The 51,613-nt window shown below is 69.0% G+C and carries 46 protein-coding genes; 32 read left to right on the top strand and 14 right to left on the bottom strand.

The window, feature by feature from the left end:
• Positions 1-201 precede the first annotated feature (201 nt).
• Positions 202-996 carry a metallophosphoesterase family protein gene (locus AC5JJ2_RS08195; protein WP_495857488.1) on the bottom strand — a complete coding sequence of 265 codons (795 nt, stop codon included), beginning with the start codon at positions 994-996 and terminating at the stop codon, positions 202-204.
• A gap of 198 nt (positions 997-1,194) precedes the next feature.
• On the opposite strand from AC5JJ2_RS08195, the gene AC5JJ2_RS08190 reads away from it, so the two are divergent.
• Entirely contained in the window at positions 1,195-3,012 is a 1,818-nt protein-coding gene (locus AC5JJ2_RS08190; protein WP_495857487.1) for a protein kinase domain-containing protein, read from the top strand.
• Positions 3,013-3,133: 121 nt separating this feature from the next.
• On the opposite strand, the gene AC5JJ2_RS08185 is transcribed toward AC5JJ2_RS08190, so the two are convergent.
• Positions 3,134-3,778 (bottom strand): MBL fold metallo-hydrolase, encoded by a 645-nt coding sequence (locus tag AC5JJ2_RS08185; protein WP_495857486.1) that lies wholly within the window; start codon positions 3,776-3,778, stop codon positions 3,134-3,136.
• A gap of 225 nt (positions 3,779-4,003) precedes the next feature.
• Between AC5JJ2_RS08185 and AC5JJ2_RS08180 the strand changes: the two genes are divergently transcribed.
• The 5 genes from AC5JJ2_RS08180 (at position 4,004) to ggt (ending at position 12,354) form a co-directional block, all read left to right on the top strand.
• Positions 4,004-6,673, top strand: a complete 2,670-nt coding sequence (locus AC5JJ2_RS08180; RefSeq protein ID WP_495857485.1) for a PSD1 and planctomycete cytochrome C domain-containing protein — start codon at positions 4,004-4,006, stop codon at positions 6,671-6,673.
• A 134-nt stretch (positions 6,674-6,807) separates the two neighbouring features.
• The gene (locus AC5JJ2_RS08175) at positions 6,808-7,440 is read left to right on the top strand and encodes a hypothetical protein (protein WP_495857484.1); all 633 of its coding nucleotides are present in this window, start codon (positions 6,808-6,810) and stop codon (positions 7,438-7,440) included.
• A 3-nt stretch (positions 7,441-7,443) separates the two neighbouring features.
• Positions 7,444-9,750, top strand: coding sequence for a GTPase domain-containing protein (locus AC5JJ2_RS08170; protein WP_495857483.1), 2,307 nt, complete (start codon positions 7,444-7,446; stop codon positions 9,748-9,750).
• Positions 9,751-9,779: 29 nt separating this feature from the next.
• Positions 9,780-10,688: a methylenetetrahydrofolate reductase [NAD(P)H] gene (gene metF, locus AC5JJ2_RS08165; RefSeq protein ID WP_495857482.1), complete on the top strand. Its 909-nt coding sequence runs from the start codon at positions 9,780-9,782 to the stop codon at positions 10,686-10,688.
• Positions 10,689-10,695: 7 nt separating this feature from the next.
• A complete protein-coding gene (gene ggt / locus AC5JJ2_RS08160; RefSeq protein ID WP_495857481.1) occupies positions 10,696-12,354 on the top strand; it encodes a gamma-glutamyltransferase in 1,659 nt (552 codons plus the stop codon).
• On the opposite strand, the gene AC5JJ2_RS08155 is transcribed toward ggt, so the two are convergent.
• Together AC5JJ2_RS08155 and AC5JJ2_RS08150 are read right to left on the bottom strand one after the other, a co-directional pair.
• The gene (locus tag AC5JJ2_RS08155; protein ID WP_495857480.1) at positions 12,351-13,304 is read right to left on the bottom strand and encodes an ornithine cyclodeaminase family protein; all 954 of its coding nucleotides are present in this window, start codon (positions 13,302-13,304) and stop codon (positions 12,351-12,353) included. The two genes, ggt and AC5JJ2_RS08155, sit on opposite strands and share 4 nt — an antisense overlap.
• Positions 13,305-13,415: 111 nt before the next feature.
• Positions 13,416-14,621, bottom strand: coding sequence for a pyridoxal phosphate-dependent aminotransferase (locus AC5JJ2_RS08150; RefSeq protein ID WP_495857479.1), 1,206 nt, complete (start codon positions 14,619-14,621; stop codon positions 13,416-13,418).
• A 78-nt stretch (positions 14,622-14,699) separates the two neighbouring features.
• Between AC5JJ2_RS08150 and AC5JJ2_RS08145 the strand changes: the two genes are divergently transcribed.
• Positions 14,700-15,932 (top strand): glycosyltransferase family 4 protein, encoded by a 1,233-nt coding sequence (locus tag AC5JJ2_RS08145; protein WP_495857478.1) that lies wholly within the window; start codon positions 14,700-14,702, stop codon positions 15,930-15,932.
• Between the two features lie 3 nt (positions 15,933-15,935).
• On the opposite strand, the gene AC5JJ2_RS08140 is transcribed toward AC5JJ2_RS08145, so the two are convergent.
• The gene (locus AC5JJ2_RS08140) at positions 15,936-16,340 is read right to left on the bottom strand and encodes a glycine cleavage system protein H (RefSeq protein WP_495857477.1); all 405 of its coding nucleotides are present in this window, start codon (positions 16,338-16,340) and stop codon (positions 15,936-15,938) included.
• An 8-nt stretch (positions 16,341-16,348) separates the two neighbouring features.
• A complete protein-coding gene (gcvT, locus tag AC5JJ2_RS08135; RefSeq protein WP_495857476.1) occupies positions 16,349-17,428 on the bottom strand; it encodes a glycine cleavage system aminomethyltransferase GcvT in 1,080 nt (359 codons plus the stop codon).
• 146 nt (positions 17,429-17,574) lie between these two features.
• On the opposite strand from gcvT, the gene mfd reads away from it, so the two are divergent.
• The 3 genes from mfd (at position 17,575) to AC5JJ2_RS08120 (ending at position 23,120) form a co-directional block, all read left to right on the top strand.
• On the top strand, positions 17,575-20,892 hold the full coding sequence (gene mfd, locus AC5JJ2_RS08130) for a transcription-repair coupling factor (protein ID WP_495857475.1): 3,318 nt from the start codon (positions 17,575-17,577) through the stop codon (positions 20,890-20,892).
• 101 nt (positions 20,893-20,993) lie between these two features.
• Positions 20,994-21,377: a hypothetical protein gene (locus AC5JJ2_RS08125; RefSeq protein ID WP_495857474.1), complete on the top strand. Its 384-nt coding sequence runs from the start codon at positions 20,994-20,996 to the stop codon at positions 21,375-21,377.
• Positions 21,378-21,545: 168 nt separating this feature from the next.
• Positions 21,546-23,120: a hypothetical protein gene (locus tag AC5JJ2_RS08120; protein WP_495857473.1), complete on the top strand. Its 1,575-nt coding sequence runs from the start codon at positions 21,546-21,548 to the stop codon at positions 23,118-23,120.
• A gap of 75 nt (positions 23,121-23,195) precedes the next feature.
• Here AC5JJ2_RS08120 and sppA read toward each other — a convergent pair whose 3' ends face one another.
• Positions 23,196-25,043, bottom strand: a complete 1,848-nt coding sequence (gene sppA / locus AC5JJ2_RS08115; protein ID WP_495857472.1) for a signal peptide peptidase SppA — start codon at positions 25,041-25,043, stop codon at positions 23,196-23,198.
• A 346-nt stretch (positions 25,044-25,389) separates the two neighbouring features.
• On the opposite strand from sppA, the gene AC5JJ2_RS08110 reads away from it, so the two are divergent.
• The 6 genes from AC5JJ2_RS08110 (at position 25,390) to AC5JJ2_RS08085 (ending at position 30,610) form a co-directional block, all read left to right on the top strand.
• On the top strand, positions 25,390-27,009 hold the full coding sequence (locus tag AC5JJ2_RS08110) for a hypothetical protein (RefSeq protein ID WP_495857471.1): 1,620 nt from the start codon (positions 25,390-25,392) through the stop codon (positions 27,007-27,009).
• Positions 27,010-27,072: 63 nt separating this feature from the next.
• Positions 27,073-27,306 carry a hypothetical protein gene (locus tag AC5JJ2_RS08105; RefSeq protein ID WP_495857470.1) on the top strand — a complete coding sequence of 78 codons (234 nt, stop codon included), beginning with the start codon at positions 27,073-27,075 and terminating at the stop codon, positions 27,304-27,306.
• Positions 27,303-28,058, top strand: coding sequence for a tRNA (guanine(46)-N(7))-methyltransferase TrmB (gene trmB, locus AC5JJ2_RS08100; protein WP_495857469.1), 756 nt, complete (start codon positions 27,303-27,305; stop codon positions 28,056-28,058). Before AC5JJ2_RS08105 ends, trmB begins: the two co-directional genes overlap by 4 nt.
• 67 nt (positions 28,059-28,125) lie before the next feature.
• A complete protein-coding gene (locus AC5JJ2_RS08095) occupies positions 28,126-29,049 on the top strand; it encodes an ABC transporter ATP-binding protein (protein WP_495857468.1) in 924 nt (307 codons plus the stop codon).
• Positions 29,050-29,052: 3 nt separating this feature from the next.
• Positions 29,053-30,204, top strand: coding sequence for an ABC transporter permease (locus AC5JJ2_RS08090; protein WP_495857467.1), 1,152 nt, complete (start codon positions 29,053-29,055; stop codon positions 30,202-30,204).
• Positions 30,205-30,445: 241 nt separating this feature from the next.
• On the top strand, positions 30,446-30,610 hold the full coding sequence (locus AC5JJ2_RS08085; RefSeq protein ID WP_495857466.1) for a hypothetical protein: 165 nt from the start codon (positions 30,446-30,448) through the stop codon (positions 30,608-30,610).
• Positions 30,611-30,907: 297 nt separating this feature from the next.
• Here AC5JJ2_RS08085 and AC5JJ2_RS08080 read toward each other — a convergent pair whose 3' ends face one another.
• Positions 30,908-31,891, bottom strand: a complete 984-nt coding sequence (locus tag AC5JJ2_RS08080; protein WP_495857465.1) for a Gfo/Idh/MocA family protein — start codon at positions 31,889-31,891, stop codon at positions 30,908-30,910.
• Between the two features lie 303 nt (positions 31,892-32,194).
• Between AC5JJ2_RS08080 and bfr the strand changes: the two genes are divergently transcribed.
• Positions 32,195-32,683 (top strand): bacterioferritin, encoded by a 489-nt coding sequence (gene bfr, locus AC5JJ2_RS08075; RefSeq protein WP_495857464.1) that lies wholly within the window; start codon positions 32,195-32,197, stop codon positions 32,681-32,683.
• Here the strand turns inward: bfr and AC5JJ2_RS08070 are convergent.
• A complete protein-coding gene (locus AC5JJ2_RS08070) occupies positions 32,638-32,925 on the bottom strand; it encodes a (2Fe-2S)-binding protein (RefSeq protein ID WP_495857463.1) in 288 nt (95 codons plus the stop codon). The genes bfr and AC5JJ2_RS08070 overlap by 46 nt on opposite strands.
• 234 nt (positions 32,926-33,159) lie before the next feature.
• Between AC5JJ2_RS08070 and AC5JJ2_RS08065 the strand changes: the two genes are divergently transcribed.
• The 4 genes from AC5JJ2_RS08065 (at position 33,160) to AC5JJ2_RS08050 (ending at position 36,194) form a co-directional block, all read left to right on the top strand.
• Positions 33,160-35,091, top strand: coding sequence for a serine/threonine-protein kinase (locus AC5JJ2_RS08065; protein ID WP_495857462.1), 1,932 nt, complete (start codon positions 33,160-33,162; stop codon positions 35,089-35,091).
• Between the two features lie 68 nt (positions 35,092-35,159).
• A complete protein-coding gene (locus AC5JJ2_RS08060) occupies positions 35,160-35,540 on the top strand; it encodes a hypothetical protein (protein ID WP_495857461.1) in 381 nt (126 codons plus the stop codon).
• A 55-nt stretch (positions 35,541-35,595) separates the two neighbouring features.
• A complete protein-coding gene (locus AC5JJ2_RS08055; RefSeq protein ID WP_495857460.1) occupies positions 35,596-35,877 on the top strand; it encodes a hypothetical protein in 282 nt (93 codons plus the stop codon).
• A 98-nt stretch (positions 35,878-35,975) separates the two neighbouring features.
• Positions 35,976-36,194 (top strand): hypothetical protein, encoded by a 219-nt coding sequence (locus AC5JJ2_RS08050; protein ID WP_495857459.1) that lies wholly within the window; start codon positions 35,976-35,978, stop codon positions 36,192-36,194.
• Between the two features lie 6 nt (positions 36,195-36,200).
• Here the strand turns inward: AC5JJ2_RS08050 and rpsU are convergent, their stop codons facing one another.
• Both rpsU and AC5JJ2_RS08040 read right to left on the bottom strand, forming a co-directional pair.
• Entirely contained in the window at positions 36,201-36,407 is a 207-nt protein-coding gene (gene rpsU, locus AC5JJ2_RS08045; protein ID WP_495857458.1) for a 30S ribosomal protein S21, read from the bottom strand.
• Between the two features lie 151 nt (positions 36,408-36,558).
• Complete coding sequence (locus AC5JJ2_RS08040; RefSeq protein WP_495857457.1) at positions 36,559-36,756, bottom strand: hypothetical protein; 198 nt, start codon at positions 36,754-36,756, stop codon at positions 36,559-36,561.
• A 154-nt stretch (positions 36,757-36,910) separates the two neighbouring features.
• Between AC5JJ2_RS08040 and AC5JJ2_RS08035 the strand changes: the two genes are divergently transcribed.
• The 6 genes from AC5JJ2_RS08035 (at position 36,911) to AC5JJ2_RS08010 (ending at position 43,777) form a co-directional block, all read left to right on the top strand.
• The gene (locus AC5JJ2_RS08035; protein ID WP_495857456.1) at positions 36,911-37,813 is read left to right on the top strand and encodes an acyl-CoA desaturase; all 903 of its coding nucleotides are present in this window, start codon (positions 36,911-36,913) and stop codon (positions 37,811-37,813) included.
• A gap of 104 nt (positions 37,814-37,917) precedes the next feature.
• A complete protein-coding gene (locus AC5JJ2_RS08030) occupies positions 37,918-38,148 on the top strand; it encodes a DUF2171 domain-containing protein (protein ID WP_495857455.1) in 231 nt (76 codons plus the stop codon).
• 218 nt (positions 38,149-38,366) lie between these two features.
• The gene (locus AC5JJ2_RS08025) at positions 38,367-38,606 is read left to right on the top strand and encodes a DUF2171 domain-containing protein (RefSeq protein ID WP_495857454.1); all 240 of its coding nucleotides are present in this window, start codon (positions 38,367-38,369) and stop codon (positions 38,604-38,606) included.
• Positions 38,607-38,799: 193 nt separating this feature from the next.
• On the top strand, positions 38,800-41,475 hold the full coding sequence (locus AC5JJ2_RS08020) for a hypothetical protein (RefSeq protein ID WP_495857453.1): 2,676 nt from the start codon (positions 38,800-38,802) through the stop codon (positions 41,473-41,475).
• A gap of 209 nt (positions 41,476-41,684) precedes the next feature.
• The gene (locus AC5JJ2_RS08015; protein WP_495857452.1) at positions 41,685-42,488 is read left to right on the top strand and encodes a polysaccharide biosynthesis/export family protein; all 804 of its coding nucleotides are present in this window, start codon (positions 41,685-41,687) and stop codon (positions 42,486-42,488) included.
• Positions 42,489-42,559: 71 nt separating this feature from the next.
• A complete protein-coding gene (locus tag AC5JJ2_RS08010) occupies positions 42,560-43,777 on the top strand; it encodes an AsmA family protein (RefSeq protein WP_495857451.1) in 1,218 nt (405 codons plus the stop codon).
• A 3-nt stretch (positions 43,778-43,780) separates the two neighbouring features.
• On the opposite strand, the gene AC5JJ2_RS08005 is transcribed toward AC5JJ2_RS08010, so the two are convergent.
• On the bottom strand, positions 43,781-44,308 hold the full coding sequence (locus AC5JJ2_RS08005) for a discoidin domain-containing protein (RefSeq protein ID WP_495857450.1): 528 nt from the start codon (positions 44,306-44,308) through the stop codon (positions 43,781-43,783).
• 239 nt (positions 44,309-44,547) lie between these two features.
• Between AC5JJ2_RS08005 and AC5JJ2_RS08000 the strand changes: the two genes are divergently transcribed.
• From AC5JJ2_RS08000 to AC5JJ2_RS07980, 5 genes are all read left to right on the top strand, one after another.
• The gene (locus tag AC5JJ2_RS08000) at positions 44,548-45,645 is read left to right on the top strand and encodes a DUF1559 domain-containing protein (protein ID WP_495857449.1); all 1,098 of its coding nucleotides are present in this window, start codon (positions 44,548-44,550) and stop codon (positions 45,643-45,645) included.
• 88 nt (positions 45,646-45,733) lie between these two features.
• Complete coding sequence (locus AC5JJ2_RS07995) at positions 45,734-46,153, top strand: hypothetical protein (protein ID WP_495857448.1); 420 nt, start codon at positions 45,734-45,736, stop codon at positions 46,151-46,153.
• Between the two features lie 2 nt (positions 46,154-46,155).
• Positions 46,156-47,208, top strand: a complete 1,053-nt coding sequence (locus AC5JJ2_RS07990; protein WP_495857447.1) for a tetratricopeptide repeat protein — start codon at positions 46,156-46,158, stop codon at positions 47,206-47,208.
• Entirely contained in the window at positions 47,205-48,890 is a 1,686-nt protein-coding gene (locus AC5JJ2_RS07985) for a CRTAC1 family protein (protein WP_495857446.1), read from the top strand. The genes AC5JJ2_RS07990 and AC5JJ2_RS07985 overlap by 4 nt, the downstream gene beginning before the upstream one ends.
• 127 nt (positions 48,891-49,017) lie before the next feature.
• Entirely contained in the window at positions 49,018-49,581 is a 564-nt protein-coding gene (locus AC5JJ2_RS07980) for a hypothetical protein (RefSeq protein WP_495857445.1), read from the top strand.
• 192 nt (positions 49,582-49,773) lie between these two features.
• Here the strand turns inward: AC5JJ2_RS07980 and AC5JJ2_RS07975 are convergent, their stop codons facing one another.
• Positions 49,774-51,120 (bottom strand): DUF1552 domain-containing protein, encoded by a 1,347-nt coding sequence (locus AC5JJ2_RS07975; protein ID WP_495857444.1) that lies wholly within the window; start codon positions 51,118-51,120, stop codon positions 49,774-49,776.
• Positions 51,117-51,613, bottom strand: a 497-nt coding sequence (locus tag AC5JJ2_RS07970) for a DUF1585 domain-containing protein (protein ID WP_495857443.1), incomplete at its 5' end; no start/stop codon positions are given. The genes AC5JJ2_RS07975 and AC5JJ2_RS07970, both read right to left, overlap by 4 nt.

The following is a 51,613-nucleotide window of genomic DNA, read 5'->3' as shown; positions in this document are numbered from 1 at the left end:
GCGCGCGGGGCGCGGGGGCGCGCCCCCCCCCCCGCCCCCCCCCGGGGGGGGGGGGGGGGGGCGCCCGCCCCCCCCCCCCCCCCCCCCCCCCGAGCTTCCTCCCTCCGACGCGAGACTCACCGGGAGGGAAAGGCGTACCCCCCTCCCTAACCCTCCCCCCCAAGGGGGGAGGGGACAAAACCAGTCAACGACCGTCCGCCCTCACACCTCGAACACCGCCTGCACACCCGGCTTACCGTACACCGCGCCGCCGGTCAGCACGGTCAGGTTCGGCCGCACGTCGCACTCGCCGGGGCTGTGCGTGTGGCCGCAGAGCACGGTCAGCCGCCGGTCCGGATACTCGGCCATGATCGCCCGCAGCACGTCGCCGACGGCCCGGCACGCGAAGAACGGCAGCCAGTCGTCGTCCGAGATCTTCCCCTGGTGCCAGCACGCCTCGCGGAACGGCGGCACGTGCGTCAGCAGGATCACTTCCTCGTGCCGCTCCAGCGCCCGCGGCAGCACCCGGCGGACGTGGTCCGCCGCCTCCCGGCCGAGCGACCGCAGCTTCGCCACGTGGTCCGCGTGCGACAGTTCCTGCAAGTCCTCGATGAGGAAGTAGTCGTTCAAGATCACCTGCGTGTTCGCCACGTCGCCGTACCCGCCGTCGCCCCACCCGTCGTGGCCGACCAGGGCCGTGCGGTCGGACAACGACACGACGCCGGCCGTCGGCAGCCACGACAGGTTCGGCACGGCCTTGCACAGTCGGCCGAGGTCTTCGCGAACGGCCGGGATCGAGCTTCGATAAAAGTCGTGGTTGCCGAGGACGAAGTAGACCGGCTTGGCCAGTTGCGCCGCCAGTTCGCGGAGGTACTCGCCGACGTTCGGGGCCTCCCCGGTGTCGCCGCCGACGAGGACGGCGTCCGGCGATTCCGCCCGCACGCCGTCGATCAACGACTGGAACACGCGGGGCGAGACGAAGTTGAGGTGTAGGTCGGTGAGCCAGGCGAGGCGCATGGAGGGTGTCTCCGACGAGGGGAGTCGTCGTCAACGGCGGGCGCGAACATTGGCGCGTGATAGTAATAACACCCCATTCTCATCTTTGTTCCTGACGAAATGAATCTCTTCTTTCGCGGCGGCGGTAGTTTCTTTGGAAGCCTGGCCGCGGGCCGCGTGTTATTCTCGTGTGTGACCGACCTTGCCCGCAGGCCCGCCATGACCTCGACCGACCAGATGGAAATCCCGACCACCGACCCGGCCATCCCGCCGGAACTGGCGAACCACCCCCGCTACCGCGTGCTGAGCCAACTCGGCGCGGGCGGCATGGGCATGGTCTACAAGGCCGAGCACGTCATGATGGGGCGGACGGTCGCGGTGAAGGTGATGGCCCAGAAGTACACGGCCAACCCGCGGGCCGTCGAGCGGTTCCGCCGGGAGGTCCGCGCGGCGGCGAAGCTGGCCCACCCGAACATCGTCACCGCGTTCGACGCCGACGAGGCCGAGGGGCGGCACTTTTTAGTGATGGAGTACGTCGAGGGCGTCAGCCTGGACCGGGTGGTGAACCGCCGCGGCCCGCTGCCGGTCACGACCGCCTGTCACGTCGCCCGGCTCGTTGCCCTCGGCCTCGGCCACGCCCACTCAAAGGGGATGGTCCACCGGGACATCAAGCCGCAGAACGTGATGGTGAACCGCAAGGGCCAGGTGAAGGTCCTTGACTTCGGCCTCGCCCGACTCGCGACGGACTCGGAGTTGCCGCCGGAACCGACGGGCGAACAGACGCCGCCGCTGAACGCGGCGGTGACGGCGACGAACATGGTGATGGGCACGCCGGACTACCTGTCGCCGGAGCAGGCGAAGTGCAGCCGGGACATCGACCATCGCTCGGATTTGTACAGCCTCGGCTGCCTGCTCTACTTCGCGCTGACCGGCCGGCCGCCGTTCCAGGACGCGAGGTCGGCGTTCGACAAGGTGCTGGCCCACACGCGGGAGACGCCGCCGCCGGTGACGACGTACCGGGCCGACATCCCGGCCGACGTGCAGGCCGCGCTCGCGAAGTTGATGGCGAAGGACCCAGCCGACCGGTTTGCGTCCGCCACCGAGGTCGCGGCCGCGCTGCACCCGTTCGCGAAGTCGTCGCCGTCCGGCGCGACGGCGTTCACGGCCGTCCCCGTGGCCGACCCGGTTCCCGTGCTGGAAGCGATCCCGCTGTTCGACTTTGAAGTCGTGGAAGAGACGCCGAACACGATCGCGGAAACCGTCGCCGTCACGCCGCCCCGGCAGGTGACGAAGCGGATGAAGAAGCTGCCGCGGAAGCCGCGCCGGAATTGGAAGCCGCTCGTCGGGGCCGCGGCCGTCGCCGTCGGCGCGATCGTCCTGCTCGCGGCCGTCAGCAGCCTGTTGAAGAACGCCGGAAAGTCCGACCCGACGATTCCGCCGCCGGCGAACAACGGCGCGCAAGCTAAGGCGGCTCCGGTCCCGGCGCGGCCGGCGGCCCGCGTGCTGTTCGCCGTGCCGAAGCGGGGCCTGTTCCTGGACGACTACGAGCCGGTGCGGGCGCGGCTCGTCGAGCTCGGCGTGACGGTGACGACGGCCGGCACGTCCCGCGGCCCGTGCGGGCTGATGGGCCTCGACAACCGCCCCGCGCCGGTCGCGGACCTGGCCTTCTCCGAGGTCCGCCCGGAGGACTACGACGCGATCCTGTTCCCCGGCGCGGACGTGTTCGAGATGCTGACGCCGGACTCGCGGCCGACCTTGAACCGGATCGTGCAGGCGATGGACGCCGACCGCAAGGTGATCGGCGGCATCTGCGTCGGACAGCGGGTGCTGTTGCAGTTCAACCTGTTGCGGGACCGGAACGCGGCCCTACCGAGCGAGCAGATTCGGCCGCAGTTCGAGCGGCAGGCGGAGCGGGTCTTCGGCGTGAAGTGGGACAACTGGCGGCGGGTGGTGACGGACGGCCACGTCGTCACCGCGAGCGGCGCGGAGGAAGCCCGCGAGTTCGCCGACGCCGTGTTCGCGGCCGTGCGGAAGTAACGCCCGACTTCCGAAGTCCGGCTTCGACTTCGGAAGTCGATCCCGCGCGGGGACATTTGCCCGCATCGGGTGCCGTTGCCGGTTCGACTTCCGAAGTCGAAGCCGGACTTCGGAAGTCAAGTCATTCGCCCACGAACGGGTTCGTCCGCTTCTCGAACCCGATCGTCGTCACCGGCCCGTGCCCCGGATACACGACCGTATCGTCCGGCAGCGGCCACAGCTTCTCGCGAATCCCCTTCGCCAGCACCTCGAAGCTGCCGCCGGGGAAGTCCGTCCGCCCGACGCTGCCGCGGAACAGCACGTCGCCGCCGAGCACGACCGTCGGCCTCACGCCGCGGACGACGTAGACGACGTGCCCCGGCGAGTGGCCCGGAATCTCCCGCACGTCCATCGCTAGCCCGGCCAACTCCAGCACGTCGCCGTCCGCCACCGTGCGGTCGGCCGGCGGACTCGTCACCGGCATCCCGTAGTGGGCGCTGCGGTTCAGGTGCGGGTCGGTCAGCCAGTCCCGTTCGCCCTCGCCGATGATGATGGGGGAGGTCGGGAACGCCCGCTTCAGGGCCGCGTTGCCCGCGATGTGGTCGAGGTGGCCGTGCGTGTTGACGATGGCGGTGAGGATCAGCCCGCGGGCCTCGATCTGTTCGAGGATCAATTCCGGCTCGAAGCCGGGGTCGATAACGAACGCCTCCGTGTTGCCCTCGACCCAGACGAGGTAGGCGTTCTCGCCGAACAGTTCCGACTCGATCGTTTCGATCTGGATTCGCACAACGGCCTCTCCGGGGCCGGATCATTCTAGAGAATCAAGTAAGTATACAAAATTACACATTGTGTCGTGTGTTTCGTCAACATCCCCGCGCAAGGCGTGTGTGACGGGACGTGGCGATGTTGGCGACCTTGGCGATGTGCTGCCAGTCTGGCAGCCCGACTTGCACGCCGGGCCGATCCCGCGATAATGAGGCTACTCCTGCCGGACCCGTTCCGAGGTCGTCGCATGCGTTGGCTGGCCGTGTTGCTGCTCGCGAGTCTCCCCGCCCGCGCCGCCGAGCCGAAGATCGACGCCGAGTACTTTGAAAAGACCGTCCGCCCGCTGCTCGTGGAGCGGTGTCAGAAGTGCCACGCGGCGAAGAAGGCGAAGGGCGGCCTCGACCTGTCCACGAAGGCCGGGTTCCTCGCCGGCGGCGACACCGGGCCGGACAAGAACCTGTTGGTGCAAGCCGTCCGGTACGACGGCGACGTGAAGATGCCGCCGAGCGGCAAGCTGCCGGACGCGGAGATCGCGGTCCTGACGGCGTGGGTGAAGGCCGGCGCGCCGTGGCCGGACGACGGCGCGGTTGCGGTTGGCCCGAAAGGGATGGACGTGCGGGGCCTCGCGTCACGGCACTGGGCATTTCAGCCCGTTCGACCACTCGTCGAAGGCAAGTCGATTGACTCGTTCATCCGTGCCGACCTCGCGAAGGCCGGGCTGGAACCGGCCAAGCCCGCGGAGCCGGAAAAACTGCTGCGGCGCGTCTACTTCGATCTGATCGGCCTGCCGCCGACCGCGGCCGAGATCGACGCCTTCGTTCACGACAAGTCACCGGACGCCTTCGCGAAGGTGGTCGAGAAGCTGCTCGCGTCGCCGCACTACGGCGAGCGGTGGGGCCGCCACTGGCTCGACCTCGCGCGGTACGCCGAGACGCGGGGCCACGAGTTCGACTTCGAGATTCCCGATGCGTGGCGGTATCGCGACTACGTCATCCGCGCGTTCAACGACAACCTGCCCTACGACCGGTTCGTGCAAGAACAGATCGCCGGCGATTTGCTTCCCCCGCGCTGGCATCCGAAGGAGCGGTGGAACGAGGCCCTCATCGGGACCGGGTTCTGGCACTTGGGCGAGGGCGTGCATTCGCCGGTGGACGTGCGGATCGACGAGGCGAACCGGTTCGACAACATGATCGACGTGTTCGGCAAGGCGTTCCTCGGCCTGACGATCTCGTGCGCCCGCTGTCACGACCACAAGTTCGACCCGATCCCGACGGCCGACTACTACGCCCTGTACGGCGTCCTCGGCAGCTCGCGGTACTCGCACTCCGTCATCGACGACCCGGCCGCGACGGACGCCATCCTGAAGGAGTTGAACGACCGCCGCGGGGTGCGGCCGACGAGGGTTCCGCCGGACGCGGACCGCCGCGGCACGGAGGGGTTCGAGGACTTCCGCGGTGACTGGGCGAAGCGGTGGTTCGTCACCGGCCCGGCGTTCCGCACCACGACCGGCCACCCGCACAGCGGCCGCGAGTCCGCGGCGCTCGTCGGCGCGATCCGCTCGCCGACGTTCACGATCAACGCGAAGTACCTCGCCGCCCGCGTCGCCGGGAAGGGGGCGCACCTCCGGCTGATCCTCAACAACCTGCAACTGATTCAAGCCCCGATCTACGGCGACCTGCGGCGGGCCATCGACCACGGCGAGGAGTTCAAGTGGGTCGTGTTCGACCTGTCGATGTGGCCGGGGCAGGCGGCGTACCTGGAACTGCTCGACGAGGGCAACGGGTACGCCGCGATGAGCGAGGTCCGGCTGGCCGAAACGAAACCGACGGCGAACGGGACCGAAACGTGCGCACCTGTTCCGGCGAACCCGACGGACGACCCGCGTATCAAGGAACTGGAGGCGAAGCTGGCGACCGTCCGCCGCGCCCCGACGATGATCGAGGGGACCGGCCGCGACGAGCGCGTGTTCATCCGCGGCGGGCCGAAGACGCTCGGACAACCGGTGAGCCGCCGGTTCCTGGAAGTGTTCGCCGGAAGCGACGCAAAGTCGCCCGCCGGCAGCGGCCGGCTGGAGTTGGCGAAGGCGCTCACCGACCCGACGAACCCGCTCGTCGCGCGGGTATTCGTTAACCGCGTCTGGCAGCATCACTTCGGCGTCGGGATCGTCGCGTCGCCGGACGACTTCGGCAAGCAGGGGCAGGCTCCGACGCACCCGGAACTGCTCGACCACCTCGCCGCCGGGTTCGTCCGCGACGGGTGGAACGTCAAGAACCTGCACCGCCGGATTCTCCTCAGCGAAACCTACCGCCAATCCGCGCACCCCAACCCGGCGACGGCCGTGAAGGTCGCGACGGCCGACCCGCTGAACAAGCTGCTCCACCGCGCGAGCGTGAAGCGGCTGGAGGCCGAGGCGATCCGCGACGCGATGCTGGCCGTGTCCGGGCGACTGGACCGCACGCCGTTCGGCCCCGGCGTGCCGCCGGCCCTCACGGAACACATGATCGGCCGCGGCCGCCCGTCCGCGTCCGGCCCGGTGGACGGGAACGGCCGTCGGAGCGTTTACCAGCAGGTGCGGCGGAACTTCCTGAACCCGTTCTTCACCGCGTTCGACTACCCGACCCCTTTTACCACGATCGGCCGCCGCAGCGTGTCGAACGTCCCGGCCCAGGCGCTGGTGATGCTGAACAACCCGTTCGTCCTCGGCGAAGCCGACCGCTGGGCGACGGCCACGGAGAGGGAGCCGCGGCGAATCGAGGCGATGTACCGGGCCGCGTTCGGCCGCCGCCCGTCCGCGACGGAGCTGGCCGCGGCGGCGGCTTTCGTCGGCGAGCAGGCGAAGGCCGCCGGCGACACGAAGGCGTGGGCCGAGTTCGCGCACGTCCTGTTCAACGCGAAGGAATTCATCTTCATCGAATAGAAGAATGGCCCGCAGATGACGCAGACTTCGACGCAGATGAAGAGGATGAAAACCAGGACCGGATTTTGGTTCTTATCCTCTTCATCTGCGCTCCCATCTGTGTCATCTGCGGGCCATTCTGATAGACCAACAAAATGATCCTGGTCGCATTCCTGAACACCGTGCGGTTCGCGAAGCTCATCGAGGGCGTCCTCGCCACGGCCGGCGGGTTCCTCATCGGGTACGTCGTCGTCGCGATCCTCGGCTGGTGGTTCGACAAGTACCTGCTCAAGCACAAGTCCCCGGAGATCGCGCATAAGATTTGCCGGCTGCTCGGCGGGCTGCTGCTCGCGATCCTCGTGGCGCTGATGATGTTCGGCGGCGGGGGCGGCGAGGGGAACGGCGACGGCGACGGGAAGGGCGACGGCAAGAGTTCCCCCGTCAACGGCACGCTCGACCCCAACACGCCGAACACCGCGCCATCACCCGTCCCGACGAAGCCCGCCCCGCCGACGGAGGAGCGCGTCCGCGTGACGATGCTCGGCGGCACGGATGTGAAGGATCAGAAGTTCTACCAGATCGACGAGGACGCCACCCCGCGGACACTTCAAGAGGTGAAGGCAGCCGTGCAGAAGAAGAAGGAATCGACGGCGAAGAGCCTCGGCTTGGAAATCGTGTTCGCCGAGCGGAACAAGTTGCCACAGGAGCACCCGGCCGTCACGCAGCTGGCGAAGTGGGCCGGCGACACGGCCGGCCTGACCGTCACGTTCCCGGCCGAGAAGCCGTAGCCGATGGGGGCCGCGCCGCGAATCGTGTTCTTCGGCATGCCGCACACCGGCAAGACCGGCCTGCTGCACGCCTTCGCCGACCCCGAGGCCCCGTTCCCCCTCTCCAAGTACGGCGACGAGAAGCCCGCGGCCGACCTGTGCCGGACGCGGCCGGACGGCGTCGTGCTGTGCGACGTGGACGGCCGGTCCGCGAAGGAGATCATCACCGACCCGGCGCAAATCCGCCGGCAGGACCAGACCGCGAGTACCGTGCGGAGCGCCGACGCGATCGTGCTGGCGCTCGACGCATCGGCGACGAACGAGGCGATGATCGACCTGTTCCGTTCGTTCGCCGCGTTCCTCGACGGGCTGGAAGAAACCCGCACGCACGGCCGCGAGGTCGGCGGCCTGCCGATCTTCCTCACGCTGACGAAGTGCGACCGGCTGCACGAATTCGGGGAAGATCCGAAGGCGTGGCTGGCCCGCGTGGAGGCGAAGAAGCGGTCGGTGCAAACGGCGTTCGAGGACTACCTGGCCCGCACCGGCCACGCGACGAACGCGAACGACCCGCTCGCGTTCGGCAGCGTCGAGGTCCACGTCGCGGCGACGGCCCTCCAGTTCCCGAAGGACACGCGGTTCGACGCGCTCGACGCGCCGTTCGGCGTGGAAGACCTGCAAGAAGACTGCACGAAAACGGCGTGGGCGTTCCGCCGGCGGATCGACGGCTCCCGCCGCCAACTGCGGTGGACGCTGGCCGGGTCCGGCGCGCTGGTGACCGCGATGGCCGCCGCGCTCGTCGGCCTGTTCGCGTTCTCGCCGACGGCCGACGAGGACCGGCTCGGCCGTCGCGTGCGGCTGTACCAGGAACGCGAAGGCCCGCCGGCCGTGCGGCTCGCGCAGCTCCACTTCGACCGCAACCGCAAGGAACTCGAATCGATCCGCGAGGACCACTCGTTCGCCGAGTTGTCGGAAAACGAGCGGGCGTTCGTCGAGGCGCGGCTCCGCGAGTACGCGGCGTACCACGACTACCAAACGCAGTTCCTACCGCCGCGGCCCGGTCCGGCGGAGGTGCGGCGGAAGGCGGAACTGGAGCAGTTGGACGCGGAGCTTTCGACGATCCTCGTGCCGCCGCCGGAGTTCGCCGCGGTGTGGGCGGACACGGAGGCGGTGAAGCTCTGGAACAAGTGGAAGGCGGACGCGAACCTCGTCCGCACGGCGGAGGGGGCACTGCACGAGTGGTATCGGGGGCTGGTTCGCCGCGGCACGACATTGCTCCTCGCCCCTGGCATCGACTACCGCTGGCGGCAAGAGGCGAACGCTCTGCTCGCGGCGGCGGAGCAACCGCCGTTCGACCCCGTGGCGACGATCCCCGGTTCGGAGAAGCTGCCGGTCCCGCGCGGAGCAGCGGTCCGGTACGCCGTCGCGTTCGACTTCGACCGTGTCGATCAGGCCCGTGGCGATTGGAACGACACGAAGGGCCGCGTGACCGCGATGCGCGACCTCGGCGACGCCCTCGGCTTGACCGCCGGGCCGAACACGCCGCCGGCCGTCCTGATCTTCCCGGACCCGACGGCGGACCTCACCGCCTCAGCGAGACTGGGCGCGGAGGTGCTCGCGAAGTTGCCGGCCGCGGAGTGGTTCGTGTCGCGGTTCCCGGACCCGATGCGGACGACGTTTCAGAACAAATTGCGGCAGTCGCAGGAGGCCGGGGCGCGGCACGTTCACGCCGTCCTGCGGGCGAAGCTCGGAACCGAGAGCCGCGAGGCGTGGGCGGCGGCCGCGAAGTGGTTCGACGAGCCGGACGCGAAAGCGTGGGGCCAACTCCTCGGCCGCATCGCGTCGTGGGGCGAGTTCGACGCCGGCGACCCGGTCGCGGAGGCGGTCGCGTTCCTCAAGAAGGATTCGTTCGCCCTCGACTTCACGAATCTCGAATTAACAATCCCCAACGACCTCCGCGACCGCCGACTCGTGCCGAACGGCCCGCTCGCCGTCCGGCACAAGGGGGCGGAGTACGCCTTCCGGGTCGTCGGCGAGCCGACGACGACGGCCGCGGCGAGCGTGTTCCGCCTCGCGGCGGACGGGCACGACGGCAAGTTGACCTACCGGCCCGGCGACGAGCTGTCCGCCGCCCTCGCCCTGAAGGCGGGGGACCGGTCCTTCCGACTGGACTGGTCGTATAGTGGCTCTACGGTGTATCAGTTCGACGCGCTGGCCCGCGAGCCGACGCTCCGGCCGGACGCGGCGACCGCCGTGGCGGAGCGGGCCGCCGGCGTGCGGCTGACGGCCGCCGGGCTGCCCCGGCTGCCGCTCGTGTTGAGAATCAATAACTGACACCCCGGTGTCATCAGGGACGACGGCCCATGCACATTCAGGACATCTTCCGCGACCACCGGACGACGTTCAGCTTCGAGTTCTTCCCGCCGAAGACCGACGAGGCGTCCGAGGAGCTGTTCCGGAACATCGCGTCGCTGCAGGAACTGCAACCGTCGTTCGTGTCCGTCACCTACGGGGCCGGCGGCTCGACGCGGGACCGGACGCACGACCTCGTCGTCCGCATCCAGAAGGAGACGGACCTGACGGCCGTGTCGCACCTGACGTGCGTGTGCCACTCGCGGGACGAGATGGCCGCGATCCTGGACCGGTACGCCGCGTCCGGCATCACGAACGTCCTCGCCCTCGGCGGCGACCCGCCGAAGAATTTGGCGAACTTCGACCGGTCGAAGGACGGGTTCCAGTTCGCGAACCAGCTCGTCGAGTTCATCCGCGGCCGGCCGAACAGTTCCGACGCCCGCGGGTTCGGCGTCGGCGTCGCCGGCTTCCCGGAGGGGCATCCGGGCTGCCCGAACCGGCTCGCGGAGATGGACAACCTGAAGCGGAAGGTGGACGCCGGGGCGGATTACATCTGCACGCAGTTGTTCTTCGAGAACCGCGACTTCTACGACTTCCGCGAGCGGTGCGAGCTGGCCGGGATCAAGGTCCCCATCGTGGCCGGGATCATGCCGGTCACGACGAAGGCCGGCATGGTCCGCATGGCCGAGCTAGCGCTCGGGGCGCGGATTCCGGCGCGGCTGCTACGGGCGGTCGCCCGGTGCGAGAACGACGAGGCCGTGCGGCGGGTCGGCGTTCACTGGGCGACGGAGCAGTGCCGCGACCTGCTGGACAACAGCGTCCGCGGGCTGCACTTCTACACGCTGAACCGGTCGGACGCGACGCGGACGATCTACGACAACCTCGGCGTCCGCGACTCCGCGGCGCTGCGGGCGGGATGACTTACCCATGCGAACCCTCTTCACGCTTCTCGTTCTCACCCTGCCGCTCGCGGCCCAAATGCCGCGTGCCCCGGTCGAGGGGAAGAACGGCATGGTCGTGTGCGTCTGCCCGATCGCGGCCGAGGTCGGCGTGGACGTGCTGAAGGCCGGCGGGAACGCGGTCGATGCGGCCGTCGCCGTCGCGTTCGCGGAGGCGGTGACCTGGCCGGAGGCCGGGAACATTGGAGGCGGCGGGTTCATGCTCGTGCAACCGCACGGTGGCGCGGACGCCACGTTCTTCGACTACCGCGAGACGGCCCCGGCCGCGGCCACGAAGGACCTGTTCGCCGACGGCACGACCGACTGGCGGTCGCACAAGTCGGCCGGCGTCCCCGGCACGGTCCGCGGGTTGGAACTGGCGCACAAACGGTTCGGAACGCGGCCGTGGAAGGACCTGCTCGCCCCCGCCGTGCGGCTGGCCCGGTCCGGGTTCACGGTGGACAGCCCGCTCGCCCGGCGGTTCAACGGCGTTCTCAACGACGGCAAGACGACGAACGCCGAGTTCCTGAGCATCTTCGGCCGGCCGAACGGCGGGAAGTGGCAGGAGGGGGACACGCTCAAGCAGCCGAACCTCGCGACGACGCTCGAAGGCATCGCCGACCACGGGGCCGACTGGTTCTACACCGGCCCGCCGGCCGACCAACTCGAAGCCGAGATGAAGGCCGGCGGCGGCCTCATCACGAAAGCCGACCTCGCCGGCTACGCCGCGAAGGAACGGCAGCCGCTACGCGGCACCTACCGCGGGTTCGACATCGTCTCCGCCCCGCCGCCGAGTTCCGGGGGGACCGCGATGATCGAGGCGCTCAACGTCCTGGAAACGTTCGACGTGAAGAAGTATCCGCGGGACTCCGTGGAGACGATCCACCTGCTCGCGGAGGTGCAGCGGCGGGTGTTCCGCGACCGGGCTGCGTTCCTCGGCGACCCGGACTTCGTCACCATCCCCCGCCACCTGACGACGAAGGACCACGCGAAGAAGCTGGCCGCGACCATCGACCTGGCGAAGGCGACGAGGAGCGAGGCGCTCGCGGAGGACATCCCGATCTCCGAGGGCGGCGGGAACACGACGCACTTTAGCGTCATCGACAAGGCGGGGATGTGCGTGTCGAACACGTACACGCTGGAGAACAACTTCGGCAGCCGGATCGTCGTCCGCGGGGCGGGGTTCGTGCTGAACAACGAGATGACGGACTTCAACCCGGTCCCCGGCACGACGACCCGCGGCGGGAAGGTGGGCACGCCGGCGAACGTCGTCGCCCCCGGCAAGCGGATGCTCAGCTCGATGACGCCGACGATCGTGCTGAAGGACGGCAAGCCGTACCTCGTCACCGGCAGCCCCGGCGGGCGGACGATCATCAACACCGTCCTGTGCGTGCTGGTCAACACGCTCGACTACGACATGCCCGTCACCGCGGCCGTGGACGCCCCGCGGCAGCATCACCAGTGGTTCCCGGACCGGCTGAGCCTGGAATCGGCCCCGGCGGTCGTAACGAACCGGCTGAAGGCAATGGGCCACACGCTCGCGGAGGCGAAGCAAGGCGACGCCCACACGATTCGCATCGACCCGAAGACCGGCGTGTACCAGGGGGCGGCGGATAAGCGGCTCAACGGAAAGGCGAGTGGATACTAAAGAATGTACTTTCCGACCTTTTGCTCGACGGCCTTCTGATAGACCTTCGCGGCAGTCGCCACGTCCTCGATGCCGAGGCCGAGCGACTTGAAGACGGTGATGTCCGTCGGGGCCTGGCGGCCGGGGACGCGGCCGGCGACGACGTGCGACAGCTCGACCACGTCGGCCCAGGTGAAGACGTGTTCCTGCATCGCCGCGACGAAGTCGCCCGCCTCGATCCGCGCCTGATCCTTGCTGTCGGCGGTGACGAGCGCGGCCCGGCGGAACACGTCCACGTCAACTTCCGCCTTCGCCAGGAAGTTCGACCCGGCCAGGTTCAAGTGTGTCCCTTCGCTCAGCCAGTTCCCGAACAGCACCGGCTCGCGGCTCGATGTGGCCGTGCAGATCATGTCCAGCCCGGTCGCGGCGTCCTCCGGCTTCGCCGCCGGGACGACCTCCGTGCCGCACACCTTCGCCATCTCCGCGGCGAACGCCGCCCGCTTCGCCTCATCCCGCGAGTAGACGACGGCTTTCTTGATCGGCCGCACCTTGCACACGGCCTGGAGTTGCGTCGCCGCCTGCTTGCCCGCGCCGAAGACGCCGACGGTCGCGGCGTCCTTGCGGGCGAGCTTCTTCGTCGCGACACCGCTGGCCGCCCCGGTGCGGACGGCCCCGAGGTGGTCGGCCTCGATGATCGCGATCAGCCCGCCGGCTTTCGGGTCGAAGAGGAGGACTTGGAACTGGGCCGGGAACTTGCCGGTGGTGTAGCACTTCAGCCCGACGGCGTTGAGCGTCTTCGCCGCGGCCGGCAGGACGTGCAGCATGACCTGGTCGGTCTGACACCGCGACCGTGGCACGTTCGTCGCCTCGTCCAGCGACAACTTGCGGAACCCGGCCTCGACCGCCTCCAGCGCCATCTCCATCGTCAGCAGCGACCGGACTTCATCTTCGGTGAGGTACAGAACGGACATAAATCACCCCGAAGTCCGGCCACGGATCAACACGGATGAGTACAGATCAGAAGAAATCATTTCTTTGGATTTATCTGTGTTCTCTGTGTTCATCTGTGGCTAGTTCTTTTCTCACGCGGCGGTCGCGAGCCAGTCCTTGAGCTTCGCGAGACCGGCCTCGATCACATTCTGGCTCGTCGCGAACGACATCCGCACGAACCCCTCCGCCCCGAACGCCGCGCCGGGCACGAGGTTGACGTGGGCTTGTTCCAGCAGCGTCGTGCAGAACGTCATGGAGTCGGTCACTGGCTTCCCGCTGAAGCTCTTGCCGAAGTAGCTCGACACGTCGAAGAACGCGTAGAACGCTCCCTCCGGCTTGAAGAACTTCACGCCGGGGATGGCGGTCAGCAGCTTCGTGACGACCTCCCGCCGGGCGGCGAACTCCTTGTGCATTTCCGCCACGCACTTCGGTGACTCCGGCGACTCGAGCGCGACGACCATCGCCGCCTGGCTGACGCTCGACGGACAGCTCGTCTCCTGGCTCTGCACGTTGTCCATCGCCTTGACGAGGTGCGCCGGCGCGACCGCCCAGCCGATCCGCCAGCCGGTCATGGCGTAGCTCTTGCTCGCCCCGCTGATCGTGACCGTGCGGTCCTTCAACTCCGGCCGCAGCGTCACCACGCACGTCGGCTTCGCGTCGCCGTAGCAGAGCTGCTCGTAAATCTCGTCCGACAGGAGCGCGACGTTCGGGTGTTGCAGCACGACATCGACGAGGGCTTCGAGTTCTGATCGGCTGTAGACCGCGCCGGTCGGGTTGCTCGGCGAGTTGAGCATGAGCAGCCGCGTGTTCGGCTTGATCGCCGCCTTCAGCTGCGCGGGCGTCATCTTGAACCCGGCTTCGAGTGTCGTTTGCACCAGCGTGTACGTCGCCCCGGTCATGCTGACGAGGTCCGAGTAGCTGACCCAGTACGGGGCCGGGATGACCACGTCGTCGCCGGGGCCGACGGTCGCCGCGAGGACGTTGTGGATGCTGTGCTTCGCCCCGTTCGAGACGAGGACGTTCTCCGGCCCGCACTCGAACCCGTAGGTCCGACCGTACCACTTGGCGATGGCCTTCTTCAGCTCGGCCGTGCCGCCGGCCGGGGTGTAGTGCGTCTGCCCCTTCGCCATCGCGTCGTTCGCGGCGTCGCAGATGTGCTTCGGCGTGTTGAAGTCCGGCTCGCCGAGGCTGAAGTCGTAGACCGTGACCCCCTTCGCCTTCAGCTCGCGGGCCTTCGCCCCGGCGGCGAGGGTGGCGGACGGCTTGACGGAATCGGCCAGCTTGGAAACGCGGATCATCGGACTTCGTGCCTTCGGGAAGGAGGGTGGCGGCCACCGAACATCGTATACATTCCCGGAACCGACGGAACCCCCGCGATGCGTGTGGCCCACTTCGTTCAACGATACCCGCCGGCGATCGGAGGTTCGGAGGGCTACTTCGAGCGGCTAACGAAGTACCTCGTGGGGTGTGGCGATCGTGTGGAAGTCTGGACCTCGTCGGCCGTCGAGCTGGGCCAGCTGTGGGGCGGCAAGCGGCCGAACACGACGCTGCAAGTCTCGCCGAACCTCGTGGTCCGCCGGTTCAAGCCGCTCGCCTTCCCCGGCCGGCGATACGTGCTGAAGGCGCTGTCGCTCATCCCGGTCCGCCACCTGCAAGCCCTGACGCTGCCGTGCAACCCGGTCTGTCCGGGGATGATTCAGGACGTGCTGACGTTTACCGACCCGCTGGACGCGGTCCACGCGACGTGCTTCCCGTACACGTTCCCGATCTTCTGCGGGCTGTGGCTGGCCCGGCGGCGGGGCGTGCCGTTCTACCTGACGCCGTTCCTGCACCTCGGCGACCCGGCCGACCCACACGACCGCACGCGGCGGCAGTACACGCGGCCGGTGATGCGGTGGCTGCTGCGACAGGCCGACGGCGTGTTCGTGCAGACGAAGACGGAACGCGACGCGGTGTTGAGCCTCGGCGTGCCGGAGCCGCGGGTCCACCTCCAAGGGTTGGGCGTCGATCCGACCGAATGCACCGGCGGCGACCGGGAAGGCGTTCGCGCGAAGTGGGGCGTGCGGCCGGACGAACTCGTGATCGGCCACCTGGCAAACCTGAGCGTCGAGAAGGGAACGGTCGATCTCTTGAAGGCGAACCCGCCGGGCCGCGTCGTCCTCGCCGGGCCGACGATGCCGAACTTCGAGCGATTCTGGGAGAGCTACTCGCACAAGGACCGCATCGTCCGGCTCGGCGTGCTGAGCGAGACGGAGAAGCGAGACTTCTTCGCCGGGATCGACGTGTTTTGCCTGCCCTCGCGGACGGACGCATTCGGCCTCGTGCTGTTGGAGGCGTGGGCGAACGCGAAGCCGGTCGTCGTGTACCGCGCCGGCGGCCCGGCCGACTTGGTGCGGGACGGGGCGGACGGGTTCGTGACGGGCTGTTCTCCGGACGGCCTGCGAGAGGGCTTGATGAAATTGGCGGACGGTGAGCTTCGGGCGCGATTCGGACGAGTGGGGTCAGAGCGAGTGTCGCGCGAGTTTCAATGGGAAGACAAGTTGCAACGTGTGAGGCATGTTATCGGCGGAAAGCCCAGGGTCGGCCGACCCTGGGCTTTCCGCCCGTGACAATCAGTGCCCCGCGATCTGCTTCTCGTAGTCCGCGCGGCTCAGCAGGTGGTCCAGCGTCGCCCCCGGCGCGAGCTTCACCTTGAACATCCACCCCGCGCCGAGCGGGTCGGTGTTTACCAGCGACAGGTCGGCCGTCCGCTTCGTCGCCGCGTCGTCGGTCAGCTTCAGGTTGATCTCGACGACCTCCCCGGCCACCGGCGAGTTGATGCCGCTCGTGGACTTCACCGACTCGATGACGCCCGCCTCCTGCCCGGCCTTCAGGACCTTGCCGACCTTCGGCAGGTCGAGGAACGTCGGTTCCGTCAGTTGCTCCACCGCGAACTTTGTGATGCCGACGGTCACCACGTCGCCGTCGAGCTTCGCCCACTCGTGCGTCGGCGCGTACCGGAGGGTATCCAGGTCCATCTCGGGCCTCACTTCTTGCGTTGATAGAACGGGAGCGGAACCACCGTCGCCGGGACGTGCGTGCCGCGGATGTCCACCAAAACGACCGTGCCGGGGGCGGCGTACCGCGGGGCGACGTACCCCATCGCGATGGACCGGTCGAGCCACGGGGCGAAGCTGCCGCTCGTGACGACGCCGACCGGCGCGGACGGGTCGGCGAACAGCACGCAGTCCTGCCGGGCCGCCCGCTTGCCGTCGAGTTCGAGGCCGACCCGCTTGGGTCGATGAACCGCCGCATCGTTCGCGGTCGCCAGCGCGTCCCGGCCGATGAACTCCTTGTTCAGCTTCACCGCCCACTCCAACCCGGCCTGCAGCGGGTCGATCTTCTCCGTCAGTTCGTGCCCGTACAGCGGCATCGCCGCTTCCAGACGAAGCGTGTCGCGCGCCCCGAGGCCGCACGGCACGACGCCCTTCGCGAGCAGGTCGTCCCAGAGTTGCCGCCCCAAATCGTTCGGGACGATGACCTCGAACCCGTCCTCGCCGGTGTACCCGGTCCGGCTGACGACGCACCCCTTGTCCCGGTATCGCGTCGGCTGGGCGTAGAAGTATTTCAGCTTCGCCACGTCGTCCGCGAACAGCCCGGCCACGACCTCGACCGCCTTCGGCCCCTGCACGGCGACCATGACGGTGTCGGCCGTCTGGTCCTGAATCTGCACGTCCCCGTCGGCGTGGTGCTTAAGCCAGCCGAGGATTTTCGCGTGGTTCGCGCCGTTCGCCACCATCGCGTAGCCGTAGGGCCAGCGGTACACGAGCACGTCGTCCAGCGTGCCGCCGTCGTCCTTGCAGACGAGGCCGTACCGCACCTGCATGTCCTTCATCGTGGCGACGCTGTTGGTGAACACCTTTTCCAGCAACTTCGCCGCGTCCGCGCCGGCGAACGAGAACCGGGCCATGTGCGACACGTCGAACACGCCGACGGCCGACCGCACGGCCTTGTGCTCGTCGATGATGCCGGCGTACTGCACCGGCATGTCCCACCCGGCGAACGGAACCATGCGGGCGTTCGCGGCCAGGTGCGCGTCGTACAGGGCGGTGCGAAGGTTCGACATGCTGGCATTTTCCGGGGCGGAGACGAATCGGCCACAGATGAACACAGAAATCACAGATCAAAGACAAATCAAGAAATGATTTCTTCTGATCTGTTTTCATCCGTGTTCATCGGTGGCTAAAATTCCTTACCCGAAGGACGGACGACTTGCCCAAGACGAAGGACCAGCGCGAACTGTCGCTCTCCGACCTGCCGGCCCTGTTGCGGGCGACGGAGGGTTGGGGGGCGCTGCGCGCCGCGCTGCCGCGGCGGGAGAGCGGGACCATCGACGGGGCGTGGGGGTCGTCGGCCGCGCTCGCCGTGGCGACGCTCGCGGCCGAGAAGCCGCCGGCCGTGCTGGTCGTCGTGCCGAACGTGACGGACGTGGGGCCGTGGGCGGAAGACCTCGCGTGTTTCGCCGGCACGCGGCCGCTCGTTTTCCCGGCGTGGGAGACGTGGCCCGCGCCGACGCACCAGGGCCGGCTTGCGCCCGAGACGGCCGAGCGGCTTCGCCTCTTGCAGAAGCTGGGGGTGGGCGAGTTGGCGTCGCCGGTCATCCTCGCGCCGATGGCGGCGGTGATCCAGCCGACGCCGCCGCGGGCCGACCTCGCGAGCCGCGGCCGGACGCTGACGCCGGGCGAAGTCGTGGACGTGAACGAGTTCCTCGAATGGCTCGTCGCGAACGGGTTCAAGCGGGTGGAGGCGGTCGAGTACCCCGGCGAGTTCGCGAAGCGCGGCGGCATCGTGGACCTGTTCCCGCCGGACTCGCCCGACCCGGTGCGGCTCGAATTCTTCGGCGACGAGTTGGAGTCGATCCGCCTCTTCGCGGCGCAATCACAACGCAGCCTTGAGAAGAAAAAATCCGTCACGATTGTTGGCATCGGGGGCGAAGCCCACGGACGAACGTCCGTGGGGAATCTGACGGATTACCTCCCGCCCGGCGCGTGGATCGTCCTCATCGAACCCGGCGACCTCAAGGAGCAGGGCAAGCACTTCTTCGAGCGGGTCGCGAACCCGGAGGGCCTGTTCACCGTCGAGGGCGTCTTCAAGCAGCTCATGCAGTTCGCGACCGTCACCGTCACGGCCATGCCGCGGGCGTCCGTCGAGGCGAGCTGGCACTTGCACGTCGAATCCGTCGAGCGGTTCAGCGGCAACGTCCAGCGCGTGCGGGACGAACTCGACGCCGTCGGCTCGGCGGGCCGCGTGCTGATCGCCTGCCAGTCGGAGGCCGAGTGCCACCGGCTGACGGAAGTTCTGAAGGCCGGCAAGCTGTCGGAGTCGCACCGCCTCGCGCTCGTCACCGGGCACGTCCGCACCGGGTTCCGGCTCGTCGGGCCGAACGTCGTCGTCCTCGGCAGCCACGAAATCTTCCACAAGGACCTGCTCCCGCCCGGCGTCAAGGACACGACCAAGCCGACCTCGCGCAAGATCGAGTCGCGGGCCATCGACACGTTCCTGGACCTCAACGACGGCGACTACGTCGTCCACGTCGCGCACGGCATCGCCCGCTTCCGCGGCATGCGGGTGCTGGAGAAAACGTCCGCCCTCATCACCGGCAACGACCAACTCGACGAGGCGGACGAGCACGCGAAGAACGCGGTCGAAGAGAACCTGATGCTCGAGTTCCGCGACGGCGTCTTCCTCTACGTCCCTGCCTCGCGGATCGATTTGATACAGAAGTACGTCGGCGGTTCGACGGCGGAACCCACCCTCTCGAAGCTCGGCGGCACGGCCTGGGGGCGGAAGAAGGCGCAGATCAGCGAGGCCGTCCGCGACATGGCCGCGGAGATGATCCAGATTCAGGCCGTGCGGGCGTCGCTGCCCGGCAGCCCGCTGCCGGCCGACTCGGAGTGGCAGGGCGAGTTCGAGGCCGCGTTCCCGTACCAGGAGACGCCCGACCAGGCGGCCGCCATCACCGAGACGAAAGCCGACCTCGAAAAGGCCCGGCCGATGGACCGGCTCATCTGCGGCGACGTGGGCTACGGCAAAACCGAGGTCGCCATCCGCGCCGCGTTCAAGGCCGTGGACAACGGCAAGCAGGTCGCGATCCTCGTGCCGACGACGATCCTCGCGGAGCAGCACTACCGGACGTTCGGCCAACGGTTCGCCGAGTACCCGTTCGTCGTCGAGTGCCTCAGCCGGTTCCGGTCTGGGGCGCAACAGCGGGACATCGTCCGCCGCGTCAAGGAGGGCGAGGTGGACGTCGTCGTCGGCACGCACCGCGTCGTCGGCAGCGACATCGCGTTCAAGGACCTCGGCCTCGTCGTCATCGACGAGGAGCAGCGGTTCGGCGTCGAGCACAAGGAGAAGCTGAAGCGGCTCCGGGCGATGGTCCACGTCCTGACGATGACGGCCACGCCGATCCCGCGGACGCTGCACTCGGCCCTCCTCGGCATTCGCGAAATCTCGAACCTCGAAACGCCGCCGCCGGAGCGCCTGCCGGTCGAGACGCGGATCATCCGGTGGGACGACCAGATGATCCGTCACGCAATCCTTCGCGAGTTGAACCGCGGCGGGCAGGCGTACTTCGTCCACAACCGCGTCCACGACATCCTCGACGTCGTCGCGAAGGTCAAGATGCTCGTCCCGGAGGCCCGCGTCGTCCACGGCCACGGGCAGATGAACGAGCACCAACTCGAGGCCGCGATGATGAGCTTCCTGCGAAAAGAAGCCGACATCCTCGTCGCGACGACGATCATCGAGAGCGGTTTAGACATCCCGAACGCGAACACGATCTTCATCGACGACGCGGACATGTACGGCCTCGCGGACCTGCACCAACTCCGCGGCCGCGTCGGGCGGCAGAAGGCGCGGGCCTACGCGTACCTCATCGTCAACCCGTTGAAGCTGCTCACGCCGACGGCGCAGAAGCGACTGAAGGCCATCGAGGAATTCACCGAACTCGGGGCCGGGTTCAAGATCGCGATGCGGGACCTGGAAATCCGCGGGGCCGGGAACATCCTCGGTACGGAGCAGAGCGGGCACATCGCCGCCCTCGGGTACGAGATGTACTGCACGCTGCTGGAGAACGCCGTCCGGCAGCTGAAGAACCTCCCGCCGCGGCAGTCGGTCGAGGTCCACGTCGATCTGCCGTGGCCGGCGTTCCTGCCGCGGGACTACGTGCCGGGGCAGAAGCTGCGGATCGAAGTTTATCGGCGGCTCTCGCGGCTGCGCGAGGTGCGGCAACTCGCCGACTTCCGGGCCGAACTCGCCGACCGCTACGGCCCGCCGCCGCCGGAGACGGAGTGGCTGCTCCGCACCACCGAAATTCGCCTCTACTGCGTCCGGTGGCAGGTCGGCAGCGTCAACCGCGACGGTCGCGACCTCGTCTTCGGGTACAAGAGCCGGGCGAAGGCCGACGAGCTGGCGAAACGCTCCGGCGGCCGGTTCAAGGTCGTGGACGAGAAGAGCGCCTACCTCCGACTGAAGCCGGAGGAGGACACGCCCGAAGCGATGCACGACTTGCTTAAAAAAGTGCTAGGGTAAATCCGTTCACATCTCCGTTCCGCGCCACCGCCACCGCCGCCAACTTTTGGGGGCTACCCCGTGGCGGTGTCGCCCGACGGCTGCTCGATTCGGAGGCAGGCGTGGCCCGAAAACTCGGCTGGCTGCCACCCTTGACCATGTTCGCGCTCGACGTGGCCCTCACGCTCCGGGGCCAGCCGGCCGAGTATTGGGCCGGCGATTACTCGCGGGCCGTCGAGGCGAACCCGCTCGCGTGGCTGATACTCGCCGTTCACCCGTACCTGTTCCTCGGCCTGGCAATCGGTTGGGCCGTCGCGTTCGTCGCACTGGTGACGCTCTGGGAGCACCGACTGGCGAAAGTGGTGGCATTCGTGCTGACCGTCGGGCACGCCGTCGGGGCCGCCAGCTGGCTGCTGCGGCTCGGCTGGCCCGGCGTGGCCGCGGCCGTCGGGCTGATGGTCGCGGCCGAGCGGCTGCTGACGTGGTGCTGGCCGCGAACACAGTAGTAGGCACACTCCGTGTGCCGTTTCCTTCCGGCCGCGGTGAGTTCGCCCGAGCCGCTGCGACCGACAGCAGACGGCACACGGAGTGTGCCTACTACTATTTGCCCGCCCGCCCGCGGCGGGGTAAAGTAACACGGCGACGAGACTACCCCTCGTCGCCGGAGGCCGCCTATGCCGGACACGATCACCTGCACGAGTTGCCGCTCCGCCATCGACGTGCCGGCCGACCACGCCGAGGACACCATCCGGTGCGGCATTTGCTGGTCGGAAAACGCCCTGGCCCCGAAAGCGGCCCCCGTCGTCGCGCCGGCGAAGGCCGTCGCCCGCCCGGTCGCGCAGCTCCTGCCGCCGAAGCCCGCCCGGCCGTCGGCCGTCACCGCGATCCCGGCGAAGGCCGCCTCCGGCGTCACCCGACTCGAGGGGCTGATCCACAAGGCCGCGGCGAAACTCGCGCCGCCGGCCGCCCCGCCGGCCCCGGCCGCGGCGCAGCCGATCCTCGCGACCGTGAAGCCGGTGGTCCCGGAAGTCGTGCCGGCCGCCAAGCCGGCGGCCCCGCCGCCGGTCGCGGCCAGCCCCGTTCCGATCCCGCAGGCCGCGGTGCCGACGCCCGTGCGGGTCGCGCCGGCCGTGCCGCCGGTCGTCGTCCAGCCGCTGCCGGCCGCCGCCCCCGTCGCGGCCCCGGTCGTCGTGCCGTCGCGGCCGGTCGAGGCCCCGGTTCCGGTCACGGTCGCGCCGCTGGTCGCGGCCCCGGTCGTCGTGCCGGTCACGCCCGCCGCCCCGAAGGTGCTGGACGCCGAGCCGGTCGTGCAGGGGGAATTCGCCGACGACACCGCCGCGCCGAAACGGCCGGCGAAGGACGAGCGGTCGAGGCCCGCCGCCAAGCGCCGGCCGCGGGACGACGACGATGACGACGACCGCCCCCGCCGGCGGAAGGACAAGGGGGAGGCGAACAACGCGTCGATGGTGATGATGATCGTTGCCGGGGTCGCGGTCCTGGCCCTGCTCGTCGTCGGCGTGATCTACCTGTCGGGGGCGTTCGGCCGGGCGAAGACGCCGGACGCGGCCCCCGTCGCGAACGCCGACCAACCGCCGCCGCCGGCCGTGCAGTTCAACCTGCCGAACCCGGACGGCGGGCCGCAACCGAACGCGAACGGGAACTTCGGGTTCAACCCGTTCCCGCCGATGCAACGGTTCGAGCCGCCGCGACCGAAGATGAACGTCAACTGGGTCGAGCACGACGCCGACGGGTTCAAGGCGAAGCTCGTCGAGCGACCGACGACGCACCCGTCGATCCTCCGGTTGCCCGACGACAACTTCTTCCTCGTCCACGTAAAGACGAAGAGCCTGACGGCCCGCACGCTCCCGCCGGCCGTGACCGTCGAGGTCGTCACCGCCGACGTGCCGCAGGGCGTGGTCCCGGACCTGAAGAAGATGGCCGCGGAGCCGTTCGGCCGGGCGGACAAGGTGGCCGCGTGCAAGGTCGCCGGGAAGGACGGGTACGAGCACGTCGAGGCGGTCGGCCCGCGGACGACGACCACCCGGGTCATTCAGGTGGGCTGCCGGGTGTTCGTGTTCAAACTGACCGCCCTGCCGCCGTTCGGGGACAAGGAAACGATCGACGAGGCGGCGAAGACGTTCTGGGAGTCGCTGTCGATCACGTTCGACCCGGCCACCCCGGCCCCGGTCGATCCGACGCTGCGGCGGAAGAACGCCCCCAACAACCCGTTCCCGCCCCGCGGCCGGTGACCGGTCATCGGCCGCGCGCACGAAAACGGCCCAGGGAGAATCCCCTGGGCCGCTCGCGTTCCCGCGAATCGCGGGTTACTTCATCTCGACGTGGAACGGCAGCATCACCTTCACGATGTCCTTCCGGGTCGCCAGCAGCGGGGCCGCGATCCGCGCGGCCTTCTCCAGCCCCGGCACGTCCCGCACGTCCACCTTGAGCGAGCCGAACGGCAGCCCGGCCTCGCCCTCGAGCAGCTTCTCGAAGAACGACGTGGGCTTCGGCAGGATCAGCAACTCCATCTCCTTGGCCGGGTCGATGCCGGCGAGTTTCTTCGCCCCGGCGATGGCGTCCTCCAGCGTGCCCAGCTCATCGACCAGCCCGTTCTCCTTCGCCTGCCGGCCGGTCCAGACGCGGCCGCCGGCCAGCTTCTTCAGCTTCTCCAGCGGCATGTCGGCCCCGGCCTTCTGCCGGCCCTCGGCCGCCTTCCGGGTGAACTGCTCGTACACCGCCTCGACCGTCTCGTTCAGCGCGTTCCGCTCGGACTCCGTCCACGGGAACGTCGAGGACATGACGCCGGAGTTCTTCCCGCGGCTAATCACCTCCGTCTTCATCCCGCCCCACTCCTCCAGCCCGCCGGTGACGAGCTTGAGGCCGAACACGCCGATCGACCCGGTGATCGTGCCCGGCTCGGCGTAGATCTTCTTGCAGCCCATGCTGATGTAGTACCCGCCGCTGGCGGCCACGTCGCCCATGCTGGCGACGACCGGCTTCTTCGCCTTCACGATCTCCCGCCACATCACGTCACTCGCCAGCGCCGACCCGCCGGGGCTGTCCACGCGGAGGACGATGGCCTTCACCGTGTCGTCCTTCTCCGCCTGCCGGATGGCCTGGACGATCGTCTCGGACCCGACGGCCGACCCGCCCATGAGCGGGTTCCCCTGCCCGGACTTGCCCGACGCGATCGCGCCGACGGCGTAGATGACGGCGATCTTCGGCTCGGTGGAGGGCTTCTCCTTCTTCGCCGTGCCGCCCATCATTTCCAGGAGCGCGAACGGGTTCGACAGGTCGAGCTTCTGGGCCTTCGGCTTGCCGTAGTTCCGCTCCACCCGGACGGCCTTCGCGCCGAGCAGCTTGGCCATCTCGCCGTCGAACTCGTCGTCGTAGTTAATGGCGTCGATCAGCCCGGCCGCCTTCGCCTTCTGGGCGGTGAACGGCCCCTGGTCGATCAGCTCCTTGACCTTCTCCGGGGCGAGCTTGCGGCCCTTCGCGACCGGGGCGACGAGTTCGTGGTCGAAGTTGTCGTTCATCATCGACGTGATCTGCTCGCGGTTCGCGTCGCTCATCTTGTCGGCCAGGAACGGCTCGACGGCCGACTTGTAGTCGCCGACCTTCAGCACGTCCGCCTTGAGCTTCAGCAGTTCGAGCGTGTTCTTGTAGAACGTGACCTCCGCCCGCAGGCCGACGAGGAGGACGCCCCCGCCCTCCGGGGCCGAGATCAGGTCGCAGTCGGTGGCCAGCAGATACGCCTTCTGGGAATACTCCTCGGCGTAGGCGAACACCTTCTTGCCGGTCGCCTTGAAGTCGGCGACGGCGCGGCGGAGCTCGTTCAGCTTGCCGTAGCCCACGTCCAACTCGTTGAGGTCGAGGTACAGCCCGGCGATCCGCTCGTCCTTCGCGGCCTTCTTGATCCGGTCGAGCTTCATCTTGAAGTTCTCGTCCGGCGGCCCGAACAGGCTCTCGGCCGCGACCGGGGACTCGTCCATGTCGCCGCTGAACTTGATGTGCGCGACGCGGACGGTGCCGGGGTCGGCCTTCGCCTTCTCGCCTTTCTTCTCCTCGGCCGCCGGCTTGCCGTCGCCCTTGCTCTTAAACGGGTTGTCGGCCAGCGCCGCCGTGCCGATCAGGCCGCCGGCCAGGGCCAGCGACAGGAACCATCGCTTCATGAACTCGATCCTCGGATGAGGTGGTGGGGGTGAACGGGAAAGTACCGCCATTGTAGGCGATGAAAGTAGTAGGCACACTCCGTGTGCCGATTGCAGCCGGTCGCGGTGGGTCGGACGAACTCCCCGCGGCAGTCATAGTAGTAGGCACACTCCGTGTGCCGTCTCCTGTCGGTCGCAGCGACTCGGACGAACTCCCCGCGGCACTAAGGAGACGGCACACGGAGTGTGCCTACTACTATTTGGGCTTTACCCAAACTTCCCCGGTGTGGTACTCCGTTCCCGCGTGAAATGGGCAAATTCTGCCCGTTTCGAGAATCTACCCCGGTTGGGCCGGAAGGGTTTCGCCATGACGCGGCGAATGAGGTTCGGGCTGATCCTGACGTTCGCGTGGCTCGCCGCGGTAGCGGGCGGGCAGCCGCCGCTCGACGACCCGACGCCCGCGCCGGCCGGCGAGGTCGTGCCCGCCCAGCACCTGGAACCGCCCGTGCGGCCCGGCCGCGGGGCCTGGAACGGCCAGCTCACGTCGCAGACCGGCCCCGCCCCCGCCCCGACGCCGGTGGAGGCGCGGCCGGTTCAAAGTCTCCCGCCGCAGCCGCCGACGCCGACGGTGTCCCTGACCGTGCTGATCCCCCGCGACCACCCGCCGGGGCAGGACATCCCCTGCACGATCCAAGCGAGCAACCGGTCCGGCGGCGACGCGCACCGGGTCGCGGTCCGCCTCGCCGAGACGGACGGGGCGACGCTCGTTTCCGCCGACCCGAAGCCGGACGGGCAGAACGCCTGGACCTTCAAGACGCTGAAGGCGAACGAGACGCAGAAGATCGAGCTGAAGCTCCGGCCGACCGCGAACGCGACGAGCGTGTCGGTGAAGGCGTTCGTCAGCTTCGAGCACGGCCAGACGGTGAAGACGACGCTGAGCGAGCCGAAACTGCAGGTGAAGACGGAGGTTCCGAAGCAGCACCCGGCCGACGAGCCGATCCCGGTCCGGGTGACGATCAAGAATAACGGCCGCGTCGCGATCACCCAGGCGAAGCTGACGCAGACGATCAACGACGGGTTCGAGTTCCACAAGGACATCGCCGGCGGCGAGGCGACGAAGCAACCGAACCAGCGGCTCTGGACCGTCGGCACGGTGATGCCCGGCGAGACGAAGACGCTGCAATACCTCGTGACGGCGACGAAGGGCCGGGCGCTCCAGGTGCTGTCCGTGGTTGACGCGGATGGCAAGGTGCAGTCGAACGACACTGCCGAGGGCCGCGCCCTCGACGCCGGGCTGCGGGTGCGGCTGACGGGCGACGCGAAGACGACGGCCGACACGCCGGCCGTGTACGAGGCGACGGTGACGAACACCGGGACGATGCCGCTCGCGAACGTGCGGGTGTCCGGGACCGTCCCGGAGGACTGCCGGCTGACGAAGATGACCCGCGGCGGCAAGGAGTACCAGGGGCAGGTCGTGTGGACGCTCCCGAAGCTGGCCCCCGGCGAGAGCCAGGCCGTGCGGTGGGGCGTCCAGGCGGCGAACGGCGGGCGGAAGCAGGTCCGGGCGGCGGCCGTCGCCGGCCGCGGCGTCGAGGACACGGCCAAGGCGGAGACCGTCTTCCAGGGCGCGGCCGTGCTGCACTGGGAGTCGGGCTTCGACCGCGACACGGTGGCGCTCGACCAGCAGGGCGTGTTCACCGTCCGCGTCCGCAACACCGGCAGCGAGCCGGCGACGAACGTGCGGCTGACGGTCGATCTGCCGAAGGGCCTGGTGGCGCTGGTGCAGGCCAGCCCCGGCTACAAGAAAACCGGCGAGCAGGTGGCGTTCGAGGTCCGCACGATCGCGGCCGGGAAGGCCGAGACGTTCACGATCACGTTCAAGGGCGAGGAGCGGGGGCAGGCGTACTTCACGGCGAAGCTGTCCGCCGACGCCCTCGGCGACCGCCCGCTCGGGGCGGAGAAGTACGTGGATGTCGTGCGGCGGTGAATGGTTGTTCAAGCTGAGGCGGTCGGGTATAGTTCTGGAAGGGGAAACATCCAGGAGTTGCGCATGACCGCGGAGAACTTCGACGGCGTGATTAACATGCTCTGTGCCCGCACGCCTTTCGAGCTTTTCACGATCGAAATGAACGGCGGCGATCGGTTCGAGATCGACCACCCACGGGCCATCATCAACAAGGAGGGCACCGCGGTATTCATCGGTCCCGGACGAAAATACATCTGGTTTGACCACGAGAGCGTCAACAAGATCATCGAGGGGCGCGTCGAAATCCCACAGCCATGAGTGACCAACCCGTCGAGCGCGAGTTCGGCGTGCCGTTCCCCGGCACGGTGCTGCCGCCGGACAAGTGGGCGCAAACCGCCCTCAAGGCCATGCCCGCGGAGGGGCGGCTCGATTGGAAGCGGCTGTTCGGCCGCGAGGCCCCCGTCGTCCTCGACCTCGGCTGCGGCAACGGCCGGTCCACCATCCTCAGCGCCGTCACCCGCCCGACGCACGACCACCTCGGCACGGACATCCTCCCCGTCGTCATCCGGTACGCCCGCAAGCGGGGCAACCAGCGCGGCCTGACGAACCTCCGGTTCGCCGTCCTCGGCGCGCACGAGCTGCTCGAACGGTACGTCGAACCGGGCGGCGTGGCCGAAATTCACGCCTACCACCCGCAGCCGTACTACGACCCGGCCCAGGTCCACCGCCGGCTCATCACGCCGACGTTCCTGGCGCTCGTGCATCGCTGCCTCGTGCCCGGCGGGCTGTTCGTCGTCCAGACGGACAACCCCGGCTACGCGAAGTACCTGCGGGAGGTCGTGCCGGTGTTCTTCGACTTCCACGAGCGGATCGGCCGGTGGCCGGACGCGCCGAAGGGCCGCACCCGGCGGGAAATCCTCGCGATGAAGAAGAAGCTGCCGGTCTTCCGCGGCTCCGGCACGGCGAAGCCGAACCTCACGGAAGAGGACGCGATCCGGCTGGCGGAGTCGCTGCCGCCGCCGACGTTCGACGCCGACCGCCGGCTCCGCGACCTCGACCGGCTGGCGTGAGCAGTTCCCCTTCACAGGTCCGAACCCACCGGGTATAGCTCCGGGTCCAACCCGAGGACTTCGGACCATGCCGCCGGTGGCCCTGCACCTGGAGAACGTCCGCGCCTGCTTCGCGGCCGTCACCGCCGTGGACGGGCTGACGCTCGCCGTCCGCCGCGGCGAGATCGTCGGCCTCATCGGCCCGAACGGGTCCGGCAAGAGCACGACGCTGGCGCTCGCCGCCGGCCTGCTCGACCCCACGTCGGGAACCGTGGAAGTCGAAGGCGTCGGCCGGGCCGCGGACCCGCTCCGGTTCGCCCGGCAGGTCGGGTTCGTGCCGCAGGAAACCGCCCTCTACGACGAGTTCACCGCCGTCCAGAACTTGGAGTTCTTCGGCCGGCTGTACGGCCTCCGCGGGTTCGACCTGGACGCCCGCATGTGCCGGGCGCTGGTCCGGGCGCGGCTGACCGACCGGTCGCACGACCGCGTCCGCACGTTCTCCGGCGGCATGAAGCAACGCCTCAGCATCGCCGTCGCCCTGCTGCACGACCCGGCGGTCCTATTGCTCGACGAGCCGACGGCCGCCCTCGACCCGGCCAGCCGCGACGAACTGTTCGCGGACCTGCACAAGCTCCGCGACGACGGCCACGCCGTCCTGCTGACGACGCACCACCTGGACGAGGCCGAGCACGGGTGCGACCGGCTGGCGATGTTGGAGAAGGGGAAGCTCGTCGCCGTCGGGACGCCCGGCGAACTGATGCGGGCGAAGCCGAACGGCCGGACGACGCTGTACGGCCACCTCCGCGGGGCGCTGCCGAAGTTCGTCGAGCGGCGGATCCGGCAGCGGCTGGACGCGGGGATCGAGTTGGAAGTCGTCAGCCGCCGGGTGCGGCTGTCGGCGTGGACGGCCGACGACCTCGGCCGGGCGCTGGCCGTCGTCCTCAGTGAGGGGGCCAGCCTCGACACGTTCCGCACGTCCGGCGGGCGGTTGGAAACCAGCAAGGCGGCGTGACGCATGGCACGATTGGCGTTGATCTTCACCCTGGCGGGCAAGGACTGGCGGCTGTTCTGGGCCGACGGCCGGGCGGCCGTGCTCTGCTTCCTCGTCCCCATCATCCTCGCGTCCGCGTTCGGCATGATCTTCGACCGCCCGAGCCGGCCCGACGCGCAGGTGAAGCTGCCGCTGCTCGTCGCCGTCGAGGGCGACTCGCCGTTCCTCCGGGCGCTCCTGGACGACGTGGCGGCGAGTCCGCGGATGGAAGTCGAGGTCGTGTCGGTCGCCGAAATCGAAGGCCGGTTGCAGGACCGACGGCCGGGCGTCGCCGTCGTCGTCCCGGCGGACATCGACGACCTGACGACCCGGCCGCGGCTGCGCATCTACCACCACCCGTTGTCTTCGATGGAGGCGCAGTGGGCCGAGGGGGTGATGACGGAACTGATCCTCAAGCGGCTCGCCGCGGAGAAGCTCGGCCCGATGGTCGGCGCGCTGGCGACACAGCCGCCGTTCGAGACGCACGCCGTCGCGGTCGCCGGGCCGCAGGCGAAGTTCAACGCGTACTCGCACAGCTTCTGCGGGATGACGCTCCAGTACCTGCTGTTCTGGGGCATGGAGAGCGGGCTGCTCCTGCTCCGCGAGCGGCAGCGGGGCGTCTGGCTACGGGTGCGGACCGCGCCGGTCCCGTTCTCGGCCGTCCTCCTCGGGAAGGCGCTCGCGACGGCCGCGATCGCGCTGCTACAGGTCCTCGTCACGTTCGGGTTCGGCTACGTCGCGTTCGGCGTGACGGTCGGCTCGTTCGGTGCGTTCCTGCTCGTGGCGTTCCTCGTCAGTTCGCTGTCCGCGGCGCTCGGCCTGCTCGTCGCGGCCGTCGGCGGGACGGAAACGCGGGCGCGGAGCGTGAGCATCCTGGCCATCCTCGGCATCTCGATGCTCGGCGGGCTGTGGCTGCCGACGTTCCTGCTGCCGGGTTGGCTGCGGGACGTGGCGCTGTCGCTGCCGACGACGTGGGCGATGCGGGCGCTCGACGCGACGACGTGGCAGGGCCGCGACTTCCTCGCCACGCTGCCGAGCCTCGCGGCGGTGGCGGGGTTCACGCTGCTGTTCCTGCTCGTGGCGTTCCGGTGCTTCTTCGCGAACGAGCGGCGGTCCCGCGGCGGGGCGACGGCCTGAGTTGCCCTTCCTCGTTCCGCCCGGGTGCGGTAACCTCCGCCGGCCGCGGACGGAAACCCGCGGCAGCGGAGAAGCACGGATGCGAACGCAGAAGATCGTCGCCGGGTTCCTGATCGTGGCGGCCGGGCTGGCCTGGGTGGTGTCGCTGCCGCGGCCCACGGAGGCCGGGTGAAGTCCGGGGATTCCGTGCGAATCCCCGACGTTCGGCGGTCCGCCGATCTACACGCCCTACCAGCCGCCGGTGACGTACCGGCAACCCCCGCGGCCGCAGCCCGCGCCGCAACCGCGGCCGGAGGCTGCGAAGCCGAAGCCGCGCGCCGTCGAGTTCGCACCGCCCGACGCGCTCGGGGTGGTGCTCGACGTGGACGTTCCCGACCCCGACGCGCTGGGGATCGAATTGAAATGATCTGACGGCGGCGAGCGGTCTCGGCTTTTAGCCGCGGAGCGGCGGCAGTCGTTAGCCAGGGGTGTCAACCCCTGGAACAGTCCCCCGAAAACAACAAGCCCCGGAGGGGCGGCAGAGCGCTCTGCCGCCCCTCCGGGGCTTGGGCGTTGGGTTGGTTCGTCCAGGGGTTGCGCTGCGCTCCACCCCTGGCTAACGACTGCCGCCGCTCCGCGGCTGAAAACCGGCCGTGACGACAAATCTTGTAACCCGGCGGAGCGTCTGTCTTGTAACCCGGCGGAACGTCGGTGATCCAACAGCTTACAACTTCACCACGCTCTTGTTCTTGATCGACTCCTCGGCCGCCTCGATCATCTTCTGGGCCGTCACCGCGTCCGCTAGCGTGCTCAGCGGCCGGCCGCCGAGCCGCAGGCAGTCCACCAGGAAGTGCCGGACCTCGTTCATCACGCTCCCCTGGTAGGCCGTGTACGTCTGGCTGTGGACGAGGCCCGGCTTGATCTCGACGTGGTCCCGGTAGCTGTACCGGGTGCTGCCGGCCGTGCCGATCACCTTCACCATCACCGTCCACGGGTCGGCCGCGTGGTCGTCGGCCGCGAAGCTCGCGCAGAAGTGCGCCAGCGCCCCGTTCGCCAGCCGCATCTGCACCATCGCGATGTCCTCCTCCGGGTACTCGCTGTAGTGCAGCGTCGCCTTCATCGCGCACAACTCGACCGGCTTCCCGACGAGGTAGAGCAGGATGTACGAGTGGTGCGTCAGAATCTGCCGGACGACGCCGGGGTACCGCTTGGCGACCTCCTCCGGGTGGTGGATGTTGTACATCACGTAGGCGGACACGATCTTGCCGAGGTCGCCGCCGTCCACCAGCTCCTTCGTCCGCTGCATGGACGCCTCGTAGACGTAGTTGTGCCCCGGCAGGCAGACGAGGTCCTTCGCGGCCGCGAGCCGGGCCATCGTCTCGATCTCCGCGACCGACTGGCCGACCGGCTTCTCGACGAGGACGTGCTTGCCGGCCTTCAGCGCCGCCTCCGTGTACTCCAGGTGCGTCTCCAGGTTCGTCAGCACGAACACGGCGTCGATGGCCGGGTCCGCGAGCAGCGCCTCGACCGTCGGGTAGTTCTTGCACCCGAACTGCGTGGCCCGCTGGTTGGCCCGCTCCTGGTTGCGGTTCCACAGCCCGTACAGCGCCGCCCCCGGCGTCCGCTGCACGGCGCGGGCGTGCAGGATCGAGATGTCGCCCGCGCCGATGAATCCGACGCCGATGGTGTCCTTCGTGAGCTTCGCCATGAGGTGCGTTCCGGAGGGAGGGTGTGCCCGCGTTGTACGGCCGCCGAAAACACCGGCAAGCCGCGGGGCGAACCGCAGCCCGGCCGCTAAGAACGCGGCCGCAGTGGTTTATGCCTTTGTTCCCTCCCCCCTTGGGGGGGAGGGTTAGGGAGGGGGGTGAGCTTCCCGCCTCGGACGCGATTCTTACTGGGGGTGGGTAGGCTACCCCCCTCCCTAACCCTCCCACCCAAGGGGGGAGGGAATAAGACAACCTCGGCCAAGTGCATAAACTGTTCCCACCATCCCCCTCCGGAGTCCGCGTCCATGCAAGGCAAGACGGAAGTGATCGACGCCCTGAACGCCGCCCTCACGATCGAGCTGACGGCCATCAACCAGTACTTCTGCCAGTCCAAGATGTGCAAGAACTGGGGCCTCATGAAGCTCGCCGCCAAGCACTGGGAAGAGTCGATGGGGGAGATGAAGCACGCCGACAAGATCATCGAGCGGGTGCTGTTCCTCGACGGCGTGCCGGAGATCGCCCGGTACGACGTGATCCGCGTCGGCACGACCGTCAAGGAGCAGTTCGAGAACGACCTGAAGCTCGAGACGAGCGGCGTCGCCGCCTACAACGACCTGGTGGACCTGTGCATCAAGGTGAAGGACAACGGCACGCACAAGCTCGCGCTCGAAATCCTACACGACTCGGAAGAGCACGTGGATTGGCTGGAGACCCAGCTTAACCTCATCAACATGGTCGGCCTGGAGCGCTACTTGGCCGAGCACATGCTCGGCGACGACGAGGACGGCGAGTAAACCGTCAAGTACTGCTTGAGCTGCTTGTGGCAACAGGTGCAGCCGTCGCCGGCCCCGGTTGCCACTTTAAGTTCCTGGATCGTCGTCAGCCCGATGGTGCGGATCGCGGTGACGACGACGTGTTCCGTCACCTTCAAGCAGCGGCACACCAACCGGTCGCCGCAGCTGCCGACGGACGGGCAGGTCCGGCACTCGCCGCCGCAAGGGGTACTCGTTTCGACCGTGGATTCGAGTGCAGTCATTGCGGGAAAAGGCTCGAAGGCGGGCTGGTGAGATTGAATCTCAATAACATCCTACACGTTCCCGGTGTCGTGTCAACATGACCGGCCGGAAAATCGCACCAGTAGCCTGCGGAATCGTTTTATCCTGACGGGTCGATTTTTTCCCTTTCCCCTGAAAATTCGGCCCGGCCCGTTGACTCGGACGCTGAGACGGGTTAGCGTGCTTTTGAACAGCGTTCTTCCCGCGAGGTCGGCATGGCCGAGCCACGCTACTGTGCCCGCTGCCTCCAACCGGTCCCCGACCACACGCCGGGCGGCACGTGCCCGACGTGCGGGGGCGAGTTGCGGCCGACGGCCGAGACGCCGCGGGCGCAGGACACGCCGCCGAACCGCGACGGCGAGTTCGCCGTCGGCGCGGCCGACCCGAACCTGACGGCCACGCACGTCGCGTCCACGATCCGCCAGGAAACGCCGGCCAAGCCCCGCGGGTTCCTCGTCCCGCGGATCCCGAACTACACCGACTTCGAGCTGATCGGCCAGGGCGGCATGGGCGTGGTGTTCCGCGCGATCCAGCGGCCGACCGACCGCGCCGTCGCCGTGAAGGTCATGCTGAGCTTCTCCCAGGACGGGCCGATGCGGGACCGATTCCTGAACGAGGTCCGGGCGCTGGCGAAGATCAAGCACGCCGGCATCGTGCCGATCTACGAGGCCGGCGAGTGCCCGCTCGGGCCGTACTTCGCGATGGAGCTGGTGAACGGCACGACGCTGGCCGAGCGGATGCGGAAGGGGCCGGTGGACCCGAAGGAGGCGGCCCGGATCGTCGCGGCGGCGGCGGAGAGCGTCCACGCCGCCCACCAGGCGGGGATCATCCACCGCGACCTGAAGCCGTCGAACATCCTGATCGACCGCGACGGGACGGTGAAGGTGACGGACTTCGGGCTGGCGAAGCACGCCGACGGCGTCGACCTGACGGAGTCCGGCATGGTCGTCGGGACGCCGACGTACATGGCCCCGGAGCAGGCCGAGGGCGACCCGGCGAAGGTGACGAAGTTGGCGGACGTGTACTGCCTGGGCAGCACGCTGTACCACCTGGCGACCGGCCAGGCCCCGCACCGCCGGGCCACCCCGCGGGACACGCTGCGGGAGAAGGTGCTCGACCCGACGCCGCACCCGCGGAAGGTGCGGCCGGAGCTGTGTCCGGTGCTGGAAGCGATCATCGAGAAGAGCATGGCCCGCGACCCGGCCGCCCGGTACGAGTCGGTAGCGGCGCTGGCGGCCGACCTGCGGAACTGGGCGAGCGACGGGGAGACGGTCGCGAAGCCGCTGACCCGCGGCCGGCGGGCGGTCCGGTTCCTGCGGCGGCACCGGGCGGCCGTCGTGCTGGCGGTCCTCCTCCCGCTCCTGGCGGGCTGGGCGGCCCTCGCCCGGCGGAACGCCGACCCGAAGCACCAGCTCGATTGGGACGTGGAGTACCTTCCGCAAGTCGTAATCGTACCCGAGAAGGGAGACCCCCGGCATTCCGAATGGCTGCTCGGCGATTCACAACTGACGGAAGCCGTCTCGGGCCAGGGGGCGTGCGGGTTTCAGACGCAATCGTTGAGCTTACTCCAACTGCTCGAGGACCCGAAGACGACCCGCTTCCGCCTCTCGGCCGAGCTGCGGCACTGCGCCCGCGGGACCGGGGTTAACTACGGGGTCGGCCTGTTCCTCGGGTACGGGCCGCTCGAGCGGGCGGACGGCGTTCCGGCCAAGCACTGGCTGGAGTTCAAGTTCAGCGACTTCCACCACCCCGGCCAGGAAGGGCGGTCGTCGCACGGGCTGCGGTACTACGACCACTGGCAGTTCGACTTCGCGGACAAGCGGTCGCACAAGCCGGCCCTGCTGCCGGTCGGCCCGTTGTTGTTCGACCCCGCCAACGACTCGGCCAAGAAGAACCTGTGGCGGAAACTCGTGCTGGACGTGCGGGAAGACGGCGTCCGCGTCACCTTCTCGTTCCCCGTGTCCGACGGGATGAAGTCGCTCTCGACGGTCCTGACGAAGGAAGACATCGAGCGGCAGATGATTGCATCCGGCCCGGCGGACAACGTCGTCCCGCGGCCGTGGACCCCGCGGCGACCGCTCGGCGTGATGGCCAACGACTCCACGGTGGCGTTCCGGAACGTCGTCTTCGAGCCGGTCAAGGAGTAAAACACGCGGGGCAGTTCCAGGCCCCAGAATTGCGAACGTGCAACCCATTCATCCGAGCCGAGGTGCCCATGCCGAACGACGCAACGAACGAACCGGCCGACAGCAAGGCCGCGGGCGGGAAAGGCCCGATTAAGGGCGACCCGCCCGAGGTCCTGGACCCGCCGTCCCCGGCCACCCGCGGGACGAGTTTCGAGGTGTCCGGCACGTACGGCGCGGACGTGGCGTGTACGGTGAAGCTCTACTACGACGGCGCGCTGAAATACACGGGCAACGGGAACGTTTTCGGCGGGTGGTTCGAGGTCCCGTTCGTCGGCGTCATGACCTCGGAAGTCGATCCGGTCACCGGCGGGTTGAAGAAGTATTCGATCACGGCAACGGCCGGGGGGGCGACCAGTGCCAAGGTGTTAGACCTTTCCGTCATTGGTCAGATTCCGAACGGAGACGGCTGACCGGTTTCCCGCGCAGGAGCGGCATTACCCACACACCCGAAAGGCAACACCCGTCATGCCCCGTCGCTCAGTCACATGGTCCGGCACGTTGGCGCACGTGTTCAACCCCCGGCCCCAGGACCTCCCCCGCGTCGTGTTCCAACTGATCCGGATTCACCCGAACCCCGACAGCGTCGTCCTGCAAACGCACTCCGTGGACACGCACCAGGGGCTGGTCAGTTGGCGGGTGACGTTCCGGAGGCTCACGCCGCGGACGCGGTACATGATTTTGGTGAAGATTTACCACGACGACGTTCTGGTGAGCGACGACCTCACCAAAATCGTGGTAACGACCTGACGGCCGGCGGCCCCTGGTAAAGCGTTCTGCCCGAATGATCGACCGGCGGTTGAGAATTCTCGTACACTATCCCCACGCCCACTGGAGGACTCCCGGACATGGCGCAGAAACCGGACGCGGGCAAGCAGGTCCAGGCGTTGTTGCAGCAAGGCTGGGTCTGGCGGGATGCGTTCTCGGACGTGCTCGTCCACCCGGCCGACCACACGCTGGCCGTCAAATACGACCGGGCCGGCAACGTCCTGCGGATGTCGCCGGCCCTGGTGGAGGCCGTGGCCCTGGTCATCCCGTCCCCGCCCGGCAAGAAGCGGCACCGCTGACGCGGCTCAGAACGGCTTCGCCTTCTTCTCCGGCCGCCCCAGGGCGGCCTTCCGGATCACGTTCGCGCGGTTCCGCTTCTTGCGGCTCCGCTCCTCGCACGGCTTCTCGTAGTACTCGTGCGCCCGCAGTTCCTTCTTCATCCCGCTCCGCTCGATCAGCTTCTTGAACCGCCGCATCGCCGCGGCGATCGGCTCCCGGTCGTGAACCCGCATTCGCAATCCCATACTTTCTCCTGTCGGGGGGTGTGAACCTTGCATGATATAGAATAAATTCGCCCTCAGGAAGCCCCCCGCGCGAATTCCGGCCGGCACGGATCGGACCGGCGGCGCGGGTGCTGAGTTCCGCCGCCTCAAGGCGGCCGGGTCAAAGCGGCGGCCACTGGGCGTCGATCCCTTCCTTCTCGATCTTCTTCACCTCGTCCACGGTCACGGAAAACTGCTTGGCCACGTCCGCGCGGGACTGCGGGACGCTCGCCCCGGCGTCCTGCGCGTCGAGCAGCGCGTGGAAGATCGCCTGCCGTTGCTCGAGCGTCGCGGCGGGGGTGGGAGCGTTCTCGGCCATTTCGTGCCTCGACGGGGGGTCCGCGGATAATCCGACAGGTCAACTGTATGGAATCCCGCGCGATTCAGCGGTTCGGCCGGGCGGAATTGCCGCCGCGGGGTAGAATGTGGCTCGCACCTCCCCGCCACGACTCCCTTAACCAGGTTCGGCCTTCATGGATGTCCTTCCCTCGGATGATGCGGCCGCGGCCGCACCACGCCCCGCGTGGTACCGCGCGCTCCGGATCGCGGTCTCGCTCGGCCCGCTGATCCTCGTCCACCTGGCGCTGGTCGCCCTCGCGTTCGTCCCGGTCACGGTCGTGGGGGTCGTGCTGCTCGTCGTCATGACGCGAATCAGCGGCCTGGGGATCACCGTCGGGTTCCACCGGTACTTCTCGCACCACGCGTTCAAGACGCCGCGGTGGTTCCAGTTCCTGCTCGCGGCGGCCGGGTGCACGGCGCTGCAGAAGGGGCCGCTCTGGTGGGTGATCCACCACCGGGCGCACCACCGGCACGCGGACACGCCGGCGGACGTACACTCCCCGGTCGTGGACGGGTTCTGGTACGGGCACGTCGGGTGGCTGTTCGCCCGCGACCTGATGCGGCCGGACCATGCCGGCGTGAAGGACCTGACCCGCTACCCGGAACTCGTCTGGCTGGACCGGCTGTGGATGGTCCCCGGCCTCCTGGCGGCGGCCGCGTGCTACCTGGTCGGCGGCTGGGGCGGGCTCGTCTGGGGGTACGTGCTGAGCACGGTGCTGATCTTCCAGATCACGTTCGCGGTGAACTCGGTCGGCCACCGGTGGGGGCCGCGGCGGTTCGCGACCGGGGAGGGGAGCCGGAACAACTGGCTGCTCGGCTACCTGGCGATGGGCGACGGGTGGCACAACAACCACCACCGCGCCCCGGCGTCCGCCCGGCACGGGTTCGCGTGGTACGAACTCGACGTGAGTTACCAGTTCATCAAGCTGCTCCGCCGGTGCGGGCTGGCGTGGGACATCCGGCAGCCGCCGGCGGCCGTGCTCGCGGAGGCCCGGACGACCGTGCCCGCAGGGCCGGCGGGCCGGGCGGTCGGGTGACGGCCGCGGGTAGTGTGAATTCGTACATTTGCACGCCCGTCCCCGGTACGCCGGTTGCTCGTTCGCCGGGGCGACCCCTTCGACGAACCACCCTGGAGAACTCGATGCAGCAGGTGTGTACCCGCATCACCGCGGGCATGGCCGTGTTTTGTGCGTGCGGCTCGCCGTTGGGCCGCGTGGACCACGTGGACGGCGACATGATCCTCCTGGCGAGGGCGGCCGCCGGGAAGCGGCGGTGGGTCCCGTTGTGGTGGGTCGCGAGCGTCGAGAACCGGGTTTACCTGTTCGTGAAGGCGGAGCAGGCCCGCGACGAGTGGCAGCAAGAAGCCGAGTGAGTGAGCGGAACGTCGGTTCGCACGGGCGGGCAGCTGGTTGCGTGTCGGCCCGCTCATAGGGGTCATTTCTCCCACGTTCGTCCGGGCGTGTCCGGCCGGTACGCCACTTGCTACTTTTCTCCCGTCGGCAACAACCGCCACGACCGCGTGGCGTTCGACGGGCCGCATGGCCCGATAGATTCGGACCCGGTTAACCCGTCTCGCGTGGAGGTAATGCCATGCTGACAGACACGACGACGATCGCGGAAGGGATGGACGTGTTCTGCACCTGCGGGACGCGCATCGGCAAGGTGGACCACGTCGAGGGCGACAGGGTCAAGCTGGCCAAGAACGACACCATCTCCGGCGGCAAGCACCACTGGGTTCCGCTCGACTGGGTGGACCGGGTGGACAACCGCGTTCACCTGAACGTGGACGCGGGAGAGGCCCGCGACGGGTGGCACGAGGACGCCCCCTGACCCCGCACCGTTCCGGGCGGTCCTACCGGATGTAACGCCTTCGACGGCCGGACCGCTCGGAATACTCGCACGGGTGGGGTCGAACGACCCCGCCCCTCGTCGGCAACTTTCGGCACACGACTCCCCGCGAGTAAGTGATGCGAAAGTTGCCGATGAGTTTTTCAGGCCACATTTTTTGCTGTCGGGGTTTCCCATGACGCGCTCCCTGCTCGTTGCCGCCGGATGGCTTTGTCTGGCGCTCACGGCCTCCGCGCAGCCGAAGGCCGAACCTTCGACCGCGTCGGCCACGATCACGCTCAAGGACGTGGACGTGGGCGAGTTGCTCGCGAAGGCGAACGTCAACCTCGGGTACAAGGTCGGCGGCAAAGTGACAGTAAAGGCCAGCCTGACGGTCGAACTCGGCGACGCCACGAGCGCGAAGGCGTACACGATCCGCGGCAGCGTCACGTCGGCCGAACTCGCGCTCGAAGGGATGCGGGTCCGCGACCTGTCCGCCGACGTGGTGTATGTGGACGGGAAGCTGACGCTCACCGGGCTGCGGGCCACGCTGCCGCCGGACGCGGGCGGGACGCCGGGCGAAATCCGCGGCACGGCCACGGCCGCCGTCGAGCCGCGGGGCGACCTCGTCGCGACCCTCGACCTGGCGGCCGTGCCGCTCGGCGAGCTGTTCAAGGCGCTCCCCGGCGGGCTGCCGGTGGCCGGCGCGGTCACCGGCAAGGCGCAGTTCCGCAGCCCGCTCGACGACGTGAGTGACCCGGCGAAGTGGGTCGCGTCCGCGGACCTGTCGGCCGGGCAACTGATACTCTTCGACCGAACCGTTAGCGATCCGAAGGTGAAACTCGCGGTCGCCGACGGCCGGGCGAAGCTGACCGACGTGTCGGCCGCCGTCGAGGGCGTGCCGCTGACCGCCGACGCGACGCTGGCGCTCGCGGGCAAGTTCCCGTTCACCGCGACCGTCCGCACGCAACCGCGGGAGGTCGGCGAACTCCAGAAGCTCGTCCCGGAACTCGAAATCGGCGTCCCGGTCCGCGGGAAGCTCGCCAGCGACTCGACGATCACCGGCACCCTCGTCCCGTTCTCCGTCGCCGCGTCCGGCAGCGTGTCCGCGACCGAGTTGACGGCCGCCGACATCCCCGGCGGCAAGCTGTCGGCGAAGTGGGCGGTGAAGCCGGAACGCATTACCGTCACCGACCTGTCGGCCGAAATCTTCCGCGGCAAGCTCGCCGGCTCCGTGGACGTGCCGCGGCGGGCGGACCAGGCCGGCGACATCAAGCTGACGTTCGCGGACATCGACTCCGGGGCCGTCGGCAAGGCGTTCCCGAAAATCCCCGTCCGCCTCACCGGGCAGGTGTCCGGGACGGTAGCCGGCACGATCCCGGTGGCGAAGCCGAACCAGGACCGGGCCGTCGCCGCCGACGTGACGGTGACCGCGGACCGGCTCACCGTGCAGGGTATCCCGGCCGAGAAGCTGACCGGCAAGGTGTCGCTCGAAGGCACGGCCGTGAAGTACGACCTCGAAGGGAAGGCGCTCGGCGGGTCGTTCGAGGTCAACGGCCGCTACCCGGAGGCGAAGAAGGAGGAGCCGGAGGGGAAGGGGATGCTGTCCCTCCGCCGGATCGACCTGGCGCGGCTCGTCGAGGCGCTGCAACTCAAGGGCGTGCCGCTGAAGGGGCGGCTCGACCTGTTCTTCGAGTTCTCTCCGGACCTGCAGGACGGCAGCGGCCGGTACACGTTCCGCGGCCTCGGCTGGGGCCGCAGCCGGTTCATCCCGGAATTGGGCGGCCGCATCCGGCTCCGCAACGGCTCGTTCGAGCTGGTCGATTCCGTCGGCCCGGTGGCCGGCGGCACGGTCCGCGCACGAGTTCGGGCGAGTCTCGAAGACCCGGCCCGTAACTTCTTCCGGTTCGATGTGGAGCGGGCCGACCTCGGCCGGTTGCTCCAGGTGTTCACCGACCGGCCCGATCTGATCGAGGGCGGCGCGTCGCTGATCGTTCGGGGCCGGCTGTACCCGGAGTTCCGAGCCACCGGGTCGTTCGGCCTGACGCGCGGGAAGGTGGCCGGGCTGACGGCGACCGACGTGCGCGTCCCGTTCACGGTCACGGTGCGGGCCGGCGGCGGGCAGGTCACCGTCCGCGACGCGACCGGCACGATCGGCAACGGCCGGGTCACGGCCCACCTCGAATCCTCGTGGGGCGCGAGCGGCCGGCTGACCGGGCAGGTGAAGTTCACGAACGTGCAGGTCGGGAACGTCCTGGCCGACCTGCGGCAGTCGAACTACTTCGGCAGCGCCCGCGTGACCGGCCGGATCGACCTCGGCGGCGAGGGCGTCCGCACGTCCGACGACGTGACGGCGCGGGTCGTCATGGCGATCGCCCAGGCCGGCGTCCGCGAGCTGCCGGTGCTGAACACGATCTCGCCGTTCGTCCCGCCGACGGCCGTGCTGAAACCGTTCGACACCGGCGAACTCCGCGGCCGCTTGGCCCGCGGCGTGTTCCGGCTGGAGCGGCTGACGCTGGCGAACCCGACGAGCGACCTGTACGCGGACGGCACGATCGGCTTGAACGGGCGGCTCGACCTGGCGGTCATCGTCCGGACCGGGCAGATCGGGTTCAACGACGCCGCGTTGCAGCGGGTCGGGTTGGACGTGGCGACGATCCTCACGCCGCTCCCGGTGCGGGTGATCCGGGCGGCCAGCGACCTGCTGTCGAACCGCACGGTCCGGCTGACCGTGACCGGCACGGTTGACGCGCCGCACCCGCGGGTGAACGCCGCGGCGCTCCTGACGGAGGAAGCGATCCGCTACCTGCTGCGGCAGTCCGTGCTCGGCACGACCGTCCCGCTGCCGCAAGTGTCGCCGCGGACGCGGTGACCCGACTTCCGAAGTCCGGCTTCGACTTCGGAAGTCGATGGGTCGGTGGGGCGGTTGCCGACCCCGCGAACGCACCCGCGGCGTTCGACTTCCGAAGTCGAAACCGGACTTCGGAAGTCGGGCGGTTGCCGACACTCCCGACAAATTGGGCAAAACTCCGCCGACCCGCTTCGCCGATAAACTCGGCAAGTTGTCCGCGGAGGTCGGCCATGCGTCGCGTCGCTCTCGTCGTTGGGTTCGCACTCTTGTCGCTCGCGCAAGCCGGGTGCAGCACGTTCGGCCTGTCCCCGCCCACGCATCGACTCGTGCAAGAAGCGGAAACCTTCCGCGACACGAACGTCCCGCCGCCGGCACTGCCGCGAGAGCTGGCGAAGGTTCCACTGGCCGAGTACCTCGTCGAACCCGGCGACGTGCTGCTCGTGCAGACCGTGGACATCGACTCCCCCGTCCGCATCCCGGCCGACCAGACGATCCTTCCCGACGGGTCCATCGAACTCGGCGACTACGGCCGGCCCATCGTCGTCGGCAAGACGACGGCGGCCATCGAGGGCGAGATCCGCACGCTGGTGAAGGCGAAGGAGAAGAAGGACGTGGCGATCACCGTCCGCCTCATCGGCCGGCAGAGCAAGGTCTACTACGTCCTCGGCGAGGTGAACTCGCCCGGCTCGTACCCGCTCGCCGGGCGGGAGACGGTGCTGGACGGCATCATGGCCGCCGGCGGGCTGACCCGGCAGGCGCAGGAGCGGAAGGTCATCCTCGTCCGCCCGACCGAGCCGAGCGGCTGCCGCGAGGTGCTGCCGGTCTGTTACCCACAGATCGTGCAGCTCGGCGACACGAGCACGAACTATCAACTCCGCCCCGGCGACCGCATCTACGTACCGAGTCAACGGGTGCTGGAGACGCTGTTCCCGAGCCGCGGCAAGACGACCGCCCCGTGCTGCAAGGTCCACGCGTCGTGTTACCCGAGCGCGGCCGGGGCCTGTGTGACACCGGCGATCCCGAACGTGCCGTGACCCGCCCTACAAAGAACGATACCGGCACGTTGGTTGCACCACGGACGGTCGCGATTCCTTCGGGGCCGACCATGAAACGAACGCGAAAAATCTTGCTCTGGGTCCTGGGCGTAAGCGTCGTCCTCGTCGGAGGGGCATGGCTGGGGGTCACGAGCTACGTCAACAGTTCCTACGGCCGCCAGGCGGCGGGCGAACAACTGACCGCCCTCGTCGGCTTGCCGGTACAGGTCCAGAGCCTGAGCGTCGGGGCGGCGACCACGTCCGTCGCGTTCAGTGTCGCCGACGGCGATTCGAAGTCGCCGGCCGCCGAGTCGCCACCCCTGCTCAAAGTCGGCACGCTCGAAACCGACGTGTCGCTGATGGACCTGATCGCCGGCCGCGTCTCCCCGACGACGGTGACGGCGAAGGACGTGGACGTGCTGCTGCGGCTCGACGCCGAGAACCGCCTGCTCTCGACCGTCCCGAAGGCGTCCGACGCCGGCGGCGGCACGGCGGCCGTCCCCGTCATTCATTTGACCAACCTCCGCGTCCGCATCCAACAACCCGGCCACCCGGACTTCGACCTCCCGAACATTAGCGGCGACATCCGCCCGGACGGGGACGGCTACGCCGTCACGGGTCAAACCGACGGCTCGCCGTGGGGCAAGTGGGCGATCACCGGCCGCCTCGCGCCGAAAACGGGGCAGGCGACCATCACCCTCACGGCGGACGACGCCCCGCTGAACGCGGACTTGCTCCGGAGCATCCCGGCCGTGCCGCCGGACACGTGGGACCACCTCGACCCGTCCGGCCGCACGGCCGCGACCGTGACGCTCACCCGCCGCCCCGGCGTGGGGGTGGATTACAACGTCGAGCTGCGGCCCGCCGGCGGGGCGACCCTCCGCTTCCCGGACGCGGACGCCACCGTGACGAACGTGGCCGGCCGCGTCGGCGTCGCCGCCGGGAAGGTGAAGATCGACGACGGCCGGGTCACGCTCGCCGACGGAACGGTGACGGTCAACGGCGTGTACGATTTCGAGAAGCCGGACCGGGTGTTCGCGACGAAGCTCGGCGCGAAGGGGGTCGATGTCCGCAAGCTCCCGCCGAGTTGGGGCCTGCCGGACAAGATCGAGGGGAAGCTCCGCGGCACGGCCGACCTGCAACTGCACGTCACGCCGGACGGGAAGCTCGACCCCCGCGGCAGCGGTACGGGGGAAATCGTCGGCGCGAAGTTCGCCGGGCTGGACGCGGAGATTCAGTTGAAGCTCAACGCCCGCGAGGGCCGCTACCGGTTCGAGACGGCGAAGTGACGGCTACTCCACCTCGATCTCGCCGATCGCCACGTCGTCGTCCGGGTTCTTGTCCCCCTCGTCGCCGAGGGCCGTAAACTTCACGGCCCGCACCTTCGCCACCGGCTTCTTAAACGTGAAGTCGAAGTCCTTGTGCTCGCCGATGCCGTCGTTCTCCTCCGTCGCGAGCACCTTGCCGGCGGCGTCGAGCAGCTCCAGCTTGCCGGCCAGGAACGAGTAGTTCTTCGCCCACGGCTCCTCCCGGTTGCCGTGGACCGTCACGCGGCCGACCTCGACATCCCGCGGGAAGGTCACCTGCACCCACGGCTTCGTCTTCTTCGCGACCGTGTCGCCCTTCTCACTGAACCACGACTTCTTCAGGTTGCCGTCGATCAGGTACTCCGGCGGCCACCCCGGCCAGTAAGAACTGGCCGTCACCTTCAGTTTCGTCTGGAACTCCTTGACGAGGGCGTTGGTGTTGGCCTTCTTCTTGTCCTCGGCGGCGGCGGTCAGGCCGAGGAGGAGCAAAAAAGCGGTCGCGGCGTGGTACACGGGTGAATCCTCCGGGCGGCAGGGGCGTATTCAAGATAAGCGAGCCGCGGCGGGAGTAGGTCACGGGGGTGTAACGGCCGGCCTTGCGACTTTCCTTTTGTTTTCACTTGTTCGGTCGGGAAGGTCGTGATACTGTCGGGGGGGTTGTCGGCGGCGACCGTCTTCCCCGAACTCATCTTCCCTGATCGCGGCCCGCCCCAAACCGTTCGGATTCTTCTTCCATCCTCCCGAGGTGCCCGATGAAATCGTTCCCTCTCCCGCCGACGGGTCGAAAGGCGTTCACGCTGATCGAGCTGTTGGTCGTGATCGCGATTATCGCGATCCTGATCGGCCTGCTGCTGCCGGCCGTCCAGAAGGTCCGCGAGGCGGCCGCCCGCGCCAAGTGCCAGAACAACCTGAAGCAGCTCGGCATCGCGTGCCACGCCTACCACGACACGAACGGGTTCCTGCCGCCCGGCGGCGTGCAGGACGTGCCGCCGGTCGGCAACGGCGGCGGCGGGTGGGGCAGCGGGTGGACGGTGTTCGTCCTGCCGTACATCGAGCAGCAGAACCTGTTCCAGCGGTTCTCGTTCTCGATCACCCCGCCGGCGACGGCCAGCTCGTCCGGGTGGGGCGGGAGCGGGTCGGCCGGGTCGCCGAACGCGGCCGCGGCCAGCGGCGTCATCATCCCGCCGTTCATCTGCGCCTCGTCCCCGATCGGCGACCGCGCCCGCAGCAACCCGACCGGGACGCTGTCCGGCAGCTTCGTCGCCGCCAACCACTACGTCGGCATCTCCGGGGCCGTCCTGCCCAGCGGCGTCCACCCGACGTACACCGAGACCCGGATCGCGACCGGGACGAACACCCCCGGCTGCTGCTCCGGCGGCATCTCCGGCGGCAGCGGCATCCTCCGGCCGGGCATCCCGAACTTGAAGCTCGTGGGCATCACGGACGGGACGAGCAACACGATGATGATTAGCGAGCAGAACGACTTTCTCGTCGCCGGGAACGCGAAGGTGGACTGGTCCGCCGGGCGGCAGCACGGGTGGATCATCGGCTGGAACCGGACCACGACCCCGCCGTCGAGCAACGGCGGCGACCACCGGACGTTCCAGATGACGACCGTGCGGTACGAGATCAACCGCAAGACCGGGTGGCCGGCCACCCCCGGCGACTGCGGCAACCTCGGCGTGTGCGACAACGTCGGCACGAACATCCCGCTCAACTCCGCCCACACCGGCGGGGTGAACGCGGCCATGGGCGACGGGTCCGTCCGGTTCGTCCGCGACAGCCTGCCGTTCGTCCAGCTCGCCCTGTACGCCATCCGCGACGACGGCCAGACGATTTCCGATAACTAAGCCGTGCGGATCGAACCCGGACGCCCGGTCGCCGCGCGGCCGGGCGTTTTCGTCCCCCAATCCCTTCCCTCCGAACCCAGGAGCGCCCGTGCGCACCACCCTCTGCCTCACCCTCGGCCTCGCCGCCCTCGCCCTCGCCGGGTGCGACGGCAACAAGCGGGCCCCCGACGCGAAGCGGGCCAAGGTCAGCGGCACGATCAAGGTCGATGGCAAGCCGGTCCAGTCCGGCCGGATCGTTTTCGACCTGCAGAACGGCCAGGCCCCGGCCTCGATCTCCATCCTCGACGGCAAGTACGACGACATGGCCCCGATCGGCAAGTGCAAGGTCATGATTACCTCGACGAAGAAGACGACCATGCGGGAGATGACCAAGATGGACGGCCCCGGCCACGACGAGGTGATGGAGATCAACCTGCTGCCGGACCGGTACAACACGAAGAGCGAGATCACCAAGGAGGTCACCGAGGCCGGGCCGAACACGTTCGACTTCGACCTCCAATCGAAGTAGCCGTGCCCCGGACGTTCCGCTCTCGCGTCCTCCTCCTCGCGGCCGCGGGGCTGATCGGCGGGCTGGGGTACTGGGCGGTCGCCGCCCGCCAGCACGCCGGCCGGCTCGCGGCCGCCCGCGTCGCCGCCGCCGACCGCGACTTCCCCCGCGCGCGCCGCCTCCTGGACGAGTACCTGACGGCCGACCCCGCCGACGCGGACGCGCTGTTGCTCGCCGCCCGGACGGCCCGGCGGGCCGACGACCCGGCCGCGGCCGAGCGGCTCCTCGACCGCTACCTCGCGGCCGGCGGGGAGAAGGAAGAGGCGAAGCTGGAGCGGATGTTCCGCCGCAACCAGGAGGGGGACACGACCGGCGCGGCCGGGGCGCTGAAGTTGTGCGTCGAGCAGCCGGACCACCCGAGCGTGCCGCTGATGATCGAGGCCGTCACGCGGGGCTACGTGGCGCGGCAGCCCGACATGGCCGTCCGCGCCGCGGACGTGTGGCTTCAACGGCAACTCCCGCCGGCCGACCTCGGCTACGCCTTGTTCCTCCGCGGCCAGGCCCGCGAGCGGTTGGGGCAGGGGGCGGAGGCCGCGGCCGACTACCGGCAATCGCTCGACGCGAACCCGACCGACGCGGCGTGCCGGTTCCGCCTCGCGGACGTCACGAGCCGCGACGACCCTACGGGGGCGATAGAACATTTCGAGAAGCTGCTGGCGGACGGGTACGAGCCGTTCGCCGTGCGGCTCGGCATCGCCCGGTGTCGGCGGCAGCTCGGCGAACTCGACCGCGCCGCCGACGGGCTGAACGCCCTCATCCGGGAGCGGCCGGACGACGTGCCGACGCTGACGGAGTTGGGCAAGTTGCATCTCGACCTAAAGGAGCCGGCGGAAGCGGAGAAGCACCTGCGGCGGGCGCTCGAGCTTTCCCCGAAGGCCCGCGACGCGAACGTGCAACTGGCCCGCTGCCTCCGCGACCTCGGCCGGGAGGCGGAAGCCCGCGAGCAGTTGGCGAAGGTCCAGCGGATCGACGACGACCTCCTCGGCCCCATCCGGTCCATCGGGAAGAAGCCGTGACGCGCGTGCGGGTGCTGTTCGCCGTGCTCGCCCTCGCCGCCGTCGGCGTCGCGGCCGCGCTCCTGTTGAACCGCGGGGCCGAGCCACCTTCACCGCCCCCGCCGCAGGAGGCGGACGGACCGCCGATCTTTGAAGACGTGACGGCCCGCACCGGGATCGCGTTCGCGTACCGCAACGGCGAGGAGGCGAACCTTTCGACGATCCTCGAATCCCTCGGCGGCGGCGTCGCCGCGTTCGACTACGACGCGGACGGCAAGGTCGATCTCTACTTCCCCGGCGGCGGGTCGCTCGACGGCAAGCAAGTCCGCGGCCGGCGGGGCAAGCTGTACCGCAACCTCGGCGGGTGGAACTTCCAGGACGTGTCGGCCGGAGTCGGCCTCGACGCCGCGCCGGCCTTCTACTCACACGGCGTCGCCGTCGCCGACATCGACCGCGACGGCTTCCCGGACCTGCTCGTGACCGGGTGGGACCGGACGGTTCTTTTCCGCAACGACGGCGGCCGAAAGTTCGTGGACGTGACGGCGAAGGCCGGGTTGACCGACGCGCGGTGGGCCACGAGCGCCGCGTTCGGCGACCTGGACGGCGACGGGCTCCCGGACCTGTACGTCTGTTACTACGTCGATTGGTCGTTCGCGAACGACCCGGCGTGCGGCGACGTGTGCCCGCCGCAACGGTTCGGGCCGCTCAAGCACCGGCTGTACCGCAACGCCGGGGACGGCACGTTCCAGGACAAGGGCGACCAGCTGCGGCCCGACGGCAAGGGCCTCGGCGTGCTGATCGCGGACGTGACCGGCGACGGCCGGCCGGACGTTTACGTCGCGAACGACGCGGGCGACAACTTCCTGTACGCGAACCGCGGACTCTTCCGGTTCGAGGAGGTCGGCCGAATCGCCGGCGTCGCGACCGACGACAACGGCCTCTACAACGGCAGCATGGGCGTGGACGCGGCCGACTACGACGGGTCCGGCCGGCCGGCCCTGTTCGTCACGAACTTCCAGAGCGAGGTCCACGCCCTCTACCGGAACATCGACGGCGACCGGTTCCAGCACTACGCGCAGGCGGCCGGCCTCGGGCGGATCGGCCGGTCGTTCGTCGGGTTCGGGACGGCGTTCGCCGACTTCGACCGCGACGGGTGGGAGGATTTAGTCATCGCCAACGGGCACGTCCTGCGGCGGCCGTCCGGCTCGGCGTACCGCCAGCGGCCGGTGTTCCTGCGGAACGAGGAACACGACGGCCGCCGCCAGTTCCGCGAGGTCCCCGGCCGGGGCGGGCCGTACTTCCGCGGCGGGCACGTCGGCCGCGGGCTGGCCGTCGCCGACCTGGACGACGACGGCCGGCCGGACGTGGTGGTGAGCCACCAGAACGATCCCGTCGTCGTGCTGCGGAACGTCGCCGGCGACGACCGGCACTGGCTGCGGCTGAAGCTCGAGGGCAAGGGCCGCCGCGACGTGGTCGGTACGAAGCTCGCGCTCGAGGCCGGCGGGCGGACGCTGACGCGGTTCGTCAAGGGCGGCGGGAGTTACCTGTCGGCGAACGACCCGCGGATCGACTTCGGCCTCGGCGACGCGGCCCGCGTCGGCCGGCTGACGGTGACGTGGGCCGGCGGGGCGGTGCAACGGATCGACGGCCTGACCGCGGACCGCGAGTACACGGTCCGGGAGGGCGAGGGGCCGACCCCCTGACCGCCGCGGCCCGGTCTGTCGCATCGAATTTCCCCTTCCCACACGTCCGGCGGCGGCCCGGCCGCGTAGACTCTCAGTGGCCGCGAGGGTCCGCGGCCGCACTTCACCCGCAAACGGAGTTCGACACATGACGCGGTTCCGCCTCCTCCCAATGATCGCCCTCGCCCTCGCCGCCGGCGCGGTCCGGGCCGAGACGATCGACAACCCGGAGTACAAGAGCTGGTCCGCCCACAAGGCCGGCACGACCGTCACCATGAAGACGGTCAGCGAGTTCGACAAGATGACCAGCGAGATCACCACCACGAACAAGCTCGTCGAGGTCGGCAAGGACAAGCTCGTGCTGGAAACGGAGGTCGTCTCCAAGGTCATGGGCATGGAGTTCAAGCAGCCGGCGACGAAGCGGGACGTGCCGAAGACGATCGACATCCCGAAGGCCGATCCGGGCAAGGCCCCGAAGGCCGAGAAGCCGGAGAAGCCGGAGGGCACGACCGAGGAGGGGACGGAGACGCTGAAGATCGGCGCGACGGAGGTGAAGACGAAGTGGTTCAAGGCGAAGGTGAAGACGCCGGCCGGCGAGGCCGAGAGCCAGACGTGGATGTCCGACGACGTGCCGGGCGGGTTGGTGAAGGTCGTCTCGAAGGTCGGCGACACGAAGACGACGATCGAGGTGACGGAGTTCAAGAAGCCGTAACGGTCGTCCGTCACCGTCCGGCCCCCCTGGGACCGCGGGCGTCCCGCCCGCTTCACTCCCAGCCGCGTAAGACTGGCCCCCGAAGCCGGGAAGGTGGGCGGGCGGGACGCCCGCGGTCCCAGGGGAAGCGGTCCCAGGGGAAAAGGAAGAAGCCCGGCCGAGCGGCCGGGCTTCTTGCGTTTCACGTACCGCTCAGATCGACAGCACGCCGGTGCTGTCGCCGAACCGCGTCGCCGGCGCGCCCATCCGCTCGAAGATCGCCAGGTAGAGGTTCATGAGCGGCGTCTCCCGCGGGGCCTTGACGTGGCGGCCGCCGGTGACGCTGCCGCCGCCCTTGCCGATGAGCAGGATCGGCAGCTCGTCGTGGTTGTGCCGGTCGCCGTCGCCGATGCCGCTGCCGTACACCATGAGCGTGTTGTCGAGCAGCGACGTGCCGTTCGATTCCTTGATCTTCGCCATCTTGTCGAGCATGTACGCCAACTGCTCGACGTGGTGCGTGTTGATCTTCTTGAGCTTCGCCATCTTCTCGGCGCTGCGGCCGTGGTGCGACAGGTCGTGGTGGCCTTCCGCGACGCCCATCGACTTGTACGACCGGTTGCTCCCGTCGTTGGCGAACGGCAGCGTCGCCACCCGCGTCAGGTCGGTCTGGAACGCCAGCACCATCAGGTCGCACATCAGCCGGACGTGGTCCTTGAACTCGGCGGGGTTGGCCGGGATGGTCAGGTCCGGCTTCGCCACCGGCTTCCGCTCGGCGTTCAGCTTCTTCATCAGGTCGATGCGTTCTTCGACCTCGCGGACGGCCGACAGGTACTCGTCCAGCTTCCGCTGGTCCCCCTTGCCGAGCGTCTTCGCCAAAGACTTCGCGTCGTCCGTCACGAAATCCAGGACGGACTTGTTGTACAGGTCCCGCTTCGCGCGGGCGGCCGCGAGCTCCTTCGGGTCGTTGCCGCCGAAGAGGCGGTCGAACACGGCCTTCGGGTCGGTCTCCTTCGCGTTCGGTGTCGCCTCGCTCCGCCACGACAGGTTCGACGAGTAGGCGCAGCTGTACCCGGAGTCGCAGTTCCCGGCCTGTTGGCCCCGCTCGATGCCGAGTTCCAAAGACGGGAACCGGGTGTGGTCGCCGATCACGTTCGCGATGTGCTGGTCGGCCGACATCCCGATGCGGATGTCCGCCCCGTGCGTCTTGCGGGGTTGCCGGCCGGTGAGGAACGCGGACATCGCCCGCGCGTGGTCACCGGGGCCGTCGCCGTTGGCGCGGGCCTTGTCCAGGGTCATGTTCGAGAAGACGTTCAACGAGTCCTTGAACGGCGTCAGCGCCCGGAGGATTTCCGGCAGCTCGCCGAGCTTGCCCTCGTCCTTCGGGAACCAGTCGTTGACGATCACGCCGTTCGGCACGTACACGAACGCGGCCCGGCGGGGCGGGGTGACGGCCGCGGCCACGGCCGGGGCGGCGGCGCGGGCCGCCGACTCCAGCCACGGCAGCGCGATGGCGGTCCCCAAACCCCTGAGCATGGTTCGGCGAGAGATCGGTTTCATCATTCGCTCCGTTTGCCGCGACGCTTCTGGAACGCGTCGGTTTCCACGATGGCCAGCACGAGCGCCGAGAACTTGTCGTCCCCGGCCTTCAGCTTCTTCACGAGGTCGTCGAGCACGCAGCGGTCGTAATACTCTAGCCCACGGCCGAGGCTGTACGTCAGCAGTTTCTCGGAAAGACAGCGGCGGAACAGGTCGGCCTTCGACAGCAGAACTTTGCGCAGCTCCGCGGGGCCGTTAAACTTCGCGCCGTCCGGCAGCACGCCGGTGGCGTCCACCTTCTGGCCCTCGTCCTGGTCCCGCCACTTCCCGATGCCGTCGAAGTTTTCGAGGCCGAACCCGAGCGGGTCGAGCTTGGCGTGGCAGCCGGCGCAACTCGGGTTCGCCCGGTGCTGCTCCATCCGCTGCCGGAGCGTCCCCTTGAGGACCGTCTTCTCCAACTCCGGCACGTCCGGGGCGGCCGGCGGGGCGGTCAGGCCGAGGATGTTCTCGTACACCC

Source organism: Limnoglobus sp. (assembly GCF_059499385.1).
The sequence above is the reverse complement of the archived record's forward strand: the minus strand, read 5'-3'. Positions and strand labels throughout refer to the sequence as shown.

Bases quoted from the DNA above. Each gene is read 5' to 3' on its own strand.
- AC5JJ2_RS08195 (WP_495857488.1), bottom strand. From the start codon at position 996: ATGCGCCTCGCCTGGCTCACCGACCTACACCTCAACTTCGTCTCGCCC.
- AC5JJ2_RS08190 (WP_495857487.1), top strand. From the start codon at position 1,195: ATGACCTCGACCGACCAGATGGAAATCCCGACCACCGACCCGGCCATC.
- AC5JJ2_RS08180 (WP_495857485.1), top strand. From the start codon at position 4,004: ATGCGTTGGCTGGCCGTGTTGCTGCTCGCGAGTCTCCCCGCCCGCGCC.
- AC5JJ2_RS08175 (WP_495857484.1), top strand. From the start codon at position 6,808: ATGATCCTGGTCGCATTCCTGAACACCGTGCGGTTCGCGAAGCTCATC.
- AC5JJ2_RS08170 (WP_495857483.1), top strand. From the start codon at position 7,444: ATGGGGGCCGCGCCGCGAATCGTGTTCTTCGGCATGCCGCACACCGGC.
- metF (WP_495857482.1), top strand. From the start codon at position 9,780: ATGCACATTCAGGACATCTTCCGCGACCACCGGACGACGTTCAGCTTC.
- ggt (WP_495857481.1), top strand. From the start codon at position 10,696: ATGCGAACCCTCTTCACGCTTCTCGTTCTCACCCTGCCGCTCGCGGCC.
- AC5JJ2_RS08155 (WP_495857480.1), bottom strand. From the start codon at position 13,304: ATGTCCGTTCTGTACCTCACCGAAGATGAAGTCCGGTCGCTGCTGACG.
- AC5JJ2_RS08150 (WP_495857479.1), bottom strand. From the start codon at position 14,621: ATGATCCGCGTTTCCAAGCTGGCCGATTCCGTCAAGCCGTCCGCCACC.
- AC5JJ2_RS08145 (WP_495857478.1), top strand. From the start codon at position 14,700: ATGCGTGTGGCCCACTTCGTTCAACGATACCCGCCGGCGATCGGAGGT.
- AC5JJ2_RS08140 (WP_495857477.1), bottom strand. From the start codon at position 16,340: ATGGACCTGGATACCCTCCGGTACGCGCCGACGCACGAGTGGGCGAAG.
- gcvT (WP_495857476.1), bottom strand. From the start codon at position 17,428: ATGTCGAACCTTCGCACCGCCCTGTACGACGCGCACCTGGCCGCGAAC.
- AC5JJ2_RS08120 (WP_495857473.1), top strand. From the start codon at position 21,546: ATGCCGGACACGATCACCTGCACGAGTTGCCGCTCCGCCATCGACGTG.
- sppA (WP_495857472.1), bottom strand. From the start codon at position 25,043: ATGAAGCGATGGTTCCTGTCGCTGGCCCTGGCCGGCGGCCTGATCGGC.
- AC5JJ2_RS08110 (WP_495857471.1), top strand. From the start codon at position 25,390: ATGACGCGGCGAATGAGGTTCGGGCTGATCCTGACGTTCGCGTGGCTC.
- AC5JJ2_RS08105 (WP_495857470.1), top strand. From the start codon at position 27,073: ATGACCGCGGAGAACTTCGACGGCGTGATTAACATGCTCTGTGCCCGC.
- trmB (WP_495857469.1), top strand. From the start codon at position 27,303: ATGAGTGACCAACCCGTCGAGCGCGAGTTCGGCGTGCCGTTCCCCGGC.
- AC5JJ2_RS08095 (WP_495857468.1), top strand. From the start codon at position 28,126: ATGCCGCCGGTGGCCCTGCACCTGGAGAACGTCCGCGCCTGCTTCGCG.
- AC5JJ2_RS08090 (WP_495857467.1), top strand. From the start codon at position 29,053: ATGGCACGATTGGCGTTGATCTTCACCCTGGCGGGCAAGGACTGGCGG.
- AC5JJ2_RS08080 (WP_495857465.1), bottom strand. From the start codon at position 31,891: ATGGCGAAGCTCACGAAGGACACCATCGGCGTCGGATTCATCGGCGCG.
- bfr (WP_495857464.1), top strand. From the start codon at position 32,195: ATGCAAGGCAAGACGGAAGTGATCGACGCCCTGAACGCCGCCCTCACG.
- AC5JJ2_RS08070 (WP_495857463.1), bottom strand. From the start codon at position 32,925: ATGACTGCACTCGAATCCACGGTCGAAACGAGTACCCCTTGCGGCGGC.
- AC5JJ2_RS08065 (WP_495857462.1), top strand. From the start codon at position 33,160: ATGGCCGAGCCACGCTACTGTGCCCGCTGCCTCCAACCGGTCCCCGAC.
- AC5JJ2_RS08060 (WP_495857461.1), top strand. From the start codon at position 35,160: ATGCCGAACGACGCAACGAACGAACCGGCCGACAGCAAGGCCGCGGGC.
- AC5JJ2_RS08055 (WP_495857460.1), top strand. From the start codon at position 35,596: ATGCCCCGTCGCTCAGTCACATGGTCCGGCACGTTGGCGCACGTGTTC.
- AC5JJ2_RS08050 (WP_495857459.1), top strand. From the start codon at position 35,976: ATGGCGCAGAAACCGGACGCGGGCAAGCAGGTCCAGGCGTTGTTGCAG.
- rpsU (WP_495857458.1), bottom strand. From the start codon at position 36,407: ATGCGGGTTCACGACCGGGAGCCGATCGCCGCGGCGATGCGGCGGTTC.
- AC5JJ2_RS08040 (WP_495857457.1), bottom strand. From the start codon at position 36,756: ATGGCCGAGAACGCTCCCACCCCCGCCGCGACGCTCGAGCAACGGCAG.
- AC5JJ2_RS08035 (WP_495857456.1), top strand. From the start codon at position 36,911: ATGGATGTCCTTCCCTCGGATGATGCGGCCGCGGCCGCACCACGCCCC.
- AC5JJ2_RS08030 (WP_495857455.1), top strand. From the start codon at position 37,918: ATGCAGCAGGTGTGTACCCGCATCACCGCGGGCATGGCCGTGTTTTGT.
- AC5JJ2_RS08025 (WP_495857454.1), top strand. From the start codon at position 38,367: ATGCTGACAGACACGACGACGATCGCGGAAGGGATGGACGTGTTCTGC.
- AC5JJ2_RS08020 (WP_495857453.1), top strand. From the start codon at position 38,800: ATGACGCGCTCCCTGCTCGTTGCCGCCGGATGGCTTTGTCTGGCGCTC.
- AC5JJ2_RS08015 (WP_495857452.1), top strand. From the start codon at position 41,685: ATGCGTCGCGTCGCTCTCGTCGTTGGGTTCGCACTCTTGTCGCTCGCG.
- AC5JJ2_RS08010 (WP_495857451.1), top strand. From the start codon at position 42,560: ATGAAACGAACGCGAAAAATCTTGCTCTGGGTCCTGGGCGTAAGCGTC.
- AC5JJ2_RS08000 (WP_495857449.1), top strand. From the start codon at position 44,548: ATGAAATCGTTCCCTCTCCCGCCGACGGGTCGAAAGGCGTTCACGCTG.
- AC5JJ2_RS07980 (WP_495857445.1), top strand. From the start codon at position 49,018: ATGACGCGGTTCCGCCTCCTCCCAATGATCGCCCTCGCCCTCGCCGCC.
- AC5JJ2_RS07975 (WP_495857444.1), bottom strand. From the start codon at position 51,120: ATGATGAAACCGATCTCTCGCCGAACCATGCTCAGGGGTTTGGGGACC.